The 53,737-nt window shown below is 66.0% G+C and carries 38 protein-coding genes, 2 tRNA genes and 1 pseudogene; 30 read left to right on the top strand and 11 right to left on the bottom strand.

The window, feature by feature from the left end:
* Positions 1–438: 438 nt before the first annotated feature.
* Positions 439–663: a hypothetical protein gene (locus F7D09_RS07220; RefSeq protein ID WP_152234723.1), complete on the top strand. Its 225-nt coding sequence runs from the start codon at positions 439–441 to the stop codon at positions 661–663.
* 70 nt (positions 664–733) lie between these two features.
* Positions 734–1,273 (top strand): peptidylprolyl isomerase, encoded by a 540-nt coding sequence (locus F7D09_RS07215; RefSeq protein WP_152234722.1) that lies wholly within the window; start codon positions 734–736, stop codon positions 1,271–1,273.
* A 135-nt stretch (positions 1,274–1,408) separates the two neighbouring features.
* Here the strand turns inward: F7D09_RS07215 and F7D09_RS07210 are convergent, their stop codons facing one another.
* Complete coding sequence (locus F7D09_RS07210) at positions 1,409–2,206, bottom strand: Cof-type HAD-IIB family hydrolase (protein ID WP_152234727.1); 798 nt, start codon at positions 2,204–2,206, stop codon at positions 1,409–1,411.
* Positions 2,207–2,674: 468 nt separating this feature from the next.
* Between F7D09_RS07210 and F7D09_RS07205 the strand changes: the two genes are divergently transcribed.
* From F7D09_RS07205 to F7D09_RS07110, 20 genes and pseudogenes are all read left to right on the top strand, one after another.
* Positions 2,675–3,655, top strand: coding sequence for a MetQ/NlpA family ABC transporter substrate-binding protein (locus tag F7D09_RS07205; protein WP_152234721.1), 981 nt, complete (start codon positions 2,675–2,677; stop codon positions 3,653–3,655).
* Between the two features lie 203 nt (positions 3,656–3,858).
* Positions 3,859–5,025, top strand: coding sequence for a methionine ABC transporter ATP-binding protein (locus F7D09_RS07200; RefSeq protein WP_152234720.1), 1,167 nt, complete (start codon positions 3,859–3,861; stop codon positions 5,023–5,025).
* Positions 5,022–5,741: a methionine ABC transporter permease gene (locus F7D09_RS07195; protein ID WP_152234719.1), complete on the top strand. Its 720-nt coding sequence runs from the start codon at positions 5,022–5,024 to the stop codon at positions 5,739–5,741. Before F7D09_RS07200 ends, F7D09_RS07195 begins: the two co-directional genes overlap by 4 nt.
* A 119-nt stretch (positions 5,742–5,860) precedes the next feature.
* On the top strand, positions 5,861–7,015 hold the full coding sequence (locus tag F7D09_RS07190) for a M20 metallopeptidase family protein (protein WP_152234718.1): 1,155 nt from the start codon (positions 5,861–5,863) through the stop codon (positions 7,013–7,015).
* Between the two features lie 58 nt (positions 7,016–7,073).
* Entirely contained in the window at positions 7,074–8,771 is a 1,698-nt protein-coding gene (locus tag F7D09_RS07185; protein ID WP_152234717.1) for an NAD+ synthase, read from the top strand.
* A gap of 201 nt (positions 8,772–8,972) precedes the next feature.
* Positions 8,973–9,239: a hypothetical protein gene (locus F7D09_RS07180; RefSeq protein WP_226836071.1), complete on the top strand. Its 267-nt coding sequence runs from the start codon at positions 8,973–8,975 to the stop codon at positions 9,237–9,239.
* A 121-nt stretch (positions 9,240–9,360) separates the two neighbouring features.
* Complete coding sequence (locus tag F7D09_RS07175; protein WP_152234716.1) at positions 9,361–11,736, top strand: formate acetyltransferase; 2,376 nt, start codon at positions 9,361–9,363, stop codon at positions 11,734–11,736.
* 176 nt (positions 11,737–11,912) lie between these two features.
* Positions 11,913–12,791, top strand: a complete 879-nt coding sequence (pflA, locus tag F7D09_RS07170; RefSeq protein WP_152234715.1) for a pyruvate formate-lyase-activating protein — start codon at positions 11,913–11,915, stop codon at positions 12,789–12,791.
* Between the two features lie 75 nt (positions 12,792–12,866).
* Complete coding sequence (locus tag F7D09_RS07165; protein ID WP_152234714.1) at positions 12,867–13,505, top strand: DUF3000 family protein; 639 nt, start codon at positions 12,867–12,869, stop codon at positions 13,503–13,505.
* Complete coding sequence (locus F7D09_RS07160; protein ID WP_152234713.1) at positions 13,495–14,781, top strand: HRDC domain-containing protein; 1,287 nt, start codon at positions 13,495–13,497, stop codon at positions 14,779–14,781. The genes F7D09_RS07165 and F7D09_RS07160 overlap by 11 nt, the downstream gene beginning before the upstream one ends.
* 52 nt (positions 14,782–14,833) lie before the next feature.
* A complete protein-coding gene (gene tig / locus F7D09_RS07155) occupies positions 14,834–16,219 on the top strand; it encodes a trigger factor (RefSeq protein ID WP_152234712.1) in 1,386 nt (461 codons plus the stop codon).
* A gap of 290 nt (positions 16,220–16,509) precedes the next feature.
* On the top strand, positions 16,510–17,934 hold the full coding sequence (locus tag F7D09_RS07150) for a chloride channel protein (RefSeq protein ID WP_152234711.1): 1,425 nt from the start codon (positions 16,510–16,512) through the stop codon (positions 17,932–17,934).
* 145 nt (positions 17,935–18,079) lie between these two features.
* Entirely contained in the window at positions 18,080–18,694 is a 615-nt protein-coding gene (locus F7D09_RS07145; protein WP_376863562.1) for an ATP-dependent Clp protease proteolytic subunit, read from the top strand.
* 2 nt (positions 18,695–18,696) lie between these two features.
* Positions 18,697–19,401: an ATP-dependent Clp protease proteolytic subunit gene (locus F7D09_RS07140; protein ID WP_152234709.1), complete on the top strand. Its 705-nt coding sequence runs from the start codon at positions 18,697–18,699 to the stop codon at positions 19,399–19,401.
* A gap of 230 nt (positions 19,402–19,631) precedes the next feature.
* Positions 19,632–21,008: an ATP-dependent Clp protease ATP-binding subunit ClpX gene (gene clpX / locus F7D09_RS07135; RefSeq protein WP_152234708.1), complete on the top strand. Its 1,377-nt coding sequence runs from the start codon at positions 19,632–19,634 to the stop codon at positions 21,006–21,008.
* Positions 21,009–21,107: 99 nt separating this feature from the next.
* Positions 21,108–21,181: transfer RNA gene (locus tag F7D09_RS07130), tRNA-Arg, on the top strand.
* 53 nt (positions 21,182–21,234) lie between these two features.
* Positions 21,235–21,308 (top strand) — tRNA-Arg (locus F7D09_RS07125).
* A 490-nt stretch (positions 21,309–21,798) separates the two neighbouring features.
* Positions 21,799–22,986 (top strand): MalY/PatB family protein, encoded by a 1,188-nt coding sequence (locus tag F7D09_RS07120; RefSeq protein ID WP_152234707.1) that lies wholly within the window; start codon positions 21,799–21,801, stop codon positions 22,984–22,986.
* Positions 22,987–23,284: 298 nt separating this feature from the next.
* Positions 23,285–24,532, top strand: a pseudogene (locus F7D09_RS07115) (Na+/H+ antiporter NhaA); the annotation flags it as partial.
* 558 nt (positions 24,533–25,090) lie between these two features.
* Entirely contained in the window at positions 25,091–25,855 is a 765-nt protein-coding gene (locus tag F7D09_RS07110; protein WP_193312377.1) for an LOG family protein, read from the top strand.
* 123 nt (positions 25,856–25,978) lie between these two features.
* Here the strand turns inward: F7D09_RS07110 and F7D09_RS07105 are convergent, their stop codons facing one another.
* The 3 genes from F7D09_RS07105 to F7D09_RS07095 all read right to left on the bottom strand — a co-directional run bounded on the left by F7D09_RS07105 (position 25,979) and on the right by F7D09_RS07095 (position 29,799).
* Entirely contained in the window at positions 25,979–26,650 is a 672-nt protein-coding gene (locus tag F7D09_RS07105; RefSeq protein WP_152234704.1) for an O-methyltransferase, read from the bottom strand.
* Between the two features lie 86 nt (positions 26,651–26,736).
* Entirely contained in the window at positions 26,737–27,699 is a 963-nt protein-coding gene (locus F7D09_RS07100; RefSeq protein ID WP_152234703.1) for a succinate dehydrogenase/fumarate reductase iron-sulfur subunit, read from the bottom strand.
* A 129-nt stretch (positions 27,700–27,828) separates the two neighbouring features.
* On the bottom strand, positions 27,829–29,799 hold the full coding sequence (locus F7D09_RS07095) for an FAD-binding protein (protein ID WP_152234702.1): 1,971 nt from the start codon (positions 29,797–29,799) through the stop codon (positions 27,829–27,831).
* A gap of 60 nt (positions 29,800–29,859) precedes the next feature.
* On the opposite strand from F7D09_RS07095, the gene F7D09_RS07090 reads away from it, so the two are divergent.
* A complete protein-coding gene (locus tag F7D09_RS07090) occupies positions 29,860–30,228 on the top strand; it encodes an MGMT family protein (RefSeq protein WP_193312376.1) in 369 nt (122 codons plus the stop codon).
* Positions 30,229–30,401: 173 nt separating this feature from the next.
* Here the strand turns inward: F7D09_RS07090 and F7D09_RS07085 are convergent, their stop codons facing one another.
* The 5 genes from F7D09_RS07085 to F7D09_RS07065 all read right to left on the bottom strand — a co-directional run bounded on the left by F7D09_RS07085 (position 30,402) and on the right by F7D09_RS07065 (position 36,388).
* Positions 30,402–32,111 carry a DNA-processing protein DprA gene (locus tag F7D09_RS07085; protein WP_376863553.1) on the bottom strand — a complete coding sequence of 570 codons (1,710 nt, stop codon included), beginning with the start codon at positions 32,109–32,111 and terminating at the stop codon, positions 30,402–30,404.
* An 11-nt stretch (positions 32,112–32,122) separates the two neighbouring features.
* Positions 32,123–33,652, bottom strand: coding sequence for a YifB family Mg chelatase-like AAA ATPase (locus F7D09_RS07080; protein WP_152234701.1), 1,530 nt, complete (start codon positions 33,650–33,652; stop codon positions 32,123–32,125).
* Positions 33,652–34,188, bottom strand: a complete 537-nt coding sequence (locus F7D09_RS07075) for a YraN family protein (protein ID WP_152234700.1) — start codon at positions 34,186–34,188, stop codon at positions 33,652–33,654. Before F7D09_RS07075 ends, F7D09_RS07080 begins: the two co-directional genes overlap by 1 nt.
* Positions 34,189–34,608: 420 nt before the next feature.
* Positions 34,609–35,487, bottom strand: a complete 879-nt coding sequence (locus tag F7D09_RS07070; RefSeq protein WP_152234699.1) for a pyridoxamine kinase — start codon at positions 35,485–35,487, stop codon at positions 34,609–34,611.
* Positions 35,488–35,674: 187 nt separating this feature from the next.
* Positions 35,675–36,388, bottom strand: coding sequence for an NUDIX hydrolase N-terminal domain-containing protein (locus F7D09_RS07065; RefSeq protein ID WP_152234698.1), 714 nt, complete (start codon positions 36,386–36,388; stop codon positions 35,675–35,677).
* A 386-nt stretch (positions 36,389–36,774) separates the two neighbouring features.
* On the opposite strand from F7D09_RS07065, the gene F7D09_RS07060 reads away from it, so the two are divergent.
* The 5 genes from F7D09_RS07060 (at position 36,775) to F7D09_RS07040 (ending at position 46,747) form a co-directional block, all read left to right on the top strand.
* Entirely contained in the window at positions 36,775–38,091 is a 1,317-nt protein-coding gene (locus F7D09_RS07060) for an O-acetylhomoserine aminocarboxypropyltransferase/cysteine synthase family protein (RefSeq protein ID WP_152234697.1), read from the top strand.
* 284 nt (positions 38,092–38,375) lie between these two features.
* The gene (locus F7D09_RS07055; RefSeq protein WP_152234696.1) at positions 38,376–39,665 is read left to right on the top strand and encodes a hypothetical protein; all 1,290 of its coding nucleotides are present in this window, start codon (positions 38,376–38,378) and stop codon (positions 39,663–39,665) included.
* 130 nt (positions 39,666–39,795) lie between these two features.
* On the top strand, positions 39,796–40,689 hold the full coding sequence (locus F7D09_RS07050) for an ABC transporter ATP-binding protein (RefSeq protein WP_226836066.1): 894 nt from the start codon (positions 39,796–39,798) through the stop codon (positions 40,687–40,689).
* A 56-nt stretch (positions 40,690–40,745) separates the two neighbouring features.
* A complete protein-coding gene (locus tag F7D09_RS07045; RefSeq protein WP_152234695.1) occupies positions 40,746–43,451 on the top strand; it encodes an ABC transporter permease in 2,706 nt (901 codons plus the stop codon).
* Between the two features lie 356 nt (positions 43,452–43,807).
* Positions 43,808–46,747, top strand: coding sequence for a phosphatase PAP2 family protein (locus F7D09_RS07040; protein WP_152234694.1), 2,940 nt, complete (start codon positions 43,808–43,810; stop codon positions 46,745–46,747).
* A 315-nt stretch (positions 46,748–47,062) separates the two neighbouring features.
* Here the strand turns inward: F7D09_RS07040 and F7D09_RS07035 are convergent, their stop codons facing one another.
* Positions 47,063–47,845 (bottom strand): response regulator, encoded by a 783-nt coding sequence (locus tag F7D09_RS07035; RefSeq protein WP_152234693.1) that lies wholly within the window; start codon positions 47,843–47,845, stop codon positions 47,063–47,065.
* Between the two features lie 225 nt (positions 47,846–48,070).
* On the bottom strand, positions 48,071–50,908 hold the full coding sequence (locus F7D09_RS11445) for a sensor histidine kinase (RefSeq protein WP_376863547.1): 2,838 nt from the start codon (positions 50,906–50,908) through the stop codon (positions 48,071–48,073).
* A gap of 269 nt (positions 50,909–51,177) precedes the next feature.
* On the opposite strand from F7D09_RS11445, the gene F7D09_RS07025 reads away from it, so the two are divergent.
* Positions 51,178–52,566, top strand: coding sequence for an alpha/beta fold hydrolase (locus F7D09_RS07025; protein WP_152234692.1), 1,389 nt, complete (start codon positions 51,178–51,180; stop codon positions 52,564–52,566).
* Between the two features lie 74 nt (positions 52,567–52,640).
* Entirely contained in the window at positions 52,641–53,456 is an 816-nt protein-coding gene (proC, locus tag F7D09_RS07020; RefSeq protein WP_152234691.1) for a pyrroline-5-carboxylate reductase, read from the top strand.
* Positions 53,457–53,737 lie beyond the last annotated feature (281 nt).

The raw sequence follows: 53,737 nt of genomic DNA, 5'->3' as shown, positions 1-53,737 counted from the left end.
GAAATCGAGCGGGGCGTGCGCGACCTGCCCGAACTCGAACAACGCGCCACCCAATGGATCCACTCCATCACCACCCCGACACAACACGCGCAACAGCTTGACAATGTATAGGAGCATCGGAACGTACCTGAGCGGTGGCGTCATCCTTGGGGCTGATGCTGCGGCGGGGCGGTTGGCGGATGAAATCACTCCGGGGAGCGAGGGCGAGACGGTGCCGGATGCGGTGTAATGGGATCATCGCCTGAACGGCTGCGATCGGCATCCGGACGGGTGATGACCACAACAATGCCGTCTGGCTGACCGGGACCGTTGCGATGCGACAGGCAGCCGGCCGGACGGCGTCCACAGACCATCACAGCGGCCGCAACCGATACCGGGCCGCTGCACACGAATCGGCCGGCACGACAACGCCGGCCTCCGGCACACACGGAGGCGATCATGTTCTTCATGCACAGAAAGCGCCCGGCACTGGCCCGCATGGTGCGCAACAGCAACGCCCGTGCCGTCGAGCGGTCTTTTGCCATCCCCGCAGCCGCTCCGACGGCATCGACAGTCCCGGTCTCCACGCTGGACGCCATCGTGGGACGCATCCATGACGTGCGCAGCATCCCGCCGTCGGCGATGTCCCGGCTCACCGGGTCACCGACCGTCTACGTGCGGTGACGTCCGCTCACGCGGCGCCGGGTCTGGGACTGGAACATCGGGTCTGGGGCGTCTGCGAGACTGGGGGCTTATGAGCACTATCATCATGCACACCTCAGAAGGTGACATCACCATCAACCTGTTCGACGACAAGGCTCCCGAGACGGTGAAGAACTTCCTCGGCCTCGCCACCGGCGAAAAGGAATGGACCGACCCGTTCACCGGCCAGCCGTCGCACGAGCCGTTCTACGACGGCCTGACATTCCACCGCATCATCAAGGACTTCATGATCCAGGGCGGCTGCCCGCTCGGCAACGGCACCGGCGGCCCCGGCTACGAGTTCGACGACGAGATCGACCCGTCGCTCAAGTTCGACCATCCGTACCTGCTGGCCATGGCGAACGCCGGCCTGCGCCGCGGCCGTGACGGCAAGGCGCACGGCACCAACGGATCGCAGTTCTTCATCACCACCGTGCCGACGCCGTGGCTCGACGGCCATCACACGATCTTCGGCGAGGTCGCCGACGACGAGTCGAAGAAGGTCGTCGACAAGCTCGAATCCGTGCCGACCGACCGTTCCGACGCTCCGCTGGAGCCGGTCGGCATCACGTCGATCACCGTGGTGAAGTGACACCTCCTGCGTGACGGTGCCGCCTGCACAAGGTCGGCGCCGAACGGAACGACGGAACAACGAGGGGCCTGCCCGCTGCATGCAACAATCGGTTGCGTCAGCGGACAGGCCCCTCGCCAATGTCGGCGGCGGCCGTCACAGTATGCCGAAGCGCACGAGCGCGTTCATGATGCCGTCATGGTCCACGTCGTCGGTGATGTAGTCGGCGGCCGCCTTCGCCGGCTCGGTCGCGTTGCCCATGGCCACGCCAAGCCCGGCGAACTCGAGCATCGTCGCGTCGTTGCCGCCGTCGCCGAACGCGACCACCTGATCGCGCGTCCAGCCGTAATGGTCCATGAACCGCCGCATGCCCACCGGCTTGCCGCCGTCGGCCGGAATCAGGTCGGTGAAGTCGGGGTGCCAGCGCACGCCCGTGACGTTGCGACACAGCGAGCAGATCTCACGCTCGTCGTCAAGGCTGATGTACGGGCTGATCTGGAATGTCTCGTACTTGAGCGCGCGCTCATGCGGGTCGTCGATGTTCACCTTGGGCGCGGTCTTGCCGAGCTGTCGCCAGGTGCGGCGCATCGCCTCGGTGACCTGGTTGAAGTAGACGTAATCCTTCTCACAGTAGTTCGCCACCACGTCCGGATGCTCGTCCAGCCAGCGGGTGATGGTCGTGATGTCCTCCGGCAGCAGCGCCTCCTTCTCCAGGAAGCCGTTGTCGTCGAAACAATACTGCCCGTTGAGCGCCACGATGCCGTCGAAATGCACGGGCATCATGTCGAGCACCACGGTCATGTGCGAAGGGGCGCGTCCGGAGCAGATGAACGTCTTGATGCCCTTCGCCTGCAGCCTGTGGATCGCTTCGATGGTGGAATCCGGGATGACATGGGTGACGAAACTCGTCAGCGTGCCGTCGATGTCGAAGAACGCCGCCTTGCAATCCGTCATGCCGACCGCGCCGTGGGACGGTGTGCCGTCGTGATGCCGATCTTCGGACAGGGTGCCGTTGGAAAGAGCGCCGTTGGACGGCGTATCGTCGTGCAGTGCCATGCGTAACCTCCGCGATGTAGGCCGAAAACCAGTTCAAGTGTAAGGACATCGTTGGATGACCGGCGGCCGTCGAGACGGCGCGCGAGCCGGCGTGCAACCGGTGCGTGAGCCTTCGCGCACCGGCGCATAACCCGTTATCGGTTCCGCTGTACGACTGGGATCATGCGCGCCTTATAACGAACATGTATAAGCCGATTCGCCGTTTTTCGCCTCATGCGGCCCCATGATACCGTATGGTGGTCGTTGTCCGGATGCACGGGGCCGTTGTCACAGTGGCTCCGGAAGCATCCTCAAGCACGAATGAAGATCAGAAGAACGACATCCAGGCCGGCATGGCCGGCGGGATGCGGAAGGGAAGAAACAGTTATGACCGCACAGACGACAGCATCGCAGACCCCTCAGGCGGGCGGCCCCGAAGAGCCGGTCCGCGTCAACCACACCGCACGCAACATCATCATCGCCGTCGTCGTGATCGCGCTGATCGCGGTCGGCGTGTTCTTCGGCTACCGCGCGACGCGTGGCACCACTGAGGCAGCCAAGGGCAGCGAGTCCAACCCGGTGAAGATCGGCGTGGTCGGCGCCACCGACCCGCAGTGGCCGGAATTCGAGAAGAAGGCCAAGGAGGCGGGCATCTACGTGAAGATCGTCGACTTCCAGGACTACACGTCCGAGAATCCGGCGCTCGACTCCGGCGACCTCGACCTCAACGAGTTCCAGCACCTGCTGTACCTGGCGAACTACAACGAGCAGAACAACAAGGACCTGCAGCCGATCGGCGGCACCGCCATCTATCCGCTCGGCGTGTACTCGGATAAGGTCAAGGACATCAAGGACATCGAGGCCGGCTCCACCGTCGCCATCCCGAACGACGAGACCAACCAGGCGCGCGCCATCGGCGTGCTCAAGGCCGCCGGCCTCATCGAGCTCAAGGACAAGTGGACCGCGTTCTCCACGCCCGCCGACATCGACGAGTCCAAGTCCAAGGTCAAGGTGACGCCGCTGAAGGCCGAGCAGGTGGCCAACTCGCTCAAGGATCCGCAGATCGCCGCAGGCGTCATCAACAACGACTACGTGGCCGACGCGGGCCTCAAGCCCACGGACGCGATCTACCAGGACGACGCCGAAAGCGAGGAGGCCCGCCCGTACATCAACGTGTTCGTCTCCCGCAAGGCCGACGTGAACAACGAGACGTACCTCAAGCTCATCAAGATCTTCCAGACCAAGGACGTGCTCGACAAGCTGCAAGAGAACTCCGGCGGCACCGCCGTGTTCGCCGACAAGTTCAGCGCGTCCGAGCTGCAGGGCTACCTGGCCGACATCCAGAAGGACGCCGAGAACGCCAAGTAGGCCAAGTAGGCCAAGTAGGCCAACGACGAAACCAGCGTCGGCTCGGTCCCGCACCGGAGACACCGGTCGGGGTCGAGCCGACACTCGTGCCCTGCGTATGGGCTATCATGGGCCGGCGGCCGATTCGGCCGTCGGCTTGTCCGCGGCAGGACCCGGCTGCGGGACACTCGGCCATCGGCAGACATCAAGTAAGGATCCAAAGCATGACAGAGGCGATCATCACCTTCGACCATGTCGTCAAGGAGTACCGGCGTCGGGGAGCGACCGTCGGCCGGCCCGAGACGATGAGGGCGGTCGACGACGTGAGCCTGACCATCGACAAGGGTGACATCTTCGGCATCATCGGCTACTCCGGTGCGGGCAAGTCGACGCTGGTGCGGCTCATCAACGCGCTGGAACGGCCGACCAGCGGCACGGTGACGGTGCTCGGGCAGGACGTCACCGGCCTGAGCGAGGCCAAGCTGCGCCCGGTTCGGCAGAAGATCGGCATGATCTTCCAGCAGTTCAACCTGTTCTCCACCAAGACCGTGGCGCGCAACATCGCCTATCCGTTGCAGCTTGACCATTGGCGTAAGGACTATCAGGACAAGCGCGTCGCCGAACTGCTCGACTTCGTGGGACTGTCCGACCAGGCCGACAAATACCCGTCGCAGCTGTCCGGCGGGCAGAAGCAGCGCGTCGGCATCGCCCGTGCGCTGGCCACCAACCCGCAGATCCTGCTGGCCGACGAGGCGACCAGCGCGCTCGACCCGGAGACCACCGGCGAGGTGCTGGCGCTGCTCAAGCGCGTCAACGAGGAGTTCGGCGTGACGATCGTGCTCATCACGCATCAGATGAGCGTGGTGCAGCAGATCGCGAACCGCGTCGCCGTGATGAGCGGCGGCAAGGTCGTCGAGCAGGGCGACGTGTACAACGTGTTCGCCGCCCCACAGCAGGCGGTGACCAAACGCTTCATCGCCACGGCGGTCTCCGGACTGCCCGAGCCGGCCCGCGTCGCGTCGTTGCATGACGAATGGTCCGGGCGCATCGTCACGGTGCTCATCCGCCAGCGCGAGTCCCAGGGAGGGGCTTCCGGCGCGGCGGTCAGCGCGTCCGGCCAGAACATCTCCGAGCTGATCGCCCGCTACGGGGTCGGCAGCAGCCTGCTGTACGGCGGCATCGACACCGTGTCCGGTTCGGCCATCGGCTCGATCACCTACGAGTTCTCCGGCGACGGCGACCTGGTGGAGCGCTTCCTCGCCGAACTGTCGCGCTCCAGCGACGTCATCGACTTCGGCACCGCGGCGGCGCCGGTCGACTATGATGCTGCCGTCGCCGCGTCGGGGCTCAGCACCGTCGCCGCCGTGCGACATGAGGAGGAGGCACGATGACCAACTTGATTGCAACCGCGGCAGGGCACGGCGCCGAGCTCGCCGCGCGGCAGACCGACTGGACGGTGCTCAAGCCGATGCTGTTCCAGTCCATCGGGCAGACCCTGCAGATGGTGTCGGTCACGCTGGTGATCGGTGGGTTCCTGGGCTTGGTGCTCGGTGTGGTGCTGTACGGCACGCGCCCGGGCAACCTGTTCGAGAATGCGGTCGTCTACCGCATCCTCGACCTGATCGTCAACATCGTGCGGCCCATCCCGTTCATCATCTTCCTCGCCGCGATGCAGCCGCTGACCATCAACGTGGTCGGCACGTCCATCGGCACCGCCGCGGCCATTTTCCCGATGGTCGTGATGTGCACGTTCGCCACCTCGCGTCTGGTCGAGCAGAACCTCGTGCCCGTCGATCCCGGCATGATCGAGGCGGCCCGGTCCATGGGCGCGTCCAAGTTCACCATCATCCGCACGGTCCTCATCCCCGAGGCGCTGGCCCCGCTGATCCTCGCCTACGCGTTCCTGTTCATCGGCGTGCTCGACATGTCGGCGATGGCCGGCTACATCGGCGGCGGCGGACTCGGCAACTTCGCCATCGCCTACGGCTACCAGAAGTTCGACCAGACGGTCACCTGGACCGCGGTGATCATCATGATCGTCATGGTGCAGATCGTGCAGGGCGTGGCGAACGCCATCGCCAAGCGTATATTGAAGCGTCAGCGGTAACGCAGGCGAACAGCACATCGACATGCGTGGTCCCGTCATACGGGGCCACGCATTCGCATAATTTGCATAAGGATGCCGGCATCGGCATCAAGGAAAGCGTCAGGGAAAGGGAAACGGCAATGACCGAACACGTCGGGGCAAGCGACGAGCTCATCGAGATCCGCCATCATCTGCATCAGCATCCGGAACGCAGCTTCAAGGAGTTCGACACGAGCCGGTATCTGGCAGGCCAGCTGCGCGACCACGGCATCGAAGTGCTCGACACGCCGCTCGAGACCGGGGTGGTCGGTCTGATCGAAGGCACACGGCCCGGCCCTCGCATCGCACTGCGCGCCGACATCGACGGCCTGCCGATCAGCGAGGACACCGGCCTGCCGTTCTCCTCCGAGAACGAGGGCGTGATGCACGGCTGCGGCCACGACCTGCACATGACGGGGCTCCTCGGCGCCGCGTTCTGGCTGGCCGCGCACCGCGACCGCATCGCCGGCAGCGTGAAGATCGTCTTCCAGCCGGCCGAAGAGCTCGGGCTCGGCGCGCGCAAGGTCGTAGACTCCGGCGCCGTCGACGACGTGACGGCTATCATCGGCACGCACAACAACCCGAACTACGCGCCCGGCGAAATCGCGGTCGGCACGACGCCGATGATGGCCGGCTGCGTCAAGTTCAAGGTGACGCTGCACGCGCAGGGCACCCATGCCGGCTACCCGCAGAAGGGGACCGGCCCCATCGAGGCGCTCGCGTCCATGATCCTCGCGCTGCAGACCATCGTAAGCCGCAACGTGTCGCCGTTCCACGCGGTGGTCCTGTCCGTCACCGAAGTGCACGGCGGCGACGTGTGGAACGTGGTGCCCGCCGAAGCCGGCTTCCAGGGCACCGTGCGGTTCTTCGAACGCGACGACGAGACGCTCGTGCACCGCCGGTTCGTCGCTGAAGTGGACCATACCGCCGAGGCGTACGGCATCAGCGCCGACGTGGACTGGGACTGCATCCAGATCCCTCTGGTCGGCGACGAGGCGTTGAGCGAGGCGGTCGCCGCCGACGTGCCGCAGTACGCCACGCTCAAGCCGATCCGGCCGAGTATGGCGGGGGAGGACTTCGTGGAGTTCTCCACGACCGGTACACGGCTCGTGTTCGCGTTCATCGGCTCCAACGGGCAGCCGGGGTGCGCCGACTGGCACAGCCCGCATTTCATCGGCTTTGACGGCGCGGTCGGCCCGGCAGTGGACTTCTACGTCAACGCCGCGCTGCGCGTGCTCGACGAGCTCGCCGAATAGCCGACAGGAAACCGGACCGTCACGTGCGGCGCGCCCCACTGCGGTACACTATGGGGCTATGACTCAGCTTCGTTTTGCACTCGCACAGATCGACACCTGCGTAGGCGACCTCGACGGCAACGCCGACAAGATCCTCCAGTACGCGCACCGCGCGGCCCACGGCGGCGCACAGGTCGTCGTGTTCCCCGAGATGACCCTCACCGGGTACCCGATCGAGGACCTCGCGCTGCGGCGCACCTTCCGACAGGCCGCATGGGACAAGGCGAACTGGCTCGCCACCGAGCTCGAGGCCGACGGCCTGGGCGACCTGTACGTGGCGGTCGGCACTGTCGGCACAGACCACGCGCTCGACAAGCCGCGCAACCGCATGGTCGTGCTGCACGACGGCACCGTGTGGGCCGGCTACGACAAGCACTTCCTGCCGAACTACGGCGTGTTCGACGAGTTCCGCATCTTCGCCGCAGGCGAGCGCACGGTGGTCGTCGACATCGACGGCGTGCGCGTCGGAGTGGCCATCTGCGAGGACATCTGGCAGGACGGCGGCCCGGTGGCCCGTCTCGCCGAAGAGCACATCGACGTGCTCATGACCATGAACGGCTCGCCGTACGAGGAGGGCAAGACCCACACGCGCTACGACCTTGCGGTCAAGCGCGCACGCGAGGTCGACGCGCCGATGATCTACGTGAACCAGGTGGGCGGCCAGGACGATCTCGTCTTCGACGGCGGCAGCTTCGTGGTCGACCGCGACGGCACGCTGCTCGAACGTTCTCCCATGTTCATGGAGCATCTCGGCTTCTTCGACCTCGATACGGACGCCGAGAAGCAGACCGCCGGCGAGATCGCGCCCATGCCCGACCCGGACGAGGAGGTGTACACCGCCTGTGTGCTCGGCCTCAAGGACTACATGGCCAAGAACCGGTTCACCGGCGTGTGCCTCGGCCTGTCCGGCGGCATCGACTCCGCGCTGGTGGCGGCGATGGCCGCCGACGCCTGCGGCGGCCACAACGTGCACGGCATCTCCATGCCCAGCATGTACTCGTCGCTCGGCTCCAAGGACGACGCCGCGGACCTCGCGGCCAACATCGGCGCCCACTACGACGTGCAGCCGATCGAGCCGCTGTTCAACGCCTACCAGAACCAGTTGCAGCTTGAGGGCGTGGCCGCCGAGAACCTGCAGGCGCGCATCCGAGGCGTCATCGTCATGGCCTACTCGAACAGCCTCGGCCTGCTCGCCGTCGCCACCGGCAACAAGTCCGAGCTGGCGTGCGGTTACTCCACGATTTATGGTGACGCGGTCGGTGGCTACGCGCCGATCAAGGACCTGCTCAAGACCCGCGTGTGGGAGCTGGCACGTTGGCGCAACCGCGCGGCGGCGGCCGGTGTGGGCATCGGAGGTCTGCGCATCGTCGGCAATGAGCAGGGCGATCCCGGCGTGCCGCTCAAGGACGGCGTGATGATTCCCGTGAACTCGATCGTCAAGGCGCCGAGCGCCGAACTGCGCCCCGGTCAGAAGGACTCCGACTCGTTGCCCGAATACGCGCTGCTCGACAAGGTGCTCGCCGCCTACATCGAACACGCGCACGGCCGCGCCGACCTGCTGGCCGACGGGTTCGACGCCAAGACCGTCGACACGGTCATGCGGCTGGTGGACCGCGCCGAATGGAAGCGCCGCCAGTACCCGCTCGGACCGAAGGTCACGGCGCTCGCGTTCGGCCGCGACCGCCGCCTGCCCGTCACCAACGCCTTCCGCGAGTAGATAGGCGCCTCGCTTCGTTTTCCCGCCCCTCGGTGGAGGGGGCTGTCAGCGGAGCTGACTGGGGGAGCGCCACACCGGTTGACACAAGCCCGACGTGACGCGGCCAGGTGAGTAGACTGGGTGAGGACCGATGGCGGTGGGCCGTGGCGGCGAAGGTCGTCACGGCCCACCGCCGTGAACGCCGTGAGCAGGGGAGTGATGATGGCGGACAAGCGCTGGTATTTCAACACGAAGACCGAACAGCCGGAACTCGGCATGATTTCGCCGAGCACCCACCGCATGGGCCCGTACAAGACCCGGCAGGACGCGCTCGACGCGTGGAAGATCGCCAAGGAGCGCAACCTCACCTGGGACGAGGTGGACCGGCAGTGGAACAAGTGGGATGACGAAGGCAAGGACGACGGCGATTCCGGCAGTGTCGACGCCGGCCGCGACACCGGTCGCGGGGATGGCGGCACGGCCGCGTAAGCCGACCGCGGGAATGTGAGATAACTCACTCGATTCGCCGACCCGTCCCCAATGAGCTGCGAGTACAATCATGTCTTGACCAAACAACGTGATGATGCGTTGCACGACACAAGGAGTGATTATGACAGCAGTTGATGCGACCGCTCTCTCTGCCGAGGAGCTTCAGGCCAAGGCCTGGGACGGCTTCGTCGAAGGTGACTGGCAGAAGGATATCGACGTCCGCGACTTCATCCAGAAGAACTACACCCCGTACACCGGTGACGAGTCGTTCCTCGCCAACGCGACGGAGAAGACCAAGCACCTGTGGAAGTACCTGGACGACAACTACCTGGCCGTCGAGCGCAAGCAGCGCGTCTACGACGTGGACACCCACACCCCGGCCGACATCGACGCGTTCCCGGCCGGCTACATCGAGTCCCCGGAGGTCGACAACGTGATCGTCGGCCTGCAGACCGACGTCCCCTGCAAGCGCGCGATGATGCCGAACGGTGGCTGGCGCATGGTCGAGCAGGCCATCAAGGAGGCCGGCAAGGAGCCCGACCCGGAGATCAAGAAGATCTTCACCCGCTACCGCAAGACCCACAATGACGGCGTCTTCGGCGTCTACACCAAGGACATCAAGGTCGCCCGTCACAACAAGATCCTCACCGGTCTGCCGGACGCCTACGGCCGCGGCCGCATCATCGGCGACTACCGTCGTGTGGCCCTGTACGGCGTCAACGCGCTCATCAAGTTCAAGCAGCGCGACAAGGACTCCGTCCCCTACCGCAACGACTTCACCGAGACCGAGATCGAGCACTGGATCCGCTTCCGCGAGGAGCATGACGAGCAGATCAAGGCCCTCAAGAAGCTCATCGTGCTCGGCAACGAGTACGGCCTCGACCTGAGCCGCCCGGCCCAGACCGCCAAGGAAGCCGTGCAGTGGACCTACATGGGCTACCTCGCCTCCGTCAAGAGCCAGGACGGCGCCGCCATGTCCTTCGGCCGCAACTCCGCGTTCTTCGACTGCTACTTCGAGCGCGACCTCAAGGCCGGCCTGATTGACGAGACCGACGCGCAGGAGATCATCGACAACATCGTCATGAAGCTGCGCATCGTCCGCTTCCTGCGCACCAAGGACTACGACAACATCTTCTCCGGCGACCCGTACTGGGCGACCTGGTCCGACGCCGGCTTCGCCGACGACGGCCGTCCTATGGTCACCAAGACCTCGTTCCGTCTGCTCAACACGCTGACCCTCGAGCACCTCGGACCCGGCCCCGAGCCGAACATCACCATCTTCTGGGATCCGAAGCTGCCGGAAGGCTACAAGAAGTTCTGCGCCAAGATCTCCATCGACACCTCGGCCATCCAGTACGAGTCCGACAAGGAGATCCGCAACCACTGGGGCGACGACGCCGCCATCGCCTGCTGCGTCTCCCCGATGCGCGTCGGCAAGCAGATGCAGTTCTTCGCCGCCCGCGTGAACTCCGCCAAGGCCCTGCTGTACGCGATCAACGGCGGCCGTGACGAGATGACCGGCATGCAGGTCATCGACAAGGGCGTCATCGATCCGATCAAGCCCGAGGCCGACGGCACGCTGGACTACGAGAAGGTCAAGGCCAACTACGAGAAGGCCCTCGAGTGGCTGTCCGAGACCTACGTCAAGGCGCTGAACATCATCCACTACATGCACGATAAGTACGCGTACGAGTCCATCGAGATGGCCCTGCACGACAAGGAGGTGTACCGCACCCTCGGCTGCGGCATGTCCGGCCTGTCCATCGCCGCCGACTCGCTGTCCGCCTGCAAGTACGCCAAGGTGTACCCGATCTACAACAAGGACGCCAAGAACGAGCCCGGCCACGAGTACGAGTACGTCGAGGGCGCCGATGACGATCTGGTGGTCGGCTACAAGACCGTCGGCGACTTCCCGATCTACGGCAACGACGACGACCGCGCCGACGACATCGCCAAGTGGGTTGTGTCCACCGTCATGGGCCAGGTCAAGCGCCTGCCCGTCTACCGCGGCGCCGTCCCGACCCAGTCCATCCTGACCATCACCTCCAACGTGGAGTACGGCAAGAACACCGGTTCCTTCCCGTCCCGCCACAAGAAGGGCACCCCGTACGCCCCGGGCGCGAACCCGGAGAACGGCATGGACTCCCACGGCATGCTCCCGTCGATGTTCTCGGTCGGCAAGATCGACTACAACGACGCGCTGGACGGCATCTCGCTGACCAACACCATCACCCCCGACGGCCTGGGCCGCGACGAGGAGGAGCGCATCAACAACCTGGTCGGCATCCTGGACGCCGGCAACGGCCACGGCCTCTACCACGCGAACATCAACGTGTTGCGCAAGGAGACCATGGAGGATGCGGTCGAGCACCCGGAGAAGTACCCGCACCTGACCGTGCGCGTCTCCGGCTACGCGGTGAACTTCGTCAAGCTCACCAAGGAGCAGCAGCTCGACGTCATCTCCCGTACGTTCCACCAGGGAGCCGTCACCGACTGAGATTCGATGACGGTCGCGTGACGCGACACCGATGACGATCCGCTGAGGACCGATGATGAAGGGGTGGGCTTCGTTCCACCCCTTCATCATTGTCCGGATCGCGGTCAGCCGACACGGCCGCCCGCCAGACAACATCACAGAGAACTTCCGTGCATCCAGGGGACAGGAGGACAACGATGCCCGAAACCCAGTTCCGCACCACCACGCGCCACATGCTGCGCGAATCCAAGACATACGCCAAGCAGACCCTCATGGGAGGCCTCTCCGGCTTCGAGTCGCCGATCGGCCTCGACCGCCGCGACCGCATCGCCGCGCTGAAGACCGGCGACATCGGCTTCGTCCACTCGTGGGACATCAACACGTCCGTCGACGGCCCGGGCACCCGCATGACCGTCTTCATGTCCGGATGCCCGTTGCGCTGCCAGTATTGCCAGAACCCCGACACGTGGAAGATGCGCGACGGCAAGCCGGTGTACCTTGACGCGATGGTCAAGAAGATCGACCGGTACAAGGACCTGTTCAAGGCCACGCACGGCGGCATCACGTTCTCCGGCGGCGAGTCGATGATGCAGCCGGCGTTCGTCTCCCGCGTGTTCCGCGCCGCCAAGGAGATGGGCGTGCACACCTGCCTCGACACGTCCGGCTTCCTCAACACCAGCTACACGGACGAGATGATCGAGGACATCGACCTGTGCCTGCTCGACGTCAAATCAGGCGACGAGGAGACCTACCACAAGGTCACCGGCGGCATCCTGCAGCCGACCATCGACTTCGGACAGCGGCTCGCGAAGGCCGGCAAGAAGATCTGGGTGCGTTTCGTGCTCGTGCCGGGACTCACCGACTCCGAGGAGAACGTGGAGAACGTGGCGAGGATCTGCGAGAGCTTCGACGGGGCGGTCGAGCACATCGACGTGCTCGGCTTTCACCAGCTTGGGCGTCCGAAATGGCACGAGCTGCGCATCCCGTACCCGCTCGAGCACCAGAAGGGACCGTCCGCGGCGCTCAAGAAGCGCGTGGTCGAGCAGTTCCAGTCGCACGGCTTCGTCGTGTACTGACAGTGCGCCGCCGCAGCCGGCATGTCTCGGCGTGGCGATGCGACGGTTCGCCGCGCATGTCCGTACGCTTGAGATATGGCAGTGATTCTTCCGTTTGGGACGTCCGGCCCGAAGAAGGGCCGTGCCTCGTCCGGGACGTCGGAGTCGTCCGGACGTCCCCGAGATGCGCTCGCCCACGACGTGCCTGACGCCGTGTGGGCGGCGGTCGAATCGGTGCGTGCCATGCCGTTGGCTGCCGGCGTGCGGTACGAGGAGATCGCCGTGCCGGGAACGCTGGCCGACTACGGCATCGGCGTAGCCGTGACAGCGGCCTCCCCGCAGGCGGATGTCGCGGCGTCCGGCTGGATCATGCTGCTGTATGACCGTGAACTGCGCGACGAGTGGCGGTCCCACTGGCGGTGCGTCGCCTACGCGCGGATGCCGATCGATCCGCGTGAGGACAATGGGCTGGCTCCCGGCCTGTTCTGGGAGGAGATGCTTGCCGCCTTGGACGGCGCGCACGACGGCGATGTGGCCGGCACGGTGACGGTGGAACGCAACACGGCGTTCGGCATCCGCGACGCCGGAATCGGCGCGAGCTGCGAGCTGCGCGCCTCATGGACACCTCTTGCTAGCATGGATGACGGTTCGGATGCGGGCGGCCAGGTTCGGCGTTGGACGCTGCTCGTGAAATCCGCCGTCGACCGTGAGGAGGAAACGTCAGTTGACCGATGAGCCGAGGCTGCAGACGCAGCCACGTTCAGGAGTGCCGGATGTCACCGCGACGTTGGAGGGGTATCGCGAGGCATGCGAGCGTCTCGCCCAGGCAGGCGGCTCGCTCGCCGCGGACGCGGAACGCGCGTCGGGATACCGGTACGGCCATGAGGATTGGCTGGTCCAGTTCAAACGCGAGGGGGCGGGCATCATCCTGCTCGACCCGGTGGCGCTCACGCAGGCGGGGGCCGACTGGAACCTGTTCAACAGGGCGATCGGCAACACCACATGGATCCTGCATGATTCACTGCAGGACCTGCCCGGATTCTCCGAGATCGGCATGACCCCCAAGGCGCTGTTCGACACGGAGATCGCCGCGCGTCTGCTCGGCCTGCACCGCTTCGGGCTCGCGGCCGTCACCGAACGGTATCTTGGCATCACGCTCGCCAAAGAGCATTCGGCGGCCGACTGGTCGTACCGTCCGCTGCCACGCGACTGGCGCAACTATGCGGCGTTGGACGTCGAGCTGCTCATCGAGCTCGAACAGGTCATGACCCGCGAACTCGAGGCGGCAGGCAAAATGGAATGGGCGCGCGAGGAGTTCGAGCATGCGCTCGGCGTCGGATTGGGGCCGCGCCACGCGCATCCGGTGCCGTGGATGCGTATCTCGCACATCACGCGCATCATGCAGGACCATCAGGGGCTCGCCGTCGCCAAGGCCCTGTGGGAGCGACGCGACGAGCTGGCCCGGCAGTACGACATCGCGCCGGGACTGCTATTGTCGGACGACTCGATCATCGAAGCGGCGACGGTCAAGCCGCACAACGCGCGCCAGTTCCGCGCGGTCCGTTCGCTCAACGAGCGCGTGCGCATCCAGACCGGCGGCGAACAGGACAAGATGTTCGAACGCTACGCGCCGATCCAGCGCAAGGTCAAGCCGTCCGTCTGGCGTGAGACGATCCGCCAGGCGCTGGAACTCAAGCCCTCCCAGTGGCCGCATGTGCCGACGCCGCCCGCCGACGAGCAGCATGCCAACGCGCCCAAGTCCATGCGGCAGTGGCAGACCAGGCATCCGGCGCGGTACCAACGTCTGATGGCCGTGCGTCAGGCGATCACGCAGATCGCCGACGACACCCGCACGCCCGCCGAGGTGATCATCAAGCCGCAGATCGTGCGCAACCTGTGCTGGAAGGACGATCCGCGGCGTCTGGACGTGGCGGAATTCCTCAAAGCGCAAGGCGCTCGCGACTGGCAGGTGAAGCTGATCGCAGCGTCCGTAAGTCGCGTTATCATGTAGAGGTTGCCTAGAGGCAGATGAAGTACACATACGACTTTTCAGGAGCGCAAGCGTGAAAATCAGCGTTAGGAATCTCGAACCCACCAAGGTCAAGCTCACCATCACCGTTGACCCGGAGGAGTTCAACCCGTATCTGGACGCCGCCCGCAAGGAGATCGGCAAGCAGGTGAACGTCCCCGGCTTCCGCAAGGGTCACGTTCCCGGCAAGATCATCGACCAGCGCATCGGCTTCGCGGCCGTCGCCGGCGAGGCTGTGGACCACGCCGTCCCGGAGCTGTACTCCAAGGCCCTCGAGGAGAAGCAGATCCACCCGATGGCCCAGCCGGAGATCGACGTCGTGGACGTCCCCGCCTCCGCCAAGGACGAGACCAAGCTCAAGTTCACCGCCACCGTCGAGCGTCGCCCCGACATCGAGCTGCCGGAGATTGACGGCGTTGAGATCGACGTGCCGCAGGCGCAGGTCACCGACGAGGACGTCGACCGCCGCCTCGAGGCGCTGCGCCAGCGCTTCGGCACCCTGGTCGGCGTGGACCGTCCGGCCGCCAAGGGCGACTTCGCCAACATCGACCTGAACGCCGAGATCGACGGCGAGTCCGTCGACTCCCAGGAGGGCGTGAGCTACGAGCTCGGTTCCGGCACCATGCTGGACGGCCTCGATGAGGCGCTCGAAGGCCTGTCCGCCGGCGAGGAGACCTCCTTCGAGTCCACCCTGCAGGGCGGCGAGCACGAGGGCCAGAAGGCGCTCGTCAAGGTCAAGGTCAACTCCGTGAAGGCCGAGGAGCTGCCGGAGCTGAACGACGACTTCGCGCAGGACGCCTCCGAGTTCGACACGCTGGACGAGCTCAAGGCCGACATCCGCAAGCAGGCCGCGCAGGACGCCGAGGGCCGTCAGGCCACCCAGGCGCGCGACGCCTTCATCGCCAAGCTCGAAGAGGGCCTGGAGATCCCGGTGCCGAAGGGCGTCAAGGCCGAGCTGGTCGAGCAGCAGCTCAAGAACGTGACCGCCGACCCGGCCAACGCGACCGACGAGCAGAAGGCCGACGCCGAGAAGCAGGTCGAGAAGGAGCTCGTCGACCAGATGGTCCTCGACGCACTCGCCCAGAAGCTGGACGTCCAGGTCTCCCAGGCCGACGTGTTCAACTTCCTCGCCTCCATCGCCCAGCAGTACGGCATGGATCCGAACGCCTTTATCCAGGCCATCGTGAAGAACGGCCAGCTCGGCTCCGCCGTGCAGGAAGTCGGCCGCTCCAAGGGCCTGCTCGCCGGCATGCGCGCCGTCAAGTTCGTCAGCAACGGCGAGCCGCTCGACCTGAGCGCGTTCCTCGGCGAGGCCGCTGAGGACGAGGAGAGCGAGTCCGTCGAGGCCGCCTCCGCCGCTGCCGCCGTGGCCGATGAGCTCGCCAACAAGGACGACGAGAACACCGCCGACGCCGAGTGAGCCATTGACGGGACTGCTGTCCCGGTGATTCGCTGAGAGGGTTTGGAATCTTCGGATTCCAAACCCTCTTTTTGTGTGCGGTGCCGATGCGGTGTCGGTGGCGTGCAAGATGCACAATGTGCAGTTTACGGATTTCCGAACTACACAATGTGCGCCCTAAGGTACACAATCCGGATATGGCGTCCACATATCCATTACATTGTGACAGCAGCATACACATTGTGTATCTTGGGGTAAGGTCTGTTCAGGCCGGAACAGAAGCGAGCGGAACGAGAGAACGGGGTAACGGCATGACGGATACGCGTACGGACGCGAATACGCGCAAGAACGCAAGATGGAAGCGTCTCGGCTGGCTGACCGTGGCCGTATTGGGGCTTGGCGCGCTGATCGGCGCGGGAGCCGGGCTGCTGACCCTGCTGCTGTACCGTGTCGAAGAGCTCATGCTCGGCTATGTCGAAAGCCAGTCGGTCCCCGGACCGTTCCATGTCCCCGCGCTGCGCCGCATCATCTCGGTGACCGCAGGCCTGTCCATCGCAGGCGTCATCTGGTGGCTGCTGCGCACGAAAACCATGAAGGTGCCGTCGGTGAAGAAGGCGGTCGCGGGGGAGCGGATGCCGTTCTGGCAGACGATCGTGCACGTGGTGCTGCAGATCTTCATCGTCGGCTCCGGTGCGTCGATCGGACGCGAGGTTGCGCCGCGCGAACTGGGTGCCATGCTGGCGCAACGCTTCTGCGACCTGTTCCACCTGGACCGCGTGGACACTCGCGTGGTCGTCGCGGTCGCGGCGGGTGCGGGTCTCGGCGGCGTCTACAATGCGCCGCTCGCCGGCATGTTCTTCGCCGTGGAGATCCTGCTGGCCGAGGTGACGATCGAGAAGGTCGCGTTCGGATTGGGGATGTCGGCGATGGCGGCGTTCGTGGCGGCCGCCATCAAAGGCCATCACGTGTTTTATGACATCACGGTCATGCAGGACGATTCGACGCCGACGCTCATGCTCGCCGCGCTGCTGCTCGGCGCGCTTGCCGGCGTGGCGGGCGCGTGGTTCCGTCGCGGCGCTCAGTGGGCCGAATCGCATAAGCCCAAGGGCGCGGCGATCCTGTGGCAGATGCCGTTGGCCGGCGTGCTGACCGGCATCGTCGCCGTCGTGCTGCCGCAGATCATGGGCAATGGCCGCGCCGCCGCGCAGATCGGCTTCAGCACGGTCTCAATGGATGAGGGCCGGTCGATCGCCAGGCTCATCAACGACCGCAGTGTCTTGTTCGGCTCCGGGGCCGGTGATGCGAGCACGTCGGACGGCTTGTCGCCATGGCAGTCGATGGGTTTGACGTCACGGCAGGGCGAGCTGATCATCGTCATGATGGTGCTGGTGCTCACATTGCTTTTCAAGGCTGTGGCCACGCTGCTCACCATTCGTTCCGGCGCGTCCGGCGGCGTGCTGCAGCCCGGCATCGCGCTCGGTTCGATCATCGGCGCGATATTCGGCATCTTCTGGGCGATGGCGTTCCCGGCCGATTCGGTGACCGCCTGCGCGCTGATCGGCGCGGCCGCCTTGCTTGCCGCCTCGCAGCAGGCGCCGCTCATGGCCATGTGCCTGGTCATGGAGCTCACCGAAGCGCCGATCGGGTTCTTCGTGCCGGTCGGGTTGGGTGTGGCCGTCTCCGCGCTCGTGTCCAGCACGTTGCTTCGCAAGGTCGACGCTGCAGTGGAACGGTAGCCGTCCGCCGCGCCTTCGCTATGCGGGTAGCCGAAAACGGCGCGAAACCGCGGCGGCGGTCAGCTCGAACGGGTAATGTAGCTAAACGTAATGTTGTATGAATCAAGGAGATAAGGTGGCAGATTTGCTGACATCGTCCCCGGTCATGGCCGAAGGCGACATGCCGACCATGCCGGACCCGATTTTCAACAGGTTGCTCAAGGACCGCATCATCTGGATGGGCGAAGAGGTCAAGGACGACATGGCCAACCGCATCTGCGCGCAGATGCTCATGCTGGCCGCCGAAGACCCGAAGAAGGACATCTGGCTGTACATCAACTCGCCGGGCGGCTCCATCACCGCCGGCATGGCCATCTACGACACCATGCAGCTCATCGAGCCGGACGTGGCGACCGTGGGCCTCGGCATGTGCGCGTCCATGGGCCAGTTCCTGCTGAGCTCCGGCACGCCGGGCAAGCGGTTCCTCACCTCGCATGCGCGCGTGCTCATGCACCAGCCTTCGGGCGGCATCGGCGGCACCACCACCGACGTGCGCATCAACGCCGAGCTCATCATGGACATGAAGAAGACCCTCGCCGAACTGACCGCCAAGCAGACCGGCCACACCGTCGAGGAGATCTACCGCGACAACGAGTACGACCACTGGTTCACCGCGGAGGAGGCGCTGGAGTACGGCTTCGTCGACAAGCTCGTCTCCACGCCCGACACCATCCACGCTGACGAGGCCGCAGGCGCGGCCGCCGAGAAGAAGGGGGAGTGACCATGGCATCCGAGGAAGCGAAGTTCGTCCAGCGCGCCGACCGTCTCGCCGGAGCGCGCGGCGTCGTCGGCTTCATGCCCGCCGAGGCGCGCGCCCGCGCGTTCGCCCAGCCGCAGGACCGCTACGTGCTGCCGCAGTTCGCGGAGAAGACGCCGTACGGCATGAAGACGCAGGACCCGTACACCAAGCTGTTCGAGGACCGCATCATCTTCATGGGCGTGCAGGTCGATGACACGTCCGCCGACGACATCATGGCCCAGCTGCTCGTGCTCGAGTCCCAGGACCCGAACCGCGACGTCATGATGTACATCAACTCGCCCGGCGGCTCCATGACCGCCATGACCGCGATCTACGACACCATGCAGTACATCAAGCCCGACGTGCAGACCGTGTGCCTCGGCCAGGCCGCCTCCGCCGCGGCCATCCTGCTGGCCGCCGGCGCCAAGGGCAAGCGACTCATGCTGCCCAACGCGCGCGTGCTCATCCACCAGCCGGCCATCGACCAGGGGTTCGGCAAGGCCACGGAGATCGAGATCCAGGCCAAGGAGATGCTGCGCATGCGCGAGTGGCTCGAGAACACGCTCGCCAAGCACACCGGCCAGGACGTCGAGAAGATCCGCAAGGACATCGAGGTCGACACGTTCCTCACGGCCCAGGAGGCCAAGGAGTACGGCATCGTCGACGAGGTGCTCGAACACCGGTCGTGACCGGTCGGAATGTGACGATTGACGCTGGTGCGTCCGTTTCCGGAAAACTCCGGGGCGGACGCACCTTCGCGTATCGGCGGCGGCTTCGCCGGCGAAGCCGACTGCGTTCCTCGGCCCCCTCGGTGGAGGGGGCTGTCGGCGAAGCCGACTGGGGGAGCGTCTCAGGAAGCGTCAATCATATGGCGCGACTGCACGCAACGAACTGACAGCACAATGGAGGAAGCGGACGCATGGGCCGTGTGGTGAGCTATAACGAGGACGTGCCCCGCTGCACGTTCTGCGGCAAGACCGAGCATCAGGTACGCAAGCTGGTCGCGGGACCGTCCGCGTCGATCTGCGACGAGTGCATCGAGCTGTGCGTGGACATCATCTCCGAGGAGCGCGAACGCAACGCCGAAGTCAACGCGCTGAAACTGCCCAAGCCGGTCGAGATCAGCGCGTACCTCGACCGGTACGTCATCGGTCAGGCGGCGGCCAAGCGCACGCTCGCCGTGGCCGTGTACAACCATTACAAACGCGTCAACATGGAGCTGCGCGAGGCCGCCGGGCAGTTCGGCGGGCATGGACGGCACAGCGGCCAAGGTGCCGCCGCCGGCGCGGCTTCGGGCGCGCGGTCGGGCGCGGCAGGCCGCCGGCGCAATGCCGACCCGTTCGCCGACGTCGAGGTCGCCAAGTCGAACATCCTGCTGCTCGGCCCCACCGGCGTGGGCAAGACGTACCTTGCCCAGTCGCTCGCGCGGGTCATGAACGTGCCGTTCGTCATCACCGACGCGACCACCCTCACCGAGGCCGGCTATGTCGGCGACGACGTGGAGACCGTGCTGCAACGGCTCATCGCCGCGGCGGACGGCGACGTCGAACGGGCGCAGCACGGCATCGTCTACATCGACGAGATCGACAAGATCGCACGCAAAAGCGGCGAGAACACGTCGATCACACGCGACGTCTCCGGCGAAGGCGTCCAGCAGGCGCTGCTCAAGCTGCTGGAAGGCACCATCGCGTCCGTGCCGGTCGAAGGCACGCGCAAGCACCGCGACCAGGAGACGGTCACCATCGACACGCGCGGCATCCTGTTCATCTGCGGCGGCGCGTTCGTGGGCCTTGACGACATCATCGCCAAGCGGCTGGGCCGGCATGAAAGTGGTTTCGGCGCCTCATGGCACGAGCATGAGGTCAAACCCGAGGAATTGCTCGGCCAGGTGAGCGCCGACGACCTCGCCGAATTCGGTCTGCTGCCGGAGTTCATCGGCAGGCTCCCGGTGACCAGCGTGCTGCAGAATCTGAGCGAGCGGGACCTTGGGCGCATCCTCACCGAGCCGCAGAACGCGCTCGTCAAGCAGTACCGTAAGCTGTTCGCCGCCGACGGGGTCGACCTTGCGTTCACCGAGGAGGCGGTCGCCGAAATCGCGAAGACCGCCATCGCGCGGGGCGTGGGCGCGCGAGGGTTGCGGTCGATCATCGAGAAGACGCTGGAACAGACCATGTTCGAGCTGCCGAGCGTCGATGACGTCAGCCAGGTAATCGTGGATGCGGCGTCGGTTCGTGGCGAAAGCGCACCGAAATTGGTGCGGCGTGAGGATGCGGCCGTGCGGCGTCGAGTGGCGTGAACAGGGCGTGAACGCTTGGAAAATAGCGCGACACGCCGAAGTTTGCGATGATGGCTGAGCTGTTGTATCTTATACGAGTTGCCGAAAACAAGACAACATGCGCCAGTAGCCCAATGGATTAGAGCAGCTGACTACGGATCAGCAGGTTGCAGGTTCGAATCCTGTCTGGCGCACGAGCCGCGAAGTGATTTGCGGTGTGCGTATAACTGAACATGATATGCGCGTTGCGCCAGTAGCCCAATGGATTAGAGCAGCTGACTACGGATCAGCAGGTTGCAGGTTCGAATCCTGTCTGGCGCACAAAAAGCCCTTGAAAGCGAATGCTTCCAAGGGCTTTTCCAATTTCCGGGTTGCGCGGCGTGGCGTCGGGGAGTGCGGCGTACGGCGTGTCGCGCGGCACGGGTCGTGTGGCGCGTCGCGTCGTCAACGCACCGTACTCATATGGGCCGTTCCGGGTGCGGTCGGTTGTGATTATCTGACGGAACGTACTCGGGAGTGGATTTCGAGTACGTTTGGTTGTCTTTTCTCTGACGGAACGTACTCGTAGCGGGTAGTTTGAGTACGGTCCGTTGAGAATTGCCGACGGACCGTACCCGTGCAAACGTTTGCGGGTACGGTTCGTTGCAAAAGCCATGACGGACCGTACCCGTACCGGTGTCTATGAGTACGGTCGGTTGACGGTTTCATGACGAACCGTACTCGTGAGTCGCGCTCCGGGTACGGTCGGTTATGCGGTATCATGGTGACGTTTGTGTCCAATCGAGTCAATCGAGCCGTCAAAGGAGCAGCCGTGTACGATTTCCATTCCATGGTCGAGCGTCGGAGAACCACCTCGGAGAAGTGGCATCTTATCGAGGAGGACATGGGTCCCGGCAGCGAGGATGTTATCGCGATGTCCGTCGCAGACATGGAGTTCAAGCCGGCTCCTGAAATCGTCGATGCGCTGGTGCGCGCCGCGCAAAACGACGTGTTCGGCTACGACTACGCCACCGACGACTATCTTGCGTCAGTGACCGGCTGGATGAAGCGCCGGCACGGCTGGCAGGTCGAGCCGCAGACCATCCGACTGTCCGACGGCGTGATGCCGGCGGTGAACACCGCGCTGCGGGCCGTCACCCGCCCCGGTGACAAGGTGATCATCCAGGAGCCTGTCTATTACCCGTTCCGCTTCGCCGCCGAACGCAACGGCCTGACCATCGAGAACAACGAGCTCGTGCAAGACGCGCAGGGCCGTTACATCATGGATTTCGACGACCTCGAGGCCAAGGCGAGTGACCCGCGCTGCACGGCGATGCTCCTGTGCAACCCGCATAATCCGGTCGGCCGCGTATGGAGTGAGGACGAGTTGAGGCGCGTCGGCGACATCTGCATCAGGCACGGGGTCGTCGTCCTCGCCGACGAGATCCACGCCGACTTCGCCTACCCGGGCCACGAGGTGACGATGTTCGGCACGCTGGGGGAACGGTACGCCGAGCATTGCTTCGAGTTCACCGCACCCACCAAGACCTTCAACCTGGCAGGTCTCGCCTGCTCGAACGCGGTCATCGTGAACCCCGGCCTGCGCCGTCGGTTCGACATCGCCGCCGACAACATCGCCGGCCTTACCGTCAGCCACTTCGGCCTCGTTGCCTGTCAGGCGGCGTACGATCGTGCCGGAGCATGGCTTGACGAGCTGCTCACGGTGCTGGCAGGCAACCTCGCCATGCTTCGCGCGTTTGTGCAGCGCACGGACGGGTTGCGCCTCGTGGAACCGGAGGGCACGTACCTGGCGTGGCTGGACTGCCGTGGTCTGGGCTTCGATACCGACGAGAAGCTGCGCGACTTCATGCGCGAGCGGGCCCGCGTGTACTTCGACGAGGGTGTGCTGTTCGGCCGTTCCGGCTCCGGATTCGAGCGCGTGAACCTCGCGTGCCCGCCTCAGCTGCTGCAGCAGGTGCTGGACTCCATGGGGAAGGCGCTCGCCGGTCGGCAGGGGTGATGATTCGGCGGGTGCGTTGCCGCTGCGAATGGCGTTTGTTGACACTGGGCCGGTGAAGTGAGGGGCATCCGCGTGCCGCGCGGCTTTGAATGCCGCGGCACGCGGATTGTTTGTTTGTAGGGCGCATGGTTTACCATAGTACATACGTTCTTTAGAACATGTGTTGCATATGGTTGGTGGGTGTGACACTAGCGAGTGTCACACTGATGACATGACACTGATGATATGACACAGGCGATGTGCGGGTCCGCACGGTAATGCCGCGTGAGGAGTCGATCATGCGGGGAAAGGAGGGGCCATGAACCGGTTGAAACGCTTTGGGGCAGCTGCGCGCCGAGTGGCCGAGTCGGATCGCATATCCGGATTGATCATGCTGTCGTTCGCACTGTTCGGCCTGATCTTCGCGAACCTGCCCGCGACCTATCATGTGTTCGAGTCGCTGGCGGAGACGCAGGTCGGCATAGCCGGCACGAACCTGGTGCTGCCGATCGGGCATTGGGCGCAGGACGGGTTGCTGACCGTGTTCTTTTTGACCGTCGGCCTCGACCTCAAACAGGAGCTGACCACTGGGTCCCTGGCGAATCCGAAGGCCGCGGCGGTGCCCATGCTGTGCGCGGTGGGTGGCATGTTGGCTCCTCCCGTGCTGTTCAGTGCCGTCATCATGCTGTTCTCCCGCTATGCGCCGCCGGCCCCGGGATGGGTGACCATCACCGGGGGCGAGACCGTGCCGTTCGCCGAAGCCATTCAGGGATGGGCGGTCCCGACCGCCACGGACATCGCGTTCTCGCTGGCCGTGCTCGCCTTGTTCGCCAAGGCGTTGCCGGGGTCGATCCGCGCGTTCCTGATGACGCTCGCCACCGTGGACGATCTGCTGGCCATCATCCTCATCGCGGTGTTCTTCTCCTCGCTGAACGCATGGTACTGGTTCATCGGCATCGCCGCATGCGCGGTCGTCTGGGCGTTCCTGGTGAGGCTGCGCAAGGTGCCATGGCTGCTGGTGGGCTTGGTGGGCATCCTCGCATGGGTGATGATGTTCGAAGCCGGCGTGCATCCCACGCTGGCAGGCGTGCTGGTCGGCCTGCTCACGCCGTCCCGCGAATGCTACGGTGAGGCGACGCCGCGAGCGGAACGATATGCCGGCAAGCTGCAGCCGATATCGGCGCTGATCGCCCTGCCGGTGTTCGCTCTGTTCGCCACCGGCGTGCATTTCGCCGAACTGACGCCGGCGCTGATGACCTCGCCGATCGTGATCGGCATCATCGTGGCGCTCGTGGTGGGCAAACCCTTGGGCATCATGGTCACCGCCTGGCTCGCCACGCATGTGGGCGGTCTCGCCATGCCCAAGGGGCTGCGCGTACGTGACATGTTCCCTGCGGCCTGCGCCTGCGGCATCGGTTTCACCGTCTCGTTCCTCATAGCATCACTGGCATACGCCGACGCCGAGCTGTCGGCGGAAAGCAGGTTCGGCGTACTCGCCGCCTCGCTGATCGCCGCACTCATCTCCGGCATACTGCTGAGCCGGCAGTCACGCCGATACGAGTTGGAGGCTGCGGACGACGAAAGGCGGCAATGACGGCAAAGACCTTGAAAACTACGGCCAATGCCTGCTAGCGTCTGCGTACAGAAGGACGCAGACGGAACTGGAGATGAATTCTCGGCCAATTCACAGCCGGACGGCATCGGCAGGCCGTGATGCCGATAATCGGTCTGATAGGTTGAGATATCTGGTGGAATGGTGAAATCATAGAGCGCAAGGCATCGATACGCCGAACGACGACGATGCAGCGCGCGGATACCGGATGCCGACGGCGAACGAAGAGGAGCGACGATGTCGAAGACAACGAAAGCAGAAAAGCCGGGAAAGGCGGATAAGACCGCAAAAGACGGCAAAAAAGCAAAGAAGGCCAGCAAGAAGGCGGCGCGCAAAGTGGCCGAGGCCATGGCGAACAACGCCTTGAACGAGATCATCGAGGAGACCCGGGCGCAATGGGAGGACCGGCATCCGGGAGACGACGATCAGACACGCGGAAAGGAGATCATGAGCGACATCCAACAGCGGCAATCCGACGAGCCGGACGACACGCTGGATTCAGAAGGCATCGAAATGCTGGAAGACGAGGCGTCACAGAACGACGCATCCCCGTTGGGCGACACCTATCATCGGGGGCCTGTGATTCTGCGCGGGCCTATGATCCCCAAGGACAACACCACCGCGAACCTGCTGAAGGCACAGCAGGCCACGGAATGGCTGCACATGGACCCGTGGCGCGTGCTGCGCATCCAATCCGAATTCGTGGACGGATTCGGCGCACTCGCCGAACTCGGACCCGCGGTCTCCATCTTCGGATCCGCCCGCACGCCGCGCACAGACCCGGACTACAAGGCGGCCCGGCGCATGGGCAAAGGGATCGCCAAGCACGGTGTGGCGGTCATCACCGGCGGTGGACCCGGCATCATGGAGGCGGCGAACAGGGGAGCGGCGCTCGCAGGAGGCAAATCGGTGGGCCTCGGCATCGAACTGCCCCACGAGCAGGGACTCAACCAGTGGGTGAACCTCGGCATGAGCTTCCGCTACTTCTTCGTGCGCAAGACCATGTTCGTGAAATACTCGTCCGGCGTAATCGTATGCCCGGGAGGATTCGGCACCTTCGACGAGATGTTCGAACTGCTCACGCTCGTGCAGACCCACAAGGTGATGTCCATGCCGATCGTGCTGTACGGCACGGAATACTGGCGCGGGCTGTTCGAATGGCTAACCTCGACCGTCCAGGGGCATGGCATGATCTCGCCGCTCGACCCGAACCTGGTGCTCATCACCGACGACACCGATGAGGCGGTCGAAGTGGCTGTCAGCGCGATTCGCCGATAACGGCCGCAAGCTGCGCGCCGGGCGAGTCCGGCAAGAGCCACCAGCCCGGCATATCACATCATCGTCATGCTGGTACATGCCGTATATCCGCGGCCTTATATCCGCGAATATATACGGCATGTATCAGCGCTTCACGGCGACGAGCATGCCCGTGCCGATCGCCGTAAGCGCCGAATCGAACCGGTCATCGGCCTCCACGGTATCCAACAGCTGGCGCATGGCCGTCGCCTTCTCGCTGCGGTCGGCGGGATTCAGCACGCCGCCATTGGCCGCCTCGTCATCGAAGGCGAGCATATCGCAGAACACGATGACACCATGCGGCTTCAGCAGCCGCGGAGCCTGGGCGAACGTGTCCGCATAATTGGCGGCGTCGCCGGAGACGACAATCAGGTCATAATCGGCGCCGTTCAACCGAGGCAGAAACACGCTAACCGGCGCGTTCACGGCACGAAGGGTCGTCTGCATGGCATCGGCCAACGCCAGAAACATGCGGCGGATGAATGCAATGCCCTGCGACGATGAATCCACGGCGGTCAACTGGCCGGAACCGTCAAGCGCATCCAGCAGCTGCAGGATCTCCACGACCGACCCGGAGCCGACGGTGATCACCGAAGCGCTGCGCGTCATCACCGCAAGCATGCGCAGGAACTCCGCCTGAGCCGCCGAACCCTGGTTGAGCCCCGCCTCCTCGGCCTGCACGCGGATGCCCGCCAAGGTCTCATGCTGACGGGCATAGGCATGATCCTCCACAAATTCCCATGCCTTGGCGAGATTCGTATACGACGTCTTATCCATAGCCTTCACTCTAACGATGATGGTTCACGATCATGCATGGCGTCCCATACGACGGTCCACCGCATGTTCGGGAACAACGGTTCCGGTCAGCGCTCCCTGACCTTGGCGACAATCTGCCACATCTCCTCGCCCACATCAATGCCACGCGGGCAATGCCGCGAACAGGCGCGCACCGACTGGCAGGCGGCCACGCCGTCAGCCGTATCGATCGCGTCAAGCCGGGTGTCCAACGCGGTGTCACGTGAATCATTGACGAAACGGGAGGCGGCAATCAGCGCCGCCGGTCCGATGAACGCGTCACCGCCGGCGAACACCGGGCAGGAACCCTCGCACACGCCGCAGGCGATGCAGTTGCTCAGCATCTCGTATTTCGTCAGTTGCTCCGGATTCTGCAGATACTCGAACACATCCACCTTGCCTTCCGCAGTGGTGGCGAGCACGCCATCCGCCTGCAGATACGGCTTGAGCTTGCGAATCTGATCGAGCATGGGGTCGATGTCGGCGATCAGGTCACGCTGCACCGGGAATCCCGGCAGCGGCGACAGTTCGATGACGCCAAGGTCATTGGCGGCACCGCCGTCAGCCGGCGTCTCACCGGAAGCGGCCTCGTCTGTGGCATCATCGCCGGTGTGGCGGAATCCTTCCGCATCCGTCTGCGCGAACTGGTTCGGTCGCTTCGCCCAATCCTTCACACCTGCGGTGCACAGCAGCGTCGGCGTGCCGTTGATGGCCACGGCGTCAGAACCGCACATGCCATGCCCGCACGAATAGCGGAATGCCAGCGTCGGGTCAAGGGTGCGCTTGATGGTCAGCAGGCAGTCGAGCACCGTGTCCTCGGGGCGCACGGTCAGCGTGTAATCCTGCGTCCAATGCTTGCCGCGCGGCCTGCGGTTACGGGAGGAGGCGGATCCGCCGCCGAACGGGGAACCGCCCCGCCGCGCCTTGGCGAACGGGGAGCCTCCCCGTGCGGCGCGCTCACGCTCGGGGCGCGGCGTGAACCTGTTCACGCGCACGGTCACCGTAGCCAGCGCATTGTCCATGCCGGTCATATCGCAACAGCCTCCCTCACCACAAGAATCGACATCATATTGTGCCATAAGCCATATCCCGCAAAACGGCCGCGGCGCAGACGCCCCATGACGCCCGCGCCGCGGCCCCGTCCATTGATTCCGAGAGCCTCAGTATTCGCGGTCCTTCGGCGGGAAATCAACGATGTGCACAGGCTGCCAGCGCACATCATGAAGCCGCTCGTCATCGGTATGCTGGGCGGCCGGCGAAGCCAACGCGGTCATGGAATGGGCAAGGAACCGCCTATCGTCACGCGCCGGATAGTCAAGGCGCATCAGCGAGCCGCGGGACTCGTGCCGTGCGTCGGTGGCGTCAAGCATCGCGTCGGCGAGCATCACCAGATGACGCGCCTCCCAGATGGCGGTGACCTCCTGATTGAACGCCGCGACATCGCTGTGCGCATGCAAGGCGACGGCGCGCGGCATCAGATCGTCGTGCAGCGTCCGGCGCGCGGCCTCGATGGTCTGCGCGCTGCACCGGACGGCGAGCGCCTGCTCCATGACCCGGCCAAGGTCGGCCAGCAGCCGGTACGGATTGTCGTCGGCAGCCGAGCCGTCAGCCGTCGCGCCGTACGCATCGTTTTCGGCAGCGCTATCGTCGTCGGCCGGCTTGGCCGCGGTGAGCAGCTCATTGAGTTCTCTCTTGCGCAACGTCGAGGCGGTGTCCAAGCTGTCGACTTCGGTAGCGGCATCGGCGACGTCATCGTTGGTCGGATCGGCGGCCGGGGCCTCTGCGATGCGTTCCGCCATACGCGTGCCGGCGCGCGTGCCGAACAGGCAGGCGTCGAGCAGCGAGTTGCCGCCCAGACGGTTCGCGCCGTGCACCGAGACGCACGAGCATTCGCCGGCTGCGAACAGGCCGTCGACGATCGTGCGACCGTCGACGCCGTCAACGTCCGCCGTCCAACGGTAGGCTTCGCCGTCCGTATCGATGGGTATTCCGCCCATCGTGTAATGGGCTGTCGGCTTGACCGGAACCCAGTCGGTCGCCGGGTCGATGCCCGCATACTCGCGGATCGTCTCCACCACCTGCGGCAGCACCGCCTCCATATGGTCACGGTCGATGCCGGTCAGATCAAGCCAGACGCAATCCTTCGGCCCCTGCGGGTCCTTCGGATCCGCCACGCCGCGGCCGGCGTCGATCTCCGCCATGATCGAACGGCTCACCACGTCACGCGCCGCCAGATCGCGATGCTCCGGGGCGTACCGTTCCATGAACGCCTCCCCGGAGGCATTGCGCAGCACGCCGCCCTCGGCGCGCGCCGCCTCGGAGAGCAGTATGCCGGTATGGGCGAGCCCCGTCGGATGGAACTGCACGAATTCGATGTCCTCCAGCTGCATGCCTGCCGCCAGCGCCAGCGCCATGCCGTCGCCGGTCAGGTCCCACGAGTTCGACGTCGTGTGGAACAGCCGTCCGGCGCCACCGGTGGCCAGCAGCACATTGCGCGCGTGCACGGCATGGACCTCGCCGGAATGCGTGTCATAGGCGACCACGCCCGCCACATGGGCGCCGCCATCATCGGATCCGTCCAGCACCAGGTCGGTCACATACCATTCCTCGGCGAACGTCACGCCCGCCGCCACGCACTGCTGCCATAAGGTATGCAGGATCTGATGGCCGATACGGTCGGCGGCGTAGGCGGCGCGGCGCACCGGCTGCCCACCGAAATCCGCGGTGTGGCCGCCGAAGCGGCGCTGCGCGATGTGCCCGTCCGCGGTGCGCGAGAACGCCACCCCCTGACGTTCCAGATTGATGACGGTCTGCGGCGCATACTCGGCCAGCAGCTTCGCCGCGTCCTGGTCGACCAGCCAGTCGCCGCCCTTGACGGTGTCGAAATAATGCCAATGCCAGTCGTCATGCTCCACATTGCCCAGGCTCGCGGCAATGCCGCCCTCCGCCGAACCGGTGTGCGAGCGCAACGGCTGCAGCTTCGAGATCACCAGGATCCTCGGCTCGATCCCGCTCGCCCTCATCTCCTCGATGGCGGGGGAGCGGAGCGCCCCCAACGCCGCGGACAGGCCGGCCGCACCCGCGCCGACGATCACCGCATCATACATGTCTTCCAACTGCTTCGGACTCATACCCCTCATTGTCACATAAGGCCGGACCACAGGCCTGCCATGCGGCTAGAGTGAAGAGCCATGAGCAGTCACGAACACCATGCGGGCAACCCGTCTTTCAACGAACTGGTGTACGCCGTCGTGCGGCGCATCCCGCGCGGCAAGGTCGCCACCTACGGGCAGGTGGCGGCGCTCGCCGGCAGGCCGCGCAACGCCCGCTTCGTAGGCTTCGCGCTGCACGCGAACCCGCAGCCGGGCGTCATTCCCTGCCATCGGGTCGTCTTCCGCGACGGGTCGCTCGCCCCCGGCTTCGCGTTCGGCGGCCCGGACCGTCAGCGCGCACTGCTGGAGGAGGAGGGCGTGCGGTTCATCCCGCCCGCCGCAGGGCGAGACAACGCCGGCGACGGCGGGTGGCGAGTCGACCTGGACCGCTGTCAGTGGCAGGCGTGACCGACTTATCGGAGTTCACGATTTGCAGACAGTCGCAAATCGTGAACTCATGGGTGGCGCGCATACCCTCTGCGACGGCTATAAACCCCGCAGTTTCACGCGGATTCCGTACAGAATGGCGCATTGTGTCGTTCACGATTTGCTGCCGTCCGCAAATCGTGAACGGTCCGCCGTCACGCGGCCGCCCGCACGACGCTGATATCACCTCCGTCCATGACGACGACGCCCATCATCTCCAGCTGACCCAGCTGGGCGAGCACCTGAGGCAGCAGCCGTGCCGTGGCGCGGCGCAGAGCGGCCCTGTCCCCGGCGCCTGACCCGGCCGCGCCGTCCGGCATGCCGGAACCCTGCAAATCGTCCGCGCCGCCGCAGTGCGCCGCGGTCTCCTCGGTCACGGACTGCACGGTGACCGGGCCTCCCCGTCGCCGCAGCCGGCGGATGACGGCCACGATGTCACGCTGCTGCGCCGTCAGCCGGACGCTTCCGCCGGCAGTCGCGGCGTCCGACGCCATGCCGGCCGTCACTTCCGGCTGGGAACCGTCCGCGGCACCGCCCTCGGCGCTCGTGTCACCGCCGACGGGCTCCGCCGCATGCGCCGCGTGGCACATGTCCGCCACATGGTCGAGCGAGTCCAGCAGGATCGCCTTGCCATCATGGATGAGCCGGTTGCACCCGGCATTGCCCGGCCGGTCGATGTCGCCGGGAAGCGCGACCAGCAGACGGTTGAGGTCGCCAGCCCATGCGGCAGTGCTCAACGCGCCGGACCGCAGCCTCGCCTGCGCGACGACCAGCGTCGACGACAATGCGGCGATGATGCGGTTGCGCGCCAGGAACCGCCGTGCCTCCGGAATCGTCCCCGGACACATCTCGCTGACCAGCGCGCCGCCCTCCGCCTCGATCCGCGCGAACAGCTCGGCGTTGCGCTGCGGGCCCATATGATTGAGACCTCCTGCGAACACGGCCACCGTCCTGCCGGTGACGGCGCCGGAGTCCCCGACACCGCGTTGCGCCGCCAACGCACCCCAATGCGCGGCGGCATCGATGCCCATGGCGCCGCCGGACACCACCGTATGCCCATCGGCCGCCGCACATTCTGCAATGGTTCGGGCCATCGAGATCCCATAGTCGTTCGCGCCGCGCGAACCGACGATGCCGATCGGCGCGTCGCACGCCACCAAGGCGCCCATATCCCCACGGCCCCACAGGCACAACGGCGCCGCCACCTGGCGGATCGTCGTCAGGTCGTCGAGCATGTGCGGCCAGCAGGGGTGATGAGGCCCGATGATCCATTGGCCGCCGTCCATGGTGAACCATGAGGCAAGCTCGTCGGCATCCCACGTGGGGATGACCTCCAGCCGGTGATGCCAGCCGGCCAGCGATGCCCGGAACGACTGCATCATGCGCGGCGTCGGCTTCGTGCCCCAACGCGACAATCCGGTGCAGAACACGCGCTCGATCTCCTTCGACGCTGTGCCGGGGCGTGGAGACCCGGTTCCGTCCGAGCCGGGGGAGGAGCCGCCGGGGATTGTTCCCGAACTCTCTCGGATCAGCCGAAGCGCCGTGACGGGGTCGCCCGCGCCTTTCAGCAGCGCGGTCATCATCGCGTCCGCCGTGTTGAGACAGAACGTCAGCACGGCCAGCGCCAGCGTCCGTTCGTCAAGCCGTCCTGCGTCGGCGTCTGGGCCCGCCACGGCAGAGTCCGCCACTGCCGGATCTGATGCGCATGCGCCGGCCGCGCCGGAGTCGACCGTCGCCGCCGATGCCGCCGTGCCGGCGCGCCCGGAGACGCCTGCAGTTCCGTCGCCGCCGTTCACGCCGCCGAGCCCGCCGTCGATTGCGCCGACCATCCCCGCACCGATCACGCCCACGCCAATCCCATTCATGCCGTCCCCGTTCATGACATCCTCGCCCTCAACGCGATGCCCTGCAGCATCTCATCGGTGCCCGGCGACGTCCTGCCGGCCAGATCGGCCAGCGTCCACGCCAGCCGCAGCGCACGGTCCACGCCGCGCAGGCTCAGCCGCCCCGACGTGAGCGCCTTATCGGCAAGGTCGAGCGCCTTCGCGGACGTGTTCGCGCGCATCCACGGCCCGGACGCCTGCGCATTGCACGACCATCCCTGGCCGCGGAACCGCTCCTGGGCGGTCTGCCTCGCCTGCATGACCTCCATCTGCATCTCGCGGCTGGAACGTCCATGCTCGCCGCCGCCATCCGTGATATGCGACACGGGCAGCGCCTCCACCTGAATGTCGATGCGGTCGAGGATCGGGCCGGAAAGCCGCGCGAAATAGCGGACGCGGTCGCGCTCCCGGCACACGCAGCGTTCGCCCGTGCCGTAGGCGTAGCCGCACGGGCACGGATTGGCCGCCATGACCAGCTGGAACGACGCCGGATAATACGTCGTCCCCTTCGTGCGCGACAACGCCACATACCCGGATTCCAGCGGCTCGCGCAACGTCTGCAACGCCCGGGCCGAGAACTCGGGCGCCTCGTCCATGAACAGGATGCCCCGATGCGCCCGCGTGATCGACCCCGGCATGGCGATGCCCGAGCCGCCACCCACCAGCGACGCCGTGGACGCCGTATGATGCGGCGCCTCGAACGGCGGCATGTCCGTGATGCCGTAATGCGGCAGCGTGCCGCACAGCGACCTGACCGACGCCACCTCGAGCTGCTCCTGCGCGGTCAGCGGGCACATGATGCTCGGCATGCGCGACGCCAGCATCGTCTTGCCCGAGCCCGGCGGTCCGGTCATCAGCAGATGGTGGCGCCCCGCGGCCGCCACCTGCATCGCCCACTTGGTCTGCTCCTGGCCAATGACCTCGCCCATGTCGCCGATGCCGCCGGTCAGCGGCGTCTCCTCCGCAGTGTCCGCCGTCGGCTGCCGTTCGTCGGCGATCCGGTACTTCGCCTGACCGCCAAGCAGTTCGATGAGCTCGCCGACATGGCGGACCGTCGAGACGCCGAGACCGGGCACGAGTTCGGCCTCCTCCTCGTTGCCCGCCGGAACGATGATCCGGCGTACGCCGCGGTCGACGGCGTGCAGCATGATCGGCAGCAGCCCGTTGATCGGCAGCACCGTGCCGTCGAGATTCACCTCGCCGAGCACGACGGTGTCCTCCAAGGCGTCGTTGGGGACCACGCCGGCCGCGCACAGCACGCTCGCCGCGATGGCGAGGTCATGCGATGCGCCGCGTTTGGGCATGGAGGCCGGCGACATGTTCACGGTCACCCGTGTCTGCGGCCAGCTGAAGCCGCTCGCCTGACAGGCTGATTTGACCCGTTCGCGCGCCTCGCTCAGCGACGTGTCCGGCAATCCGATGATGGAAAAGTACGGCAGTCCCGGCGAGATGAACGCCTGGATCTGGATGATGAATGCCTTGAGGCCGATCAGCCCCACCGACAGCGCGCTTCCTATGGCCATCAGAACGCCCCCGGGATGTGATGGACCGACACCGTGCCGTCCTTGGAGACGACGGAGAGCACGTCGAAGCGGACCCCGTTGTGGCTCATGCGATGCTCGGGGTCCAGCAGCCATTGGATGCCGGCGCGGCGCACGCTGGCCTGCTTGCGCGCGGTCACGGCCTCCTGCGGGCTGCCGAAATGCTCGCAGCGGCGCGTCTTGACCTCCGCGAAGACGATGAGCCGTTCCGGGGTCATCGTGATGATGTCGAGCTCGCCGTAGCGTGAACGCCAGTTGCGGTCCAGTATCGTGTGGCCGTGCCGTTCCAGCCAGAGCGCGGCGTACTGTTCGCCGAGGACGCCCAGCTGTTTGGGACCGATCGTCTCGTCGCGCAGGCGGCGCAGCAGGTCTCGCGACGTGGCCGCCGGCGGTGGGCCGTCACAGTCGGGCTCGCGTTCGGCGACGATGAAGTCAGCCGTCGTCGGGGTCGTCTGGATGGATGGTCGGGTGGGAAGGTCGCCTGCGGTAGCCGCTCGGCTTGTCGTACGGATGTCCATGACACCAGTGCATCAGATTATGGCCGCGGACGTCGGGTTTTCAGGGTGATGTGGTCGGAGGTCGGGGTTCCGGCGTGTTGTGGATGGAATGTGGATGGACGAGCGGTTATCCACAATCACGGATCCCTCCGTCCGTCACAGCGTGTACCTACCCGCTGTGACGGGGGAGTGCGAGCGGGGTCGTTTTCCTTGGAATATCAAAGGTTGCGGTGGCTGAATACAACAATGTCACAGCGGGTAGGTACCCGCTGTGACATGGGGAAGGGCCCTCGGGGATGAGGGATGTGCAACGTGCGGTACGTGCGATGTGCGCGAGGTGCGATGTGCGCGAGGTGCGACGTGCGCGAGGTGCGACGTGCGCGAGGTGCGCGGTATGCGACGTGCGAGGTGCGTGGCTTGCGTGCCTCGCGGCAGTCCGCCTTACTTGCGCACGAGCCCGGTCAGCTCGCCGAGATCGAGCTCGAAGCTTACGCCGCGCTCCTCGAAGTTCGGCTGGTGGCGGGTGCTTTCCATCGCGTGGCGCACGAACTCGCCGGCGATGCGGGCCGACTCGGCAAGGCCACGGCCGGCCAGCACGGCGCCGCACAGCGCGGAGGCGAACGCGTCGCCCGTGCCGTGGATCATGTACGGCAGCTTCTCGTGGGCCAGCTCGACCTTGGCCTCGGCTCCGGAGGCCGCGCTCGCCACATAGTTGACGATCTTGCCGTCGCCGTGGTCGATGCCCTTGAGCACCACGTTCTTGGCGCCGAGCTTGAGCAGCGCGTCCAGCAGGTCGGTCACCGCGGCGTCGTCGAGGTCCTGACCCGGGTAGTCGCGCTTGGTGAGGATGCTCGCCTCCGTCAGGTTCGGCATGAGCACGTCGGCGCCGTCCGCCAGCGCGCCCATCGCCTCGCACAGCTCCGGCGTGTACGTCGGATACATCTGGCCGCCGTCGCCCATCACCGGGTCGACCAGACGCAGCGCGTGCGGGTACTCGCGGTACAGCCGCTGGATGATCGCCACCTGGTCGGGGGAGCCGAGAAAGCCGCTGTACACGCCGTCCAGGTCGACGTTCTCCTTCTGCCACGCGTCCAGATAGCCGGACAGGATGTCGGTCGTGTCGTGGAACGTGAACACCGCGTACTTCGTGTGCGCGGAGAACAGCGCGGTCGGCACCGGGCACACGTCGCAGCCTGCGGCGGAAAGGATCGGGATCGCGGCGGTCAGCGAGCACTTGCCGTAGCCGCACATGTCATGGACGGCGGCGACGCGGGGGATGTACAGCGGGTCGCGGTCGTAGAGCGTCACATCATCGGTCATGTCAGTCTCCTTAACTGAAACGATGTCTGGAACGGCACCGGTAACCACACCGGCGCCGCCCACGTGGCCCCGGCGAGACGCACGGGGGCCATCATCCACCACAGACATTAGCATCGTCCGTCGGCCTGCGACGTTCGCATTCCGCAGTCCGTATTCCGCGGGCCATCATGGAACGGCGGCGCGGCGCTCAGTCGAACACCGGCGTCCACGCGGTCCCGGCCTCATGCGCGCGGAAGCACAGCGCCACCTGTTCGGCCGTGCTCTTCTCCACCGCCATGGCCGGCAGCGCGCCCGGCGCGAACCAGCCGCTCTCCGTGGTCTCGCTGTTGGCCTCGAACGCGCCGCCGAGGACCTCGCACTCCATGAACACCTTGCACACGCCGTACGCGTATCGCGGCGTGTTGTGTCGGTTGCGGTCCTGCACGGCGATGATGCGCACCGGCCGCACGTCAAGGCCCGACTCCTCGCGCGCCTCCTTGGCCGTGTTCTCGCCGACCGACACGTTCACGTCGCACCAGCCGCCGGGCAGCGACCACCGGCCGTCAAGCTCGCGCACGAGCAGGATGCGGCCGTCGCGGAAGATGGCCGCGCGGGTGTCGAGCTTGGGCGTCTGATAGCCGGTCTCGTTGCAGAACAGCCCGGCCACCTTCTCGGGCGGCATGTCGGCGATCCGGGCCATCATCTCGGCGCTGATCTGGCGGATGCGCTCGTAGCGTTCCAGGTCGAACCGGCCGGTGCCGTACGTGAGGCCGGCCTGGGCGAGGGACTGCAGTTCGACGATCCAGTCGACCCAGACGTTGCTGCTGGTGACGTTGCTGTTCGAGGCGCTGCTGCTGGTGACGTTGCTGTCGGTCGAGTCGTTGCCGTAGGCGAGGGCGTCGTCTTCGATGATGTTGCTCATGCCCGCCATCGTATGTCGTCGTTCGTGAGGATTCGGTGAGGCGGCGACGATTCCCACGGCCGATTCCCGCGACGGCGACGACGTCACGACGGCCGCGACGATACGGCGTGTCGCGGCGGCAGGACGCGTTCGCGGGGATGTTTCCAAGGATCCGGAAATCAATGATCCCAACGGCTTTGAAGGGGCTATAGGCAACCGCGATAACGTACGGCTTGCACACGTGCATGGCGGTGCTCTAAGGTCTGAAACCAACATCTCGTCATGCACCGGAATCCACCGGCGGATGACGGGCGACAGCACAAACGGACAACACAACAACAAGCAGACCAACCACCGCGTGACGGTCGCAACCGACGAGCCGCGCGCCAAACCAAAGGAGCACACCAATGACCGATCCGAACAAGAAGTACCGCTTCGAGACCCTCCAGCTGCACGTCGGACAGGAGCAGGCCGATCCGGCCACCGACTCGCGCGCCGTGCCGATCTACGCGACCACCAGCTACGTCTTCCACAACTTCGACCACGCCGAGGCCCGCTTCGGCCTCGCCGATCCCGGCAACATCTACGGCCGTTTGACCAACTCCACGCAGGGCGTGTTCGAGAACCGCATCGCCGCCCTCGAAGGCGGCACCTCCGGCCTGGCGGTCGCCTCGGGCGCCGCGGCCGTCGAATACGCGGTGCGCAACATCACCCAGACCGGCGACCACATCGTCTCCTCCAAGAACATCTACGGCGGCACCTTCAACCTGCTCAAGCACACGCTGCCGCGCGACGGCATCACCACCACGTTCGTCGACCCCGAGGTCCCGCAGAACTTCGAGGACGCCATCCAGGAGAACACCAAGCTCGTCTACTTCGAGACCTTCGGCAACCCGAACGCCGACCTGCCGGACTTCGAGGCCATCTCCGAGATCGCCCATAAGCACCATCTGCCGGTGATCGTCGACAACACGTTCGCCACCCCGTACCTGTTCCGCCCGCTCGAGCACGGCGCCGATGTCGTGGTCGAATCCGCGACCAAGTTCATCGGCGGCCACGGCACCACCCTCGGCGGCGTGATCGTCGAAGGCGGCAAGTTCAACTGGGCCGAGGTGCCGGGCAAGTTCCCGACCCTGACGGAAGCCGACCCGTCTTACCATGGCCTCAACTTCTACGAGGCGCTCGGCGGCGCCGCCTTCGTCACCCGCATCCGCGCGATCCTGCTGCGCGACACCGGCGCCACCCTGTCCCCGTTCGCCGCGTTCCTGCTGCTGCAGGGCACCGAGACCCTCTCGCTGCGCGTCGAGCGCCACGTGCAGAACGCGCTGAAGGTCGTCGAATACCTGCAGACCGTGCCCGAGGTCGAGTCCGTCTCGCACCCGAGCATCCCGGGCCGCCGCGACCACGCGCTGTACGAGAAGTACTTCCCGAACGGCGCCGGCTCCATCTTCACGTTCGACATCAAGGGCGGCAAGGACGCGGCTCGCGTCTTCATCGACAACCTGCACCTGTTCAGCCTGCTCGCCAACGTGGCCGACGTGAAGTCGCTGGTCATCCACCCGGCCTCCACCACGCACTCGCAGGAGACCCCGGAGGAGCTGGAGGACCAGGGCATCCACCCGGGCACCATCCGCCTGTCCATCGGCACCGAGAACATCGAGGACATCCTCGACGACCTCAAGGGCGGCTTCGAGGCGGTCCGCGCCTCCGGCCTCGCCAAGTGAGCCGGTAGCCGGTAGCCGACTTGCCGTCTGCGTCCGGTGGGGGCCGGGTGCGGCGGTGAAGAGAAGGGAACCCGTAAGGGCCTGCGCTGACGTCATGCGGCGCAGGCCCTTTTCGCATGTGTGGCCGTGCATGTTGCGCGGCCGTGTGGGTTTGCGCGGACGTGCGGATCGTGTCGACATGGGGGATGTGCGTCCGTCCGGGGCGGGCAATCGGCAGATGAACAGTACGTGTATTGATGGGGTGCAGCCGGGCCTTCGCCGAATCGGCGGGGTAGGGTGAGATTATGGGTAACAGTAAGAGGCGGGAAGCCTCCGGCAAGGATGCGGACGCGCCCCGCCGCCGTGTCAGGACGCGGCTTATCGTCATGGCCGTGCTGTCAGTCGCCATGATGCTCAGTCCCGCATCTGCCGTGTTCGCACAGGCCTCTATCGGCGAGAAGGATTCACTGCCCGGGGACATGTCGCTGAACATGCTGCTCGCGATACTCTCGGTCTACGGCAAAACGATCTCCGTTCCCGCGTTCACATATATGGCGCTGCTCGCCGTTCCCGGTGTCCTTGCCGTGATGCTGCTGTGCGTGGGATCCTCGCTCGTTTCGGCAGCATACGGCCACACGGGCCGTCGTCCGCGGCTCGTCGTGGGCACGGTATGCGCGGCCATCGCCGCGCTTGGGTCGACGTTACTGTGGTATATCGTGTCCGCCGGCGTCGCGGTCATGATGTTCATCGACGACAAGGGGAGGGGTCTCGGCGTCATCGCCCCGCAGTTCACTGCCCTCGCCGTTCTGGTCGTGCTCGTCGCCGTGATGCCGATGCTGATCGCCGTCGGCTCCCTTATGGACGCCCGTCGTGCGCGGGCGAAATCCGCAGGTGCCGTCATGGCCACGCTCGTAACGATGATGATCACGCAATTGGCGCAGGCGGCGCTCGTATGCCTGTCCGTCACGGCCTCGATGCAGGTCGATGCGTTCAACGACGGCGGGCGTTCCCGTGCCGTCGCCGCGTTCCATAGCGCCGTGCAGGCAGTGGTGTTCGGACTGGATGGGATGACCGGCGTGGTCGGCATCTTCCTGTGCATCATCGTGTCGACCGGCGCGGTGCGTCCCATGGCTCACCGGTCCTTCATGCGATCGCACGCGCCCACTGTGGCCGCGATGACGCTGTTCGCCGTGCTTGCCGTCACGTGGAGCGTGCTGTGGTATATCAATCAGTCTTATATCGATGACAAGGGTGCGAGGACGGTCATGGCATGGGCCGTCTTGCTGCTGCCTTCGGCGCAGTATCTGACGGCGTTCGTCGCCGTCGTCATCGCACTGGTCCGCCTTGGCAGGCGTCGTTCGCGACGCTCCGCAGCAACGCTGCCGTACGTGCCTGCGCCCGGCAGTCCGATGCCCGCGCGGGAGAGCGTCCCGTTGCCGCCCGGTCCCGTTGCGTTGACATCCTCGCCCGGTGCCGGCACGCCGGCGGGACCGCACCCGCCGGCATCCCCGGTTGTCGCAGGCGCCGGCTCCGGGGCCGGCGCAGGGCTAACAGCCGTTCACGTTCCCCTGCCCCCGCGTAATCCCCAAGGATGATGCCGGGCCGGCAGACAGGCCTCCGGTTTCAATCCGCCGCACGATGCCGGCCGAAGTCCCGCTCCCATACAGTGAGGGTAACGATCGCGGGGGAGCACAGGCCCTCCCGCACCCAGGGAAAGGGACTGACATGGAACAGACGACCACCGCATTCACGCCATCCGCAACCGCAACATCCGCAACCGCAACGTCGACCATCGGCATGCCGCCGCTGCCGCCGGCCGCCGCGCCGAACGGAACGTTCGCAGCCGCCGCGCACGATCATGCCGCGCACCCGACCGCCATCCAGGCGATCGATCTGGTCAAGGACTACGGCCGCGGCGAAAGCGTCGTGCACGCGCTGCGCGGCGTCAACGTGAGCTTCGAACAGGGCCGGTTCACCGCGATCATGGGCCCCTCCGGCTCCGGCAAGTCCACGCTCATGCACACGCTCGCCGGACTCGACTCCGCCACCAGCGGCCACATCATCTTCAACGGCGCGGACATCACCGAGATGAACGACAACCAGCTCACCCTGCTGCGCCGGCACAAGATCGGCTTCATCTTCCAAAGCTTCAACCTGCTGCCCATGTTCACCGCCGAACAGAACATCCTCATGCCGCTCACGCTCGCCGGCGAGAAGCCGGACCGTCAGTGGCTCGGCATGCTGCTCGACACGCTCGGCCTGCGCGAACGGCTCAACCACCGGCCCAACGAACTGTCCGGCGGCCAGCAGCAGCGCGTCGCCATCGCCCGCGCGCTCATCACCAAGCCGTCGCTCGTCTTCGCCGACGAACCCACCGGCAACCTCGACTCGGTCTCCAGCGCCGAAGTGCTCAGCTTCCTCAAACGCTCCGTCAAGGAGCTCGGCCAGACCGTCATCATGGTCACCCACGACGCCGTCGCCGCCTCCTACGCCGACCGGGCGATCGTGTTCGCCGACGGCCGTATCGTCGCCGACGAACCGCACCCCACCGCCGAACGCATGAACCAGCTGCTCATGGACGAACGCGAACGCGCCGCCGTCGCCGCCGCAGGCCGCTGACGGCCGCCGCGCACCCCGACAACCAGCACACACGCGAGCGTACACAAGGACCCATCATGTTCTCCATTACCATCAGACTCATGAAGAAAAGCGCGAGGATGCTCATCCCCGCAGGCATCGCCATCCTCATCGGCACGGCGTTCATCGCGGCCACGTTCCTGTTCTCCAACACCATGGACGACTCGCTGCGTACGCAGATGACCGCCTCGATCGCCAAAGCGAACCACGTAGCCCAGTTCGACACGGACAGCGCCGACGCCAGCGCGGACGGCGGAACCGCGATCACCGTCAGCGACCTCAACCTCGAACGGATCGCCGCCACGCACGGCGTCAACGGCGCGCGTGCCGACCTGACCGCGCCCCTCACCGTCAGCCACAACGACAAACACATCAGCGGCATCGCCATCAACACCGCCGCCGACCGCAAGCTGATCCCGCTGACGATCAGCCGCGGCGACCAGCCGGCCGACAACGACGAGATCGCCCTGCCATGGTCGCTCGCCAAACAGGTCGGCGCCACCATCGGCGACACGGTCACCGTCACCTCCGAGCCGACCATGCGTGAGGATGGTTCGACGGTCAGCGTCAAGGTGCGCGTCGTCGGCCTGACCGAAGACCCGAACGGCCTGTTCTCGTACTACGGCGGCGGCTCCGTGCTCTCCGGCAACGTGCTCGCCGCCATGAGCGGCGTCGAGGAGTTCGGCCAGATCCATGCCGGCACCCTGCTGCTCGACATCAACGAGACCGGTGGCGCCGCGCAGACGTCGAAGACCCTCAGCCAGGTGCGCGCCCTGCTGCCCGACGGCTATCGGATCGACACGAGCAAGGCGTACGGCGACAAGATCCTCGCCTCCATGGGCGGCGACCAGAGCACCAGCGTCACCACCACGTTCCTGCTCAGCTTCGGCGTGCTCGCCATGGTCGTGGCCGCGCTCGTCATCGCCAACACGTTCCAGGTGCTCGTCGCCCAACGCCGGCGCACGCTCGCCCTGCTGCGCACCATCGGCGCGAAGAAAGGACAGCTGTACGCCTCCGTGCTGCTCGAGGCCGGGTTGCTCGGCGCCGTGGCGTCCGCGTTGGGCGTGGGGCTCGGCCACGGTCTCATGGCGCTGCTGACCGACGGCGGCGTGGTGCACATGCTCGGCATGAACGTCCGGTTCGTCGGCAGCTGGCAGGCCATCGCCGTGCCGATCGCGTTCGGCATCCTCATGACCGTGCTCGCCTCGCTCGGCTCCGCACGGTCGGCCACCAGCGTGACGCCGCTCGAGGCGCTGCGCCCGGTCGAACTGACCGACACCCGCCGCGCCGGCCGCATCCGCGGCGTGTTCGGCACGCTGTTCATCGTGATCGGCGTCGCGCTCGCCGCGTTCGCGGTGATCCAGATGCGCATGGCCATCGGGGGAGGGGACTCCATGATCGAGGACGGCTACACGACCGTGCTGCTCGCCGCCATCGCCGGCGCGGCGCTGGTGTTCCTCGGCCTCGTGCTCACCGCCGCCTTCTGGATGCCGGTGCTCATGCGCGGCGTCGGCGCGCTCGTCGCCAAATGCGGGCCCAGCGCCACCATCGCGCACGCCAACATCCAGAAGAACCCGCGTCGCGTGGCCGCCACCGGAACCGCGCTGCTCATCGGCGTGACGCTCGTCGCATCCATCGCCACCGGCGCCGCCAGCGGCAAGCAGACCATGAGCGATTCGCTCGCCTCCCGGTACAGCATCGACATGATCGCGACCGGCGACAGCGTGAACGCGAAGACCGCCGCCAAGGCGGCACAGGTCAAGGGCGTATCCGGCACGCTGCTCGTCCCCACCGTGGCGGCGACCACCACCAGTCCGCACGGCGACGACATGACCGTGCTGCTTGTCGGAGTCAAGAACACCGCCGAGCTCTCCCGCGTCATGCACGTCGACCTGAACGGCGTGAGCCTGACCAAAGGCAACGCGCTCATGCAGCTGTACCGGACAGGCGACGGGGCAAAGCTCGACTACGGCAACCGAACGCTGAGCTTCAAGTCCATGAGCGGCACCGACACGCCGTCGGCGCCGGGCGACTCGTCCACGACCGACGACCCGCAGCCGGGCGGCACGATCCGAAACGGCTTCTCGCTCACGCCGACGAGCGTCGACTTCCGTCGAGTCTCCGACAGCTACGATGCGGTCGCGTTCATCGACGCCACGCACTTCAGCAACGGCGACATCACCGCAAGCGGCAACATGCTGCTCGCGAGCGTGGACGCCGCAAAGGCCCGCACAACGCTGAGCGCCGTGTTCGACGCCCTGCAAGGCGTGTTCTCCTCCGACCCCAGCGCGCAGGTCACCGGACCGGTCGTCAAACGCGTGCAATGGGAGCAGATCATCAACAACATGATGCTGCTGCTCGTCGGACTCATCGCCGTGGCCGTGCTCATCGCGCTCATCGGCGTCGCCAACACGCTCAGCCTGTCGGTCATCGAACGCACCCGCGAATCCGCCACGCTGCGCGCCATCGGCATGACACGCGGGCAGCTGCGGCGCTCGCTGGCGATCGAGGCGCTCATGCTCTCGCTCGTCGCCGGCGTGACGGGCGTGATCCTCGGCACGCTGTTCGGCTGGCTCGGCTCGTACATGGTGTTCAGCCTGTACGGCACGGTCGCGCTCCCGTTCGAGTGGGGCGTCAACGGCATCGTGCTCGCCGTGGCCGCCGTGGCCGCGCTGCTCGCGAGCATCGCGCCGGCGCGGCGTGCGGTCAGGACGCCGCCGGTGGAGGCGTTGGCCGAGGCGTAGCGCCGGCCGATGGCGCCGGCAGGTCGTCTCTCGGGCGGCCTTCGCCGGGGCGTCTCTTGGGCGGTCTGGAATCAAAGCTCCAAGATACACAATGTGCATCTTAAGGTGCACAATCCGGGCCTTTCCCGCGCAAAGCTGCACATTGTGCATCTTAGGGGGCGGCTGCGGGGCGGCTGGCGGGATTTGCCATGACAGCCGGACTGCATCGCGCCCGCTGCGCAGACAGCTGTCGCGTGTCAGGTGAACCCTCGGTGAACCGTGCATGATATCTGCCCGAACCGTATCCGCATGCATTCCCGTAACCGTTACAACTAAATACGGTTCCATATATCAGACAGAGAAATGGAAGCTAGGAAATGCAGAAGAACAACGTCAAGGCCACCCTGCTCAAGGGCACGGTTGCCGGCGTCGCGGCCCTCGCGATGCTCATGACCGGAGGCGTCGTCGCAGCCAACGCGGCCGACGGCTACACGTACCCGGCCGACCTCAAGCAGCCCGATCTGGTCAAGCTGCTCGGCGACTTCGAGAACTACTACCAGCCCGCCAACGCCTATGACAAGACCGACCCGGCCAAGCCGTTCGGCAAGGGCACCGTCAAGAACGCCGCCGTGCTCAAGCATGACGACGAGATGACTCAGGCCATCAACAACGCGGCCGCCGCGGCCGACGGCACGGGCGATGGCGTCACCACGCCGACCGCCCAGCAGCAGCGTGCGCTGATCGACTCCGACTACAAAATGCGCGAGACCCTGCCCGACGCGCTCGGTCCTGTGCTTGGCAAGTACCTCGCCGACGGCCTCGATGCCAGCGCGAGCGCCGACGGCAGCGAAGCGAATCCGAGCGGTCCGCTCGCCAAGACCTACAGCCTGCTCATCAGCGACCACAAGAGCGGCTCCTACAATTCGGCGCTGGTCTCCGACTGGCTTGACACCGGCACCGCGAAGGTGACGTTCAACCACCCGCGTCCGTTCGTCGACCGCACCAACGCCGGCTATCCGGCAGCCGGACTCGACAAGTCCGTAGGCATCAAACGCGTTCCAGTGTGGGCCAGCGCCGACGGCGTGAAGCATGACGCCGGCTACGACGGGTTCCTGACCTCAGGCTCCTTCCCGTCCGGCCACACCACCTACGCCTACTCGGGCGGCATCGGTCTGGCGACCCTGCTGCCGCAGCTGGGCACCGAGATCGTGACCCGTGCCTCCGAGGCGGGCAACAACCGCATCGTGCTCGGCGTGCACTACCCGCTCGACATCATGGGCGGCCGCATCGACGGCGAGGTCGCGAACGCCACGCTGTGGAGCGACCAGTCGTTCCGTGAGAACAAGCTCATCCCCGCCTACAACGAGCTGCAAAAGTACCTCGCCGACCAGTGCGTCGCCAACGGCAACGTCAAGCAGCGCAGCGACACCGACTTCGCCACCGTGCAGGCCTGCGTCAACAGCCTCAAGGCAAACACCACCGCCGGCTACCAGAACACCTTCGTCGACCCGGTCTCCAAGACCGCCGTCACCGACCGTGACTCCGCCGTCGAGGTCTACACGAACCGCCTGACCTACGGCTTCAAGCAGACCGGCAAGGCCGGCCAGGCCCCGGTCGTGCCGGAAGGCGCCGAGAACCTGCTGCTCACCGCGTTCCCGGGAACCAGCGACTCCGTGCGCCGCCAGATCCTCGCCGCCTCCGAAATCGACTCCGGCTACCCGCTGGACGCCACCAGCGAAGGCTACCAGCGTCTCAACCTCGCCAAGGCGTACACCGCCAACGTGACCGTCAACGCCACCGGCGACACCATCCTCAAGCTCACCTTCGGCAACAAGGCCCCGAAGGTGTCCGTCACCAAGCCCGACGACGTCTCCACGCTGCTGAGCGACTTCAACAAGTACTTCGTCGGCGGCAAGGGCGTGACCGAAGCCGGCAAGTCCGTGCTCGCCCACGACGACAAGGTCACCGAGGACATCAACAACAAGGCGTGGGGCGCCGACGGCAACAGCACGCAGGACCAGCGCGCCGTGTCCGACGCCGCCATGGACTCCACCGCGACGCTGTACGACGCGCTCGGCCCCGTGCTCGGCAAGTACTACGAGGAGGGCATGGACGGCTGCAACGTGCGCAAGTTCGTGTACGACTGCAAGCTCGGCAACACCACCAAGTTCCTCTCCTGGGCCAACTACGGCGCCAGCACCGGCAACGCCAAGACCGTCTACTCGCACCCGCGCCCGTACGTGGACCGCGTCAACTACAACGGCACCACGCTCGACCTCAACGGCCTCAAGCAGACGCTGAACATCAAGAAGGTGCCCGCCTACGAGGATGAGGGCCAGTACGACGGCCTCGCCACCTCCGGCTCGTTCCCGTCCGGCCACACCACGTACGCGTTCGGCCAGGGCACCGGCCTCGCCTACCTGCTGCCCGAGCTCGGCCCCGAAATCATGACCCGAGTCTCCGAGGCGGGCAACAACCGCATCGTGCTCGGCGTGCACTACCCGCTCGACATCCTCGGCGGCCACATCGCCGGCCAGTCCGGCGTGGCGAACATGATCGCCGCCGGCACCGACGACCCGAACAGCGAGGACTACCAGACCGTGTACGGCACCGAGGCCCGCAAGGAGCTCGTCGATTACCTGACCGCCCGTTGCAAGGCCGACGGCTACGGCGACACGCTCGCCGCCTGCATCGCCAAGACCGGTGCCGCGGACGACAAGGGCTACACGAACGACTTCACCGACGAGGTGTCCACCAAGCCGGTCACCGACCGCGCCTCCGCGCTGGCCGCCTACAAGGCCCGCATGACCTACGGTTTCGCCGCCACCGGCAAGACCGGTCAGGCCGCCGAAGTCCCGGACTCCGCCGTGCGCCTGCTCGATAACGTCGAAGCGTTCAAGAACCTGAGCGCCGACCAGAAGAAGGCCGTGCTCGCCGCGACCGAAGGCGACTCCGGCTACCCGCTCGACGCGAGCAGCAAGGGCTGGGCGCGCATCAACCTCGCCGCCGCCTACAGCGCCAAGGTCACGCTGAGCAAGGACGGCAAGACCGTCGTCAAGGTCGAGCCCGGCCAGGCCTCTGCGTCCGTCGCCTATGCCAGCGCGAACGGCAATGGCAATGGTCAGGGCAACGGTGCTGGTGCTGGACAGGGTGCCAACGGCCAGAACAACGGCAAGGGCGGCAACGTCGCCCAGGCCGGCAACGGCCAGCAGCTCGGCCGCACCGGCGCCGACACGACCACCGTCTTCTCGGTGCTCGCCGTGCTCGCCGCCGCGGGTGTGACCATTGTCATGATCCGTCGCCAGCACACGCTGTGACGTGTCGATGTCATGCGGCCCTACCGGCCGCGTGACATGACATGGCAAGCTGCATGACAGCAGAGGCCGGCTCCCCCGCCAACCCGGGGGAGCCGGCCTCTGCTGTCATGCATGTATCCACATCACGCCTGTTCCGGAGCCTATTCCGGAATCGTAGGGCATCGGTGCGGGTATCAGCCGGTCGACGCAAATCAGGAGCCTTGGAAAATGGCTCTTTTTCGCTCCTTGAATCACGCGATGACGCAGTGATACCGCTGTCGATGCCCTACGATTCCGGAATAGCCTTCAAAACAGGCCGATGTTCGGTGCGCCGGCTCACACGAGCCCGTTGTCGTAGGCGAAGACGACGGCCTGCACGCGGTCGCGCGCGTTGATCTTCGCGAGGATGTGCGCCACATGGGTTTTCACCGTCGGCAGGCTGATGAACAGCTTGTTCGCGATCTCCTGATTCGACAGGCCATGCGCGATTTCGACCAGCACCTCGCGTTCGCGGTCGGTGAGCAGGTCGAGCTCCGGGTCGGTATAGGCGACCGTGCGGGGCGCATCCTGCGGCGTCGTCTTCGCGCCTGCGTCCGGGGCGGCGGTCAGCGGGGTCTTCGTATAGCCGTCCTGCATCATCTTCTCGATGAGCCGCTTCGTGGCGGACGGCGCGATGATCGCATTGCCCTGATACACCGTGCGGATCGAGCTGAGCAGCGTCTCCGGCTCGGTGTCCTTGAGCAGGAACCCGGAGGCGCCGGCGTTGATTGCCGCCATCACGTACTCGTCCAAATCGAACGTCGTCAGGATGATCACGCGCGTGCGACGCGTCGCCGAATCGCCGGCCGCCTCCTTCTGCGCGCCGGCGGCGGAACCGGAGGACGCCTCCAATGCGGATATGCGCGACGTCGCCTCCAACCCGTCCATGCCGGGCATGCGCACGTCCATCAGCACCACGTCCGGGTGCAGGGATTCGGCCAAAGCCACGGCCTGAGCGCCGTCGCCGGCCTGTCCCACCACCTGCATGTCCGGTTGCGAGCCGATCACCATGGCGAATCCGGCGCGCACCAGTTCCTGGTCATCGGCGATCACCACACGAATTCTCTGCATGTCACTCATACCCTCCACTGTAACCGGCGACATTGAATTATCCATGGCACGACATGGGCGTGACTTGTCGCGCCCATGCGCCTCGCGAACGCTCAGGAAGCGGCATGAGCCTGCTACCGTCGCCGAACTGGCATCCACGCGCCTCGCGCAATGTCACAGCGGGTAGCTACCCGCTGTGACATAAGAGGCGTCGGAGCCGGCGTCGGAGCCGGCGCCGGTTCGCGCCCTGCGTCCTCACCTGCCCGCATGGCCTTCCAGCCGTCCGCTCAGCTGCTCGTCCAGCGACGCGGCGGGACGCAGCTGCATGTCCGGCTGCGCGTCCGCGTGCGCCTCATCGCTGAACCCGGTCTCGCGCAGCACGCCGAGCAGTTTGCGCATATGCGCCAGCGCCGTACGACCCTGCGAGCCGATGGCGGCGAACGCGTCCGTGATCGCCTGCGCGGACGGCTCCTCGCCGCGCCGTTCGCATTCGTCCAGCGCCGTCAGCCCGCTCACGGCCTTGTCGATCACGCCGGTCAACGTCTCGGTCACCTCCGCCTGGATGTTCGCGCTGATCCGGTCGCGCTCCATGTTCGCGGCCAGCACGCGCTGCTTCGCCTGCTCGGCGCGCAGCGCATCCTCGCGCGCCTGCAGCACCAGCACGTTCGTGCCGCTGGAGCGCGACCATCGCGCCAACGCCATCATGCCCACGCACAGCAGCAGCGACACGGTCGTGAACATGAACGCCGTGTTGAAGCCACGGCCGCCGTGGCCTGTCGCGTCCGTGAGCGAACCGCCCATCGGCGCGGACAGCAGGAACTGCAGAATCGTCTCATAGCCGTGTTCGGCGACGAACGTCTTGAACCCGAACAGCAGCGAGCCAGCCAGCGCCGCCAGTCCCGTCCATCGCCAGGCGCGGTCGCGGCCGTACAGCACCGCGGAGTACAGGGACAGCATGGATGCGATGACGTTCACGGCGAGCACCGACGGCACGAGCAGCAGCTGGAACGTCGCGAACACGAACGATGCCAGAGCGCTGGACTCGGGGAACCGTCGGCGGAACACGCACGGCAGCAGCGACAGCATGGTGAACAGGCGGTCGCTCATCCCGTACATCTGAAGCCCGTCCAGATACAGCATGGGCGCGTTGCCGATGTTGGTCAGCAGGAACGTGAGCAGTAGCATCGCGATCAGGTCTGACAGCAGATAGTGGCGTTCCATCCACTGTGACAGCCGCTCGATCCAGTTGGCCTGCCCGGTCGCGTTCGCCGCCGCCTGGCTGATCGGCTTGGATCTGAGCGTGGCGTAGAGCCGTTTCGCCCGTGCGAGCAGTCTGGCGGTCGATGGAGGTTCGGGGATATGCCGGGACGGCTGCCGCGGATCCGCCGCGCGGCCCGTGGCTGTGACGTCAGTGCCCGTGGCGGTGACGTCAGTGTGGGTGACGCTCCCGGTTCGTTCGGCGACGCTGGCTTTGGCATCTGACGGTCGTGCGGCAGACAAGCGCGGATGACGGTGCGTCCCCGCCGCGGCTGGCTGCCGTGAGACGCGTTCGTAAAGACGGCCGGCGGGGGAGTGCACGGCGGCCATCTGCTCGGCGGCGTTCTTCTTGACGTCGGCCTGATGCTGACGGACATGGATGCTGCTCGCCGATTCGACGTCATGCGTCGCGGTCGGGACTGCGACGGGCGCGGATGGGACGGTCGCGGGCACAGTGGTCGCGGGCGCAGTGGTTGCGGCGGCTGCGGAGCTGACGGCGGCATGAGCCGTGCCGTCGTCCGGCTGCAGCCCGGCGTCCCGCGCGTCCGCCGTCTGCAGCTCTGTGTCGTACGGCACCGAAGCGTTCACGCCGAACCCGCCGCCGATCAGCGGACCGGACTGGACATGCCCGCCCACGTCTTCGATGCGCTCGCGCATGCCGATCAGCCCATAACCGGGCTTGTGTCCGTCCAGCGACGACGACGCTCCGCGCCCGTCATCGGTCACGGATACGGCAAGACCATGCCCGTCCCACGTTTCTGCGATGGTCACGGTCACGTTCGGCCCGGCGTACTTGCGCACGTTCGTCAGCGCCTCCTGCACCATGCGGTACATCGCGCAGCTCGCCTGATGGCCTAGCGCGGAGGGCGCGGGCGTGCCGGTGACGGTCCGCAGGATACGGCAGCCGTCCCCGGCGGCCGACCGCGCCTGGTCGATCAGCGCGTCTATATCGCCCCAATCGGCGTGGTCGGAGCCGCCGAACACGCCCAGCAGGCGCTTCATGTCATGCAGTGCCCGCTCCGACTCATGCCGGATCGTCTCCATGGTGTGCCTGGCGAGCGCGGGATCATGCGCGCCGGCATAGCGTCCGCCATCCGACTGCACGATGATGATCGACAACGTGTGCGCCACCACATCATGCATGTCACGGGCGATGCGCGCCCGCTCGGCCAACGCGGCGATGCGCTGCTCCTCGAGCTCCTGCGCCCTGAGCGCGTCGTTGCGCTCCTGCATCATGCGCACGGTCGCTCGGCGGGCGCGCTGCCAGAACGCGACGATGATCGCCGACGTCAGGCACAGTGCGATGAGTATGAATATGGCGACGGCGCTCCCCGCCATCACCAGCGCGCAACTGCCGGTCATGCCGTACTGGTTGACCGAATAGCATGACGAGACCGCGCTGATCTGCAGGTCGGTGTTGCCGAGAGGGCCGACCGATGACGTCCATGCGAGGACCATCGCGGTGAGGGCTCCGATGGCGAATGCGAGGATCATGAACGGCTTGGAATTGCGGGGATCGCCGTAGACGATCACCGAGTACAGCATAAAAGGGGTAAGCAGGTCGGCGTAGACGACCGTAGGGCCAAGCACGAGCTGGATTACCGTGATCGCGACGAAGGCGAGCGCCGCGGCCTGCGGTCGTGTGCGCCGCAATGCTATGGTGACCATCAGCAGCAGGGACCACAGGACCATCGGACCGCCGTCGAAATAGGCGAGCAGTCCGGGGTTCGTCGTGCCTGAGCCGAACATGCCGATGACTAGGAACGCCGCCACCGCAGCCATGAGGATGTCGGCGAGCAGCGTGTGCGTCTTGTTCCACGCTGTGATCCGTTCCATAACACCCATGGGTGTCAAGGGTAGCGCCTGCCTTGACGTGCACGGCATCGGCCTGACGGATGATTCGGCTGTCGCGTACGCTGCGGTGCGGACGGGCGGGGAGGGGTGGCGACATGCCGCGTTCGCAAACGGGAAGATATGGGACGTGTGACGCATTCCTCGCGTATGGTTGGAAGCGTCTGGCGTCATGCCGCCGTCGACCGGGCCCATGGGGCCTGCGTGGCGCGGATGGCAGCCGGTAGGACGATGTTAGGAAAGGTGGTTGCAAAATGACGTTGCTCGCACAGTATTACGTGCCCGGCCTGCATGTCGAGGACCGGTCGGTCGCGGTGCCGCTCGACTGGTCGGGCCATGAGCCGGGCCGTGGGTTCGACGGCGATTCGCTGCGTTTGTTCTACCGGGTGGTGACCTCGCCCGAGCATGTGCATGACGAGCTGCCGCTGCTGGTGTACCTGCAGGGCGGCCCCGGCGGTGAGGGGCCGCGCCCGCTGAACCCCACGTCCGACGGCTGGATCGCCGAGGCGGTCAAGCATTTCCGCGTGGTGCTGCCCGACCAGCGCGGCACCGGGCGTTCAAGCCGCATCGACGCGCAGGTCATGGAGCGCATGGCCGGGGCCGGCGCACGCGCGCAGGCCGACTATCTCAAGCTGTTCCTCGCTGATTCAATCGTGCGCGACTTCGAGCATCTGCGCCGCACCGAGTTCGGGGGAGCCCCGTGGGTGACGCTCGGCCAGAGCTACGGCGGGTTCCTGACGCTCACCTACCTGTCGTTGTACCCCGAAGGCGTGGCCGCGAGCTTCACGTGCGGCGGCATCCCGCACGTGCCCGCCGACGCGACCGAAGTGTACGAGCACACGTTCCCGCGCATGGCGGCCAAGACCGCGCAGTTCTACGAACGCTACCGTGTGGATGAGGAGCGTGTGGCGGCCGTGGCAGAAAAGCTGCCGACCGTCGCCGAAGTCGCCGCCACGGGGGAGGGCTGGCTGCCGGCCGGCACGCCGGTGCTGCCCAACGGCGACCCGCTGACCGTCGAACGGCTGCAGTGCCTTGGTTCCGACTTCGGCATGAAGCCGAGCTTCGAGCGCGTGCACTGGATCTTCGACGAGGCGTTCCTCGACGGCGACGGCTCGGCCAGCGCCGATTCCGCGCTCAGCGCGCCGTTCCTGGAGAAGGTGATGGCCGCCACGTCGTCCCGGCCCTTGTATTGGCCGCTGCAGGAGTTCATCTACGCGAACGGCGAACTGGACGAGCCGATCCGTTGGGCGGCGCAGCGGGTGCGCGACGAGCATCCCGCGTTCGGCACCGGCCGGCGCCCGCTCACGTTCACCGGCGAGGCGATGTTCCCGTGGATGTTCAATCAGGAGAAGGCGCTGCGTCCGTTCCGCCCGGCCATGGACCTGCTCATGGAGGATACGCGTTTCGGCGTCATCTACGACGCCGACCAGCTGGCCCGCAACGAGGTGCCGCTGCAGGCGGCCGTCTACTTCGACGACATGTACGTGGATTCGCTCATGCAGCTCGATACGCTCAGCCGCGTCGGCAACAGCCACTACTGGACCACCAACGAGTTCGAGCATGACGGCAACCACGGCCCCTCCGTGTTCAAGCGGCTCTATCAGGAGGCGCTCGACCGCGGCGACCTGGAAAGCCTGTTCTGACGGGCGGGCGCCCCCATACCATCACCACACGCATTCATCACCACGCGCATTCATCACCATACGGAGGAAACATCATGACACAGCCGGACATCACGGACCTCACCATCGGATTCATCGGCTACGGCAACATGGCGCAGGCCATCGCGCAGGGACTCGTCGACGCCGGGGTCGTCACCGGCGGGCGCATCGTCGCCTGCGCCGCCCACTACGACAAACTCGAGAAGACCACCGCCAGGATCGGTGCGCGCCCGCTGCACGACGCCCGCGAAGTGGCGGCCGCGGCCGACGTGATCGTCATCGCCATCAAGCCCTATCAGATCGAAGGCGTCGTCGGCCCGATCGCCGACGAGTTCGCCAAGGCCGGCAAGTTCACCGTGTCGATCGCGGCGGGCTGGGATCTGGCGAAATACCGGACGCTGTTCGGCGACCTCGCCGATTCCGTGCACATCCAGTGCACGATACCGAACACGCCGATGGCCGTAGGCAAGGGCGTGCTCGTCACCGAGGAGAGCAACACGCTGCTCGACGGCCAGCGTGACGTGTTCGAGGCGCTGTTCTCGCCGATCAGCCTCATCGAACGCGTCGACACCGCGCATATGAACATCGCTATGTGCATCGCCGGCTGCGCGCCTGCGTTCACCGACATGTACATCGAGGCGCTCGGCGACGCCGGCGTCAAATACGGTCTGCAGCGCGCCGCCGCCTACCGCATGGCCGCGAAGATGGTCGAAGGCGTGGGCGCGCTCTACATGGCGACCGAAACGCATCCGGGCGCGATGAAGGATGCGGTCTGCTCGCCCGGCGGCACCACGATCCGCGGCGTCGTTCAGCTCGAGAAGGACGGCTTCCGCGGTGCCGTCATCAACGCCGTCGACGCCATCGAAGCGTAGACCGGTGGAAGCCACCCTCAGTCTCGCTTCGCGAGCCAGCTCCCGCCGGCGGGAGCGAAGCTGCGGCGGCAATTGATTATTCGGCCCCTTGGTGGAGGGGCTGGAGCGCGATTTCTACGCGCTCGTCTTCGGCCCGGACTCGGCCCCCTCGGTGTGAACTGCACCCCGATTGTTGGACTGCGATAATGCAGATTCGATGATTGGAGGTGCGGTTTCTCATGTGTGGGGATCGCAGGCGTCATTACGACGACGGTTTCATGAGGAAGGTCGCGGACCTGATC

Source organism: Bifidobacterium leontopitheci, from assembly GCF_009193355.1.
GTDB lineage: Bacteria > Actinomycetota > Actinomycetes > Actinomycetales > Bifidobacteriaceae > Bifidobacterium > Bifidobacterium leontopitheci.
Note: the sequence above shows the minus strand (reverse complement) of the source record. Positions and strands in the feature narration are given on the sequence as shown.

Excerpts from the sequence above, each read along its gene's own strand:
- F7D09_RS07195 (WP_152234719.1), top strand. The coding sequence starts at position 5,022 with ATGACCAACTTGATTGCAACCGCGGCAGGGCACGGCGCCGAGCTCGCC.
- clpX (WP_152234708.1), top strand. The coding sequence starts at position 19,632 with ATGGGCCGTGTGGTGAGCTATAACGAGGACGTGCCCCGCTGCACGTTC.
- F7D09_RS07190 (WP_152234718.1), top strand. The coding sequence starts at position 5,861 with ATGACCGAACACGTCGGGGCAAGCGACGAGCTCATCGAGATCCGCCAT.
- F7D09_RS07085 (WP_376863553.1), bottom strand. The coding sequence starts at position 32,111 with ATGAATGGGATTGGCGTGGGCGTGATCGGTGCGGGGATGGTCGGCGCA.
- F7D09_RS07105 (WP_152234704.1), bottom strand. The coding sequence starts at position 26,650 with ATGGATAAGACGTCGTATACGAATCTCGCCAAGGCATGGGAATTTGTG.
- F7D09_RS07110 (WP_193312377.1), top strand. The coding sequence starts at position 25,091 with ATGCTGGAAGACGAGGCGTCACAGAACGACGCATCCCCGTTGGGCGAC.
- F7D09_RS07025 (WP_152234692.1), top strand. The coding sequence starts at position 51,178 with ATGACGTTGCTCGCACAGTATTACGTGCCCGGCCTGCATGTCGAGGAC.
- F7D09_RS07075 (WP_152234700.1), bottom strand. The coding sequence starts at position 34,188 with ATGGACATCCGTACGACAAGCCGAGCGGCTACCGCAGGCGACCTTCCC.
- F7D09_RS07095 (WP_152234702.1), bottom strand. The coding sequence starts at position 29,799 with ATGAGTCCGAAGCAGTTGGAAGACATGTATGATGCGGTGATCGTCGGC.
- proC (WP_152234691.1), top strand. The coding sequence starts at position 52,641 with ATGACACAGCCGGACATCACGGACCTCACCATCGGATTCATCGGCTAC.
- F7D09_RS07070 (WP_152234699.1), bottom strand. The coding sequence starts at position 35,487 with ATGACCGATGATGTGACGCTCTACGACCGCGACCCGCTGTACATCCCC.
- F7D09_RS07215 (WP_152234722.1), top strand. The coding sequence starts at position 734 with ATGAGCACTATCATCATGCACACCTCAGAAGGTGACATCACCATCAAC.
- F7D09_RS07220 (WP_152234723.1), top strand. The coding sequence starts at position 439 with ATGTTCTTCATGCACAGAAAGCGCCCGGCACTGGCCCGCATGGTGCGC.
- F7D09_RS07150 (WP_152234711.1), top strand. The coding sequence starts at position 16,510 with ATGACGGATACGCGTACGGACGCGAATACGCGCAAGAACGCAAGATGG.
- F7D09_RS07145 (WP_376863562.1), top strand. The coding sequence starts at position 18,080 with ATGGCCGAAGGCGACATGCCGACCATGCCGGACCCGATTTTCAACAGG.
- F7D09_RS07205 (WP_152234721.1), top strand. The coding sequence starts at position 2,675 with ATGACCGCACAGACGACAGCATCGCAGACCCCTCAGGCGGGCGGCCCC.
- F7D09_RS07180 (WP_226836071.1), top strand. The coding sequence starts at position 8,973 with ATGGCGGACAAGCGCTGGTATTTCAACACGAAGACCGAACAGCCGGAA.
- F7D09_RS07065 (WP_152234698.1), bottom strand. The coding sequence starts at position 36,388 with ATGAGCAACATCATCGAAGACGACGCCCTCGCCTACGGCAACGACTCG.
- F7D09_RS07200 (WP_152234720.1), top strand. The coding sequence starts at position 3,859 with ATGACAGAGGCGATCATCACCTTCGACCATGTCGTCAAGGAGTACCGG.
- F7D09_RS07060 (WP_152234697.1), top strand. The coding sequence starts at position 36,775 with ATGACCGATCCGAACAAGAAGTACCGCTTCGAGACCCTCCAGCTGCAC.
- F7D09_RS07185 (WP_152234717.1), top strand. The coding sequence starts at position 7,074 with ATGACTCAGCTTCGTTTTGCACTCGCACAGATCGACACCTGCGTAGGC.
- F7D09_RS07040 (WP_152234694.1), top strand. The coding sequence starts at position 43,808 with ATGCAGAAGAACAACGTCAAGGCCACCCTGCTCAAGGGCACGGTTGCC.
- pflA (WP_152234715.1), top strand. The coding sequence starts at position 11,913 with ATGCCCGAAACCCAGTTCCGCACCACCACGCGCCACATGCTGCGCGAA.
- F7D09_RS07090 (WP_193312376.1), top strand. The coding sequence starts at position 29,860 with ATGAGCAGTCACGAACACCATGCGGGCAACCCGTCTTTCAACGAACTG.
- F7D09_RS11445 (WP_376863547.1), bottom strand. The coding sequence starts at position 50,908 with ATGGAACGGATCACAGCGTGGAACAAGACGCACACGCTGCTCGCCGAC.
- F7D09_RS07035 (WP_152234693.1), bottom strand. The coding sequence starts at position 47,845 with ATGAGTGACATGCAGAGAATTCGTGTGGTGATCGCCGATGACCAGGAA.
- F7D09_RS07045 (WP_152234695.1), top strand. The coding sequence starts at position 40,746 with ATGTTCTCCATTACCATCAGACTCATGAAGAAAAGCGCGAGGATGCTC.
- F7D09_RS07080 (WP_152234701.1), bottom strand. The coding sequence starts at position 33,652 with ATGGCCATAGGAAGCGCGCTGTCGGTGGGGCTGATCGGCCTCAAGGCA.
- F7D09_RS07140 (WP_152234709.1), top strand. The coding sequence starts at position 18,697 with ATGGCATCCGAGGAAGCGAAGTTCGTCCAGCGCGCCGACCGTCTCGCC.
- F7D09_RS07050 (WP_226836066.1), top strand. The coding sequence starts at position 39,796 with ATGGAACAGACGACCACCGCATTCACGCCATCCGCAACCGCAACATCC.
- F7D09_RS07100 (WP_152234703.1), bottom strand. The coding sequence starts at position 27,699 with ATGACCGGCATGGACAATGCGCTGGCTACGGTGACCGTGCGCGTGAAC.
- F7D09_RS07210 (WP_152234727.1), bottom strand. The coding sequence starts at position 2,206 with ATGACGGATTGCAAGGCGGCGTTCTTCGACATCGACGGCACGCTGACG.
- F7D09_RS07165 (WP_152234714.1), top strand. The coding sequence starts at position 12,867 with ATGGCAGTGATTCTTCCGTTTGGGACGTCCGGCCCGAAGAAGGGCCGT.
- F7D09_RS07055 (WP_152234696.1), top strand. The coding sequence starts at position 38,376 with ATGGGTAACAGTAAGAGGCGGGAAGCCTCCGGCAAGGATGCGGACGCG.
- F7D09_RS07175 (WP_152234716.1), top strand. The coding sequence starts at position 9,361 with ATGACAGCAGTTGATGCGACCGCTCTCTCTGCCGAGGAGCTTCAGGCC.